The organism is Kitasatospora sp. NPDC023120, from assembly GCF_055560835.1.
The window spans coordinates 111243-157763 of the sequence record NZ_JBVHHY010000021.1; the positions used below are offsets into that span (position 1 = coordinate 111243).

Sequence of the window (46521 nt, forward strand, 5' to 3'; positions counted from 1 at the left end):
CAGCCCGCGCACCCCCAGGTCCGCCAGTACCCCGATCGCCGCGTCCGCCAGCACCGTCCGCCGATCCGCCCGCCCCTGCTCCTGATCCCGCTGCATCCCCCCTTTCTACCGGCATCCGGCCCAGCACCCCTCACCGGCAGCAGCGGTTCGGCCCCGCCCCGTGCCGGCCGTCCCCCGCCCCCTCCGGGCCGGCACAAGCCCGTAGTACGCTCCTTCTACAGCTGTAGAAGACACTGTGGCGACACGGGAGGACCGGGCATGGGCAGCAGCAGCGCGGTGGTGGTCGGGGGCGGGATCGGCGGGCTGGCGGCCGCGATCGGGCTCCGCCTGGCGGGGTGGGAGGTGACCGTGGTCGAGCGGGCATCCGTCCTGGACGACGCGGGGGCCGGCATCTCGCTGGCCGCCAACGGGATGCGCGCACTGGCCTCCCTGGGCGTCGGCGAGGCGGTCGAGGCGGCTTCGCGCCGCCAGTACACCGGCGGCACCCGGACGCCGGACGGTCGTCGGCTCGCGGTGATGGACGGTCAGGCGCTGGAGCGGGAGCTGGGCGCGCCGATCGTGGGCATACCCCGCGCGACCCTGCACCGGATCCTGCGCGAGGCCCTGCCCGCCGAGTCCCTGGTGATCGGCGCCGAGGTGACCGAGGTCGACACCACGCACCCCTCCCGGGTCCGGGTCGGCCACGGGAACACGACCCTGGACGCCGACCTCGTGGTCGCCGCCGACGGGATCAACAGCCGCATCCGGCGCCGCGTCCTCCCTGCCCACCCCGGGCCGGTGTACAGCGGTTCGACGGTGCTGCGGGCGATCACCGAGCGCCCGGTCGACGGGCTGAAGACCGACTTCGAGCTCACCTGGGGCCACGGCGCCGAGTTCGGTCACATCGCCTTCCCGGACGGCACGGCCGAGTGGCACGCCGTCCTCAACGCGCCGGCCGGAGTCCGCTACCGCGACCCGCTGACGGAGGTCCGCCGCCGCTTCGCGCGCTGGCACGAGCCGATCCCCTCGCTGCTCGCCGCGACCCGCCCGGAGGCGGTGCTGCACCACGACGTGAACGAGCTGGTCACCCCGCTGCCCACCTACGTCGCGGGCCGGATCGCCCTGCTCGGCGACGCCGCGCACGCCATGACGCCCCACCTCGGACAAGGCGCCTGCCAGGCCCTCGAAGACGCGGTCACCCTGGCGGCGGCGCTCGCCGAGGAGCACACGGTCGAGGACGCGCTCGCCCGCTACGACGCGGTCCGCCGCCCGCGCAGCCAGACCGTCGCCCGCGACGCCCGCCGGGCCGGCCGAATGGGCCAGCAGCTCGCGAACCCGCTGGCGGTCGGCCTGCGCAACACCGCAATCCGGCTGACCCCGCCCGGCGTGATGGTCCGGACCGTCCTCAAGCACGCCGACTGGAAGCCACCCCGGATCGCGCCCCGCATGGCCTGACCCTCCAACGCGCTGCGGCAGCCCGACCCCACCACCGTGGGGGAGCCCGACGGCCCGGCCGGGGCCGACCGGTTGCTCGCCCCGGCCACGGTTTCGCCGGCGACGCCGTCGTCGGCGACGCCGGGCTCTGAGCGACACGTACGCGCCCCTCGGGTACGTACCCCTCGGGTACCCGCCCCGCGCGGCTGTCCGCCGCTACGACTGGGGCTGCTCGACCAGCTGTGCCAGGTAGAGCGGTTCGCCGAGCTTCTCCAGCAGTTGCAGCTGGGTGTCGAGGTAGTCGATGTGCTGCTCCTCGTCGGCGAGGATCTCCTCGAAGATGTTCGCCGAGGTCACGTCGCCCTTGGTCCGCATCGTCACGATCCCCCGCCGGAGCCGGTCGATCGCCTCGACCTCGACCTGCCGGTCGGCCTCGAACATCTCCTTGACGCTCTGCCCGATCCGGACGTGGAAGAGTCGCTGGTAGTTCGGCAGGCCTTCCAGGAGCAGGATCCGGTCGGTGAGCGTCTCGGCGTGTCTCATCTCGTCGAAGGACTCGTGCCGGGTGTGGGCGGCGAGCTTCGGCCAGCCGTAGCTCTCCTGCATCTTCGCGTGCAGGAAGTACTGGTTGATCGCCGTCAGCTCCGCGGTCAGCTGCTCGTTGAGGAACTCAACGACCTCCGGATCGCCCTGCATGGCATTCTCGATTCTCTCCCGTGCGCGGCGAATTCCCCGCCGCGCGACCGGCCATGCCTTCACCGTACGCCGGGCCCGCCGGACCGGGGCCCGGAGGCTGAACGGTCAGCCCGCAGCGCCCGTACACCAGGGCGCATGTGTTCGCGGGCGACAGAGACGAGCGGCGGTCGGGGGACGCCGCCGCGGTACCCCCTGGAACCGTCATGAATCCTCGTACGTTTCGAACTTCGCTGCTGGCCGTCGCGGCGGCCTGCGCCGTGGCCAACGCCGTGATCCACCTGATCCTGGTTCCCTCGCACCTCGAGGAACAGTTCTACATCGGTGTCTTCTTCCTGGTCGGGGGCGTCGTGATGCTGGGTGTGGCCGTCGCTCTGGCCGCCCGCCGCCAGCGGACGGCCGCCTGGTCGGTCGGGTCGGCGACCAGCATCGCCATGATCGTCGGGTTCCTGCTCTCCCGCACCGTCGGTCTCCCCGGCTACTACGAGGACGGCTGGGAACTCCCGTACGGACCGCTCTGGCTGATCGTGGAGGCTCTCTTCGTCACCGCGTTCGCCGCCTGGCTGGTCCGGACGGACACCGCGCCCGCCGCCGCGCCGCAACCACGCCCGGCGGCCCATCGGGTGAGCGCGCGTTGACCGCCCGTTCACGGCACCGACGTGGAGCCCCCAGGCTCACCATGAGGGAGCCATCGCCCGGACTTGACGGGGAATCTGATTAGGCGCCATATTACTTCTCGTGACGCAGCACCCCGAGCCCGACCCGGGCGCACCCAGCCTCGACCAGGCCCGCCGCCAGATCGCCCGCTACGGCCTCACGGCCGATCCGCAGGCGGTCCTGGTGGCGGCCCGGCTGATGGCGGCGGGGGCCAGGATCGGGCAGGCCGGCGAGGTGCACTTCGGTCGCTTCGGACTGTCCACCGGCCGCTACCGCCTGCTGGCCGACCTGGAGGACCACGGCGGTGAGAAGTCGCCGTCCCAGCTCGCGGCCGGCCTCGGCGTCTCCCGGGCGACCGTGACCGGCCTGGTGGACGGCCTGGAACGGGAGGGCCTGGTGGCCCGCCGACCGTCCACCGAGGACGGGCGCGGCAATGTGGTGATCCTCACCGCGCGCGGCGCCGACAAGCTGCGCGACCTCGCACCCGAGCACTTCACCCGGATGCAGGCACTGGTCGGCGACCTCTCCGTCGAGGAGCGCGCCACCTTCCTCGACCTGCTGGGCCGGGTGGTCGCGGGCATCGGCGCGCTGACCGCGGACTGACCCCCCACACCCGCACCCCAGGCGGGCCGCCGAGCGGCCCGCCTTCCCTCAGCCCCAATAGTTAGGCACCTAAGCACAAATACTTAGGCGCCTAATCAGAACCCATCCGATCCGCAGAGCTCGATTTGGGAGGACAACCCATGAGCAAGAAGGCCCCCGGTGCTCCCCCGCCGTTCGTCCTGTGGCGCGAGGTCCTGGTCGCCTACCTCATGCCGGCCGCGACGGCCGGCCTCGGCGGTGCCGTCAGCGGGCAGCGGCAGCTGGTGGTCGCCGCGCTCACCACCATCGGCGGCACCTCCGCCCTGGTGGCCGCCGTGCTCGGCTCCGTCCTGCGCCGCCGCCCGGTCCGCACCAGGCCGGTGCGGACCCCTCGCGCGCTCGCGGCCGCCGCTCTCGGCCTGATCTCCGCCGGGCTCGGCCTGGCCCTCGGCCTTGCCGCCGCGCGCTTGCTCCCGCACGTCCCGGCGCTCACCGCCAGCCCATGGCCGAAGCGACTACCCCTCGATCTGCCGGTCTCCTCCGCCATCGCCGCCACCATCACCACCTGGCGCTGGCGCGGCAGCCGCCGCACCCCCGAACCGCACCACCCGCTCCCCGTCGGAGCCGAACCCCGACCCGAAAGGCAGACATCATGATCGTCATCATGGGCGCCGCTGGCGCCACGGGCGGCGCCACCCTGCGCAGCCTCTCCGCCCTCGGCGTCCCGAGCCGCGCGCTCAGCCGCGACCCCGCCCGCCTGGCCGCCGGACTGGACGAGCGGACCCTCGCCCGGACCGAGCCGTTCGACGCCGACGCCGCCGACCCGGAATCCCTCCGCGCGGCCTTCCGCGGCGCGCACCAGCTCTTCCTCACCATGGCCAACAGCCCGGACCAGGTCCGGCACGAGCTGAACGCGGTCGACGCCGCCCTCGACTGCGGGATCCGGCACATCGTCAAGGTGTCCGCCCCCGCCGCCGAGCCGGACTCCCCCGTCGCGGTCTCCCGCGGCCACCACCTGGTCGAGGAACGCCTGCGGTCCTCCGGCGTCGCCACCACCGTGCTGCGCCCGTACGCGTTCATGCAGAAGCTGCTGCTCCTGGCGCCCGGCATCGCCGCCGCCGGAGTGGTGCACGGCGCGATGGGGCAGGCGCGCTGCAACTACGTGGACGTCCGGGACATCGGCGACCTCGCCGCCGATGTCCTCACCCGCCCGGAGCTGGCGGGCGGCGCCTACCCGCTCACCGGTGGGCGGGCCTACAGCCATCCGGAGCTCACCGCACTGCTGGGCGGCTTGCTCGGCCGTACGGTCCGCTACCTCGACCTCTCCCCGGCCGAGCTGCACGCCCATCTGGTCGAGCGCGCCGGGATGCCCGACTGGCTCGCCGCCCACGTGGTGGAGATCCAGCAGCTCGCGGCGGTCCGCCCGGAGGCGCCGGACGCCACCTTCACCCGCGTCACCGGGCGCGCACCGCGCACGCTGGAGGCCTTCCTCCACGAGCACCTGCACCACTTCCGCTGACCGCTCGACCCCCACGCTCCACCCCCTCCGACCCCGTGGCGGGCCCGGACCGACCGGGGCAGCTGGGCCGAAAGAGTCCTGGAAACGGCCGAAACGCCGGGCCCGCCACTCGAAGGGAGCAGCATTCGCTGTGGTGTGGATCACGATCCAAAATCCGATCTGACGAACCGTCAATTCGACTGACCTTCCGTCACATCGATTCAGGAAAGCCCTAGTTGTTGACTGACATTTCATCAGATTCGGTCACTCTCGGGCGAGTTGGGGCGGGGACGCCCTCCTACGCCACCGGAAATCCGGAGCTACCATCGGTCGGGTTGTCCGCTCCGGCCCCGGAGTGGGGTCACCCGGTCCGGCGAGTGCTCCCACCGCCCCCAAGGGCCGGGCATGATCGGAACGGGGCGAGGACGAGGAGCGCACGGGCCGCCATGACAGCTGAACCGAGCCAGCCGAACGAACCGAGCCGGCCCCAGGTCGCCGCGCCGCCGCACGCCCTGTTCCCGGGCCGCCCGGCCGCCGCGCCGCGCACCCTGGTGGACGTCCTGGCCGCCACCGTGCGCGCCCACCCCGACGAGCCGGCCCTGGACGACGGCAGGGCCGTGCTCAGCTACCGCGCGCTGGCCGCCGAGGTCGAGCAGCTGCGCCGCCGACTGGCCGCCGCCGGAATCGGCGCGGGCGACCGGGTGGGTGTGCGCGTGCCCTCCGGCACCAACGACCTGTACGTCTCGATCCTCGCCGTGCTCGCCGCCGGAGCCGCCTACGTCCCGGTGGACGCGGAGGACCCGGACGAGCGCGCCGAGCTGGTCTTCGGCGAGGCCGGGGTCGCCGCCGTGCTCGGCGCCGGGCGCGCCCTGACCCCGACGGCGGAGCGCCTGCTCGCCCCGACCACGACCACGGGGCGCGCGCCGGCCCCCGCCGACGACGCCTGGATCATCTTCACCTCCGGCTCCACCGGCAAGCCCAAGGGCGTCGCCGTCACCCACCGCAACGCCGCCGCCTTCGTGGACGCCGAGGCCGCGCTCTTCCTCCAGGACGAGCCGATCGGCCCGGGCGACCGGGTGATGGCCGGCCTGTCGGTCGCCTTCGACGCCTCCTGCGAGGAGATGTGGCTGGCCTGGCGGCACGGCGCCTGCCTGGTGCCGGTCCCCCGCTCCCAGGTGCGCAGCGGCGCCGACCTCGGCCCGTGGCTGGCCGAGCAGGAGATCACCGTGGTCTCCACCGTCCCCACGCTGGCCGCGCTGTGGCCGGCCGAGGCGCTCAACGAGGTGCGGCTGCTGATCTTCGGCGGCGAGGCCTGCCCGCCCGAGCTGGTGCAGCGCCTGGTCACCGAAGGCCGCGAGGTGTGGAACACCTACGGCCCCACCGAAGCCACCGTCGTCGCCTGCGCCGCGCTGCTGACCGGCGAGGGCCCGGTGCGGATCGGCCTGCCGCTGGACGGCTGGGACCTCACCGTCGTGGACGAGGCCGGCGAGCCGGTCGCCCCCGGCGGCACCGGGCAGCTGGTGATCGGCGGGGTCGGCCTGGCCCGCTACCTCGACCCGGAGAAGGACGCCGAGAAGTACGCACCGCTGCCCTCGCTCGGCTGGGAGCGCGCCTACCGCAGCGGCGACCTGGTCCAGGCCGACCCGGCCGGCCTGCTGTTCCTGGGCCGCACCGACGAGCAGATCAAGCTGGGCGGCCGCCGGATCGAGCTCGGCGAGGTGGACGCGGCGCTGCAGGCCCTGCCCGGCGTGGCGGGCGCGGCCGCCGCCGTCCGGACCGCGCGCGGCGGCAACCAGCTGCTGGTCGGCTACCTGGTGGTCCAGGACGGCTTCGACCGCGAGCGGGCCGTCGAGCGGCTGCGCGCCGAGCTGCCCGCCGCCCTCGTCCCGCTGCTCGCGACCGTCGAGTCCCTGCCCACCCGGACCTCCGGCAAGGTCGACCGCAACGCCCTGCCCTGGCCGCTGCCCGAGCTGGAGGCCGCCGGTCCGAGCGAGCAGCTGTACGGCACCGAGGCCTGGCTGGCCGAGCAGTGGACCGAGATCCTCGGCATCAAGGTCAGCGGCCCGCGCGACGACTTCTTCGCGATCGGCGGCGGCAGCCTGGCCGCCGCCCGGCTGACCACCCTGCTGCGCACCCGCTACCCGAGCGCGGCCGTGCTGGACATCTACCAGAACCCGACGCTGCGCAAGCTCGCCCGGCACCTGGAGGGCACCGCCGCCGACACCGCCGAGGCCCGCACCGTCACCCTGGTCCCGACCAGGGCCAAACTGCTGCAGCTGCTCCTGCTGATCCCGCTCTTCACCGTGGTCGGCCTGCGCTGGACGGTCGCCCTGCTGGCCGCCGGCACCCTGCTCACGCACCTCGGGGACTACCCGTGGGCGCCCACCGCCTCCTGGTGGTGGGTCGGCGCGGGTGCGCTGGCGCTGTACACGCCGGCGGGCCGGCTGGCCGTCTCGGCGGGCGGTGCACGGCTGCTGCTGCGCGGCCTGCGCCCCGGCAGCCACCCGCGCGGCGGTGCCGTGCACCTGCGGCTCTGGGCCGCCGAGCGGCTCGCCGAGCTGAGCGGCGCGACCGCGCTGTCCGGCGCCTGGCTGGTGCGCTACGCCCGCGCGCTGGGCTGCAAGGTCGCATCCGACGTGGACCTGCACTCGCTGCCGCCGGTCACCGGGATGCTGAAGCTGGGCCGCGGCTGCGCGGTCGAGGCCGAGGTGGACCTGTGCGGCTACTGGCTGGACGGCGACCGGCTGCTGATCGGCCAGGTCAAGGTCGGCTCCGGCGCCGTGGTCGGCACCCGCTCGACGCTGCTGCCCGGCGCCCGGGTCGGCAAGCGCGCCCAGGTGGTGGCCGGCTCCAGCGTCACCGGTCAGGTGCCGACCGGCCAGCGCTGGGGCGGCGCGCCCGCCGCCAAGCTGGGCCGCGCCGAGCGCACCTGGCCCAAGGAGCGTCCGGCGCGCCGGGCCCGCTGGGCCGCGTTGTACGGCGCCAGCGGTGCCGTCCTCGGCCTGCTCCCGGCGCTGCCCGCCCTCGCCGGGCTCGCCGTGCTCTCCCGCTTCGTCCACCAGGGCGACCCCCTGGGCCCGGCGCTCGGCGGAGCGCTGCTCGGCCTGCTGCCGGCGACCCTCGCGTACGGCGCGGTGTACGCGGCGCAGCTGCTGGCGCTGGTGCGGCTGCTGAGCATCGGACTGGCACCCGGGGTGCACCCGCTGCACGGCCGGGTCGCCTGGCAGGCGTGGACGGTGACCCAGCTGATGGACCGGGCCCGGGAGGTGCTGTTCCCGCTCTACGCCGGGCTGGTCACGCCGCTGTGGCTGCGGGCGCTCGGGATGCGGGTGGGCCGGGGCGCCGAGGTGTCGACGGTGCTGGCGCTGCCCAGCCTGACCTCGGTCGGGGACGGCGCGTTCCTGGCCGACGACACCCTGATGGCGCCGTACGAGCTGGGCGGCGGCTGGGTGCGGCTCGGCGAGGCGAAGGTCGGCGATCGGGCGTTCCTGGGGAACTCGGGGATGACCGCGCCTGGCCGGTCGGTCCCCAAGCGCGGCTTGGTGGGCGTGCTGTCGGCGACTCCGGCGAAGGCGAAGAAGGGCGGCTCGTACCTGGGCATGCCGCCGGTGCGGCTGCCGCGCTCCGCGGACCAGGCCGACCAGAGCCTGACCTACGAGCCGCCGGCCCGGCTGCTCTGGGCGCGCGGGCTGGTCGAGCTGGCTCGGGTGGTGCCGGTGCTGGCCTCGGGGGCGCTGGGTCTACTGACGGTGGCCGCGATGTCCTGGCTGGCCGCGGGCTCGCCGCTGACCGCCGCGCTGCTGTCGGGCCTGGTGCTGCTGGGGGCCGGCACGGTCGCCGCCCTGGTGGCGGTGGCGGCGAAGTGGCTGCTGGTCGGGCGGTTCCGGGCGGTGGAGCACCCGCTGTGGAGCGGCTTCGTGTGGCGCAACGAGCTGGCGGACACCTTCGTGGAGATGCTGGCGGTGCCCTGGCTGGTCGGCGCGGTGCCGGGCACGCCGGTGCTGAACCTGTGGCTGCGGGCGCTCGGCGCGCACGTCGGGCACGGCGTCTGGTGCGAGAGCTACTGGCTGCCGGAGGCGGACCTGGTCACGCTCGGCGACGGGGTCAGCGTCAACCGGGGCTGCGTGGTGCAGACGCACCTCTTCCACGACCGGATCATGCGGATGGATACTGTGGTCCTCCGCGAGGGCGCCACCCTGGGCCCGGGCGGCATCGTGCTGCCCGGCAGCACGGTGGGCGCGCGCAGCACGCTGGGCCCGGCCTCGCTGGTGATGCGCGCCGAGTCCGTCCCCGCCGACACGCGGTGGCTGGGCAACCCCATCGAGGCGTGGCAGACCACGTCATGAGCTCCTCTCATGACGCCATGAGCCGCACTCACCACGACCGATCGCATGAGCAACTCTCATGGCCCACATGAGCGACGCTCACGAGCCGCACATGAGCCGCGCTCATGAGCACCCCACGACCACCCGTCCCGGCCCGCAGGAAGCGCACGCCCCCGTGAAGTCCAAGCACGCCCCCGCGGCCGCCGGCGCCCCGGACCCGTACTTCCCGAACAGCGGCGACCACCGCTACCGGGTGCACCGCTACGAGCTGACGCTGGACTACCGGCCCGGGCCCAACCGACTGGCCGGCTCGGCCCGCCTCAGCGCGGTCGCGGATGCGGCGCTGGCCGAGTTCGCGCTCGACCTGGCCGAGTTCCGGATCGGACGGGTGCTGGTCGACGGCCGGGCCGCCCGCTACACCCACCGCGCCGGCAAGCTCCGCATCCGCCCGGCGAAGCCGCTCGCGGCGGGCGCGGCGTTCACCGTCGAGGTGCACTACACCGGCAACCCGCGCCCGGTGCGCAGCCCCTGGGGCGGCCTGGGCTGGGAGGAGCTGACCGAGGGCGCTCTGGTGGCCAGCCAGCCGATCGGTGCGCCGTCCTGGTTTCCGTGCAACGACCGGCCCGCGGACAAGGCGACGTACCAGATCGCGGTCACCACGCCGTCCCCGTTCACCGTGGTGGCGAGCGGCCGGCTGCTGACCCGCACCACCCGGGCGTCCAGCACCACCTGGGTGTACGAGCAGAGCGCGCCCACCCCGACCTACCTGGTGACGGTCTCGGTCGGGCACTACCGGGCGGTGCCGCTGGCCGCCCGGCCGGCCGTGCCGCAGACGGGGTACGTGCCGGAGCGGCTGGCCACCGGGTTCGCCCGGGACTTCGCCCGGCAGCCGGAGATGGCGGCGTACTTCGGCGAGGTCTTCGGGCCGTACCCGTTCGGCGAGTACGCGGTCGTCCTCGCCGACGAGGAGCTGGACGTCCCGGTGGAGGCGCAGGGCGTCGCCACCTTCGGCACCAACCACCTCGGCGGCGGCTGGGATCGCGAGCGGCTGATCGCGCACGAGCTGGCCCACCAGTGGTTCGGCAACAGCGTCACCATCGCGAACTGGCGGCACATCTGGCTCAACGAGGGCTTCGCCAAGTACGCGGAGTGGCTCTGGTCCGAGCACGCCGGCGGCCCGGCCGCGGCCACCCGCGCCCGCGCCGCGCACGGGCTGCTGTCCGGGCTGCCGCAGGACCTGACGCTCGGCGACCCGGGCCGGAAGCTGATGTTCGACGACCGGCTGTACCAGCGCGGCGGGCTCGTGGTGCACGCGCTGCGGCGGGCGCTCGGCGACGACGCGTTCTTCGCGATGCTGCGGGACTGGACGGGCCTCAACCGGCACGGCGTGGTCGACACCGCCGACCTGCGGGCGCACGCCTCCCGGTACACCTCCGCCCCGCTCGGCCCGCTGTTCGAGTCCTGGCTGGAGCGGCCGGAGCTGCCGCCGCTGCCGGACTGAGTACCCGTCGGGGCGGGTGGGGTCATTCGTTCGGGTCCGGGGCCGGACTGGGCTACTGTCCGTCCACATGTCGATGAGTTCAGAAGCCCACATGACCGATCTGCCCGACGAACTGCTGCCGACCACCCGCCGCGCCCTGCTGCACCGGCTCGCCGTCGCCCAGTCCGGGGGGCGCACGCCCTCGATGCTCGCCGGCGTGGTGCGGGGCGGGCGGCTGGTGTGGAGCGGCGCCCGCAGCATGATCGACGGGCACGCCCCGACCCCGGACGTCCAGTACCGGATCGGCTCGCTCACCAAGACCTTCGTCGCCGTGCTGGTGCTGCGGCTGCGCGACGAGGGCCTGCTCGACCTCGCCGACCCGCTCTCCCGCCACCTGCCCGGCACCCCGGCCGACGCCGCGACGATCGCCCAGCTGCTCTCGCACTCCTCGGGGCTCGCCGCCGAGACCCCCGGCCCGTGGTGGGAGCGGACCGACGGCGCGCTGCGGCCCGGCCTCGACGACATCCTGGAGACCGAGCGCCCGCTCAAGCACCCGGCCGGACGGCTCCACCACTACTCCAACCCCGGCTACGCGCTGCTCGGCGCGCTGGTGGAGAAGCTGCGCGGCGAGCCCTGGGGCGAGGCGCTGCGCCGCGAGGTGCTGGCACCGCTCGGCATGGACCGCACCACGCTGCTGCCCGAGCACCCGCACGCCGGCGGCTTCGCCGTGCACCCCTGGGCCGACGTCCTGCAGCCCGAACCGCTCACCGACACCGGCCTGATGGGCCCGGCCGGCCAACTCTGGTCCACCGGCGCCGACCTGGCCCGCTGGGCCGCCTTCCTCGCCGCCGGCGACGACAAGGTGCTCTCCGCCGAGACCGTCGCCGAGATGCGCCGCCCCGCCGTCGCCCCGGACGACCCCGGCTGGACCACCGCGTACGGCCTCGGCCTGCAACTGCGCCGCCACGAGGACCGGTTGCTGTACGGGCACACCGGCTCGATGCCCGGCTTCACCGCCGGCCTGTGGATCAGCGAGGCCGACGGCCTGGCCGCGTTCGCCCTCTCCAACGCCACCAGCGGCGCCAACGCCCCGCAGCTGGCCGCCGCTCTGATCGCGATCACCGCCGAGCACGAGCCCCGGTTGCCCGAACCCTGGCGCCCGCTGCCCGAGGTGGACGAGGAGCTGCTGGAGCTCACCGGCCCCTGGTACTGGGGCGCCGCCCCGAACGCCCTGCGGCTGCGGGCCGACCGGGTGCTGGAGCTCGCCCCGCTCGCCGGCGGCGGCCGGGGCTCGCGCTTCCGTCCCGAGCCGGACGGCACCTGGACCGGACTGGACAACTACTACGCGGGCGAGACCCTGCGGGTGGTCCGCACCCCGGAGGGCACGGTCAGCCACCTGGACGTGGGCTCCTTCGTCTACACCCGCGAACCGTACGGCCCGGCCGAAGCCGTCCCCGGCGGCGTGGACCCGGAGGGCTGGCGCGCCATCTGAGCCCGGCCCGGGGCGCGAACCGGGTGCGGACCTGAGCCGGGTGGCGGACCTGAGCCGGGTCCGGCCGTGAGCCACGCCCGCGCGCGAGCCAGGCTCGGGCGCGAACCGGTTCCGGGTGGGCCGCCCGGGTGGACGGCACAACGGGGGCGTACGGTGCAGTCGTACGCCCCTGTTGTCCACCCCCTGCGAACGAGCGCCGGGTGCCCGGGAGATGACCGGCAGGCCACGGGTGGTCCCATTCAACAGGTGCACATCTGCGCTCCGCCGTGCCGCAACGTGGATGCCAACCGACTCGGAGAGAAGTACCGGGACCGGTTCGCGTCCATGCCCGACCACCTGCGGACCGGGACGGTGCCCTGGCGATCCACGGCACCGCCGCTCGTGCTGCCCTGGAGGGTCCGCCATGACCACCTTCCCCACGTACGCTCCGTCCGCAGTCGCCCCCACCCATGACGCCCCGGCGGTCCCCGCCCCTCGCCACCGCCCCGCGCCGGCCTCCGTCCCCGCGCCGGCCCCCGCCCCCGCGCCCGCATCCGTCCCGGCCCCCGCCTACACCGTTTCCCTCGCCCGTGACGAGGACGACGTGCGCGCCGCCCAGCGGCTGCGCCACCAGGTGTTCGCCGCCGAGCTCGGTGCCGTCCTGCACAGCCCGGTCGCGGGCCTGGACGTCGACCCCTTCGACAAGTACTGCGACCACCTCCTGGTCCGCGAGGGCGAGCACGGCACCGTCATCGGCACCTACCGGCTGCTGCGCCCCGAGGCGGCCCGCCGGGCCGGACGGCTGTACTCCGAGGGCGAGTTCGACCTGTCCGCCCTCGTGCCCGTCCGCCCCGGCCTGGTCGAACTCGGGCGCTCCTGCATCCACCCGGACCACCGGGGCAACGGCGCCGTCATCAACCTGATGTGGGGCGGCATCGCCCGCTACCTCGCCGACACCGGCAACACGTGGGTGGGCGGCTGCTGCTCCATCGGCCTCGAGGACGGCGGCGCGACCGCGGCCCGGGTCTGGGACACCGTCAGCGCCAAGTACCTGGCCCCCGCCGAGTACCGGGTCGCCCCGCACCGCCGCTGGGACGCCACCGGCGTACCGCGCGCCGAGCGCGGCGCGCTGCCGGCCCTGCTCCGCGGCTACCTACGGCTCGGTGCCTGGGTCTGCGGCGAGCCCGCGTACGACCCGGACTTCGGCTGCGCCGACCTGTACGTGCTGCTGTCGCTGGAGCGCACCGACCCGCGCTACCTCCGGCACTTCCTCGCCGGGCTGCCCGGCCTCGGCACCGCGTCCGCACCGGCCTCCCCGGCCGCCGCGTCCGCCGCGTCCGCCGCGTCATGAGCGTCTGGCTGCCCACGGCGACCTGCCGGCCCGAGACCTGCCTGGCCGAACCGGCGCCGGAGGTCTCCCACCCCCGCCGGGTCCTGCGGCTGACGGCCTGCCTGGCGGCGGTCGTGGCCGGCGTCGTGCTCAGCCTGCCGGTCCGGCTGCTCCCGTACGGCGGCCGGGACCGGCTGATCCGGCTCTGGGCACGCGTACTGCTGCGCACCCTCGGGGTGACCGTCCACCTCACCGGGCCCGGCGGCGGGACCGTCGGTACGGGCGGCGGGGTGCTCGTGGTGGCCAACCACGTCTCGTGGCTGGACATCCCACTGCTCGCGGCCGGACGGCCGGGCCGGTCGCTGGCCAAGACCGAGGTCCGGCAGTGGCCGGTGCTCGGTCGGCTGGTCGCCTGGGGCGGCACCGTCTTCCTGGACCGCGACCGGCTGCGGTCGCTGCCGGACACCGTGGCGGCGGTGGCCGAGGAGCTGCGCTCCGGGCACCCGGTGATCGTCTTCCCGGAGGGCTCGACCTGGTGCGGGCGGGAGAGCGGGCGGTTCCGCCCCGCGCTGTTCCAGGCCGCGGTGGAGGCGGGCGCCTTCGTCCAGCCGGTGACGATCCGCTACCGGCTGGCGGACGGGCGGCCGACCAGCGCCCCCGCCTTCATCGGGGACGACGGGCTGCTCACCTCGCTCGCCCGGGTGGTCGCGGCACGCGGGCTGGTCGCCGACGTGACGTTCCTGCCGCCGATCCCGCCGCCCGCCGCGCAGCCCACCCGGGCGGGCGCGCGGCGCGAACTGGCCCGCGCCGCGCAGGCGGCGATCGAGGGCACCCGCTGACCGGAGGCCACGGCGACGACGGCCGGTCAGGCTCGGTGGGCCTCGGCCGACTCCGTCGGGTGCGGCTCCGCCGGGTGCGGCTCCTTCGGGTGCGACTGCGGCTGCCGCGAGCCGTCGGCACCGGCCGGGGCGACGGGTCGGGCCCGGCCGAGCAGGACGGCGACCAGGACGGCCGTGACGGCGAGCGCCGCCGCGCCGCAGAGCACGGCGAGGTGGATGCCGTCGATGAACGCACCGTCCACCGCGTCCCGGACCGGACCGGGCAGGGCCGCTGCCGCCGCTCCGCCACCGCCGCGCAGCCCGCCGGTGGGCGCCTCCGCGATCGGGCCGACCGCCTCCGGTGGGACGCCGAGCCGGTGCAGGGCGTCCGTCAGGGAGTCGGTCAGCCGGTTGGTCAGGACGGCGCCCAGCACGGCGATCCCGAGGACACCGCCGAGCTCGCGCAGTGTGTTGACGGTCGCCGAGGCCATCCCGGTCTGCTCCGGGGGCACCCGCATCATCACCGCGATCGACACCGGGGTGAAGGTCAGCCCCATCCCGAGGCCCATCGCGAACAGCGTCCACAGGTACTCGGGGTAGCGGGCGTGGTCCCCGTACAGCGCCAGCCCGCCGAGGCCCGCCGCGCACAGCGCGAGGCCGAGCACCAGCGGCGGCCGCGGACCGTACCGGGCGGTCAGTCGGCCGGACAGCGGCGCCGCGACCACCAGCATCGCGGTCATCGGCAGCCCGGCGTAGCCCGCGGCAGCCGGGGACCACCCGAGGGTGCCCTGCATCATCAGCGGCAGGAAGAACAGCGCACCGAACATCCCGAAGCTGACCATGAAGCCGCTGAGCAGCGCACCGCCCAACGCCCCGTCGCGGAACAGCCGCAGCTCCAGCATCGGCTCGGCGAGGCGCAGTTCGAGCACCAGGAAGGCGAGCAGCAGGACGACGGCCGCAGCGCCGCCGCCGAGCACCCGGGCCTCGGTCCACCCCCGGGACGGGCCCTCGATCAGCGTGTGGACCAGCAGCGCGAGCCCGGTGGCAGACAGGGCGAGGCCGCCGAGGTCGATCCGGCGCGGGCGCGGCGGGATGTCCGGGAGGACGCGCACGGCGAGCAGCAGCCCGGCGGCGCCGATCGGCACGTTGATCCAGAACACGCTGGCCCAGCCGAGGTGTTCGACCATCGGGCCGCCGACCACCGGGCCGACCGAGAGGCCGAGCGCGGACACCCCGGACCAGGTGGCGATCGCCTTGGTCCGCTCGCGTTCGTCGGTGAAGACGTGCCGCAGCAGGGCGAGGCTTCCGGGGGTGAGCAGCGCGGCCCCGACGCCCTGGAGCATCCGGGCGCCGACCAGGACGCCGAGCGTCCCGGCGAGGGCGGCGACGGCGGAGCCCACCGTGAACAGGGCGAGCCCGAGCCGGAACACCCGGGTGCGGCCGAGACGGTCGCCGAGCGCGCCGCCGGTGAGCACGAGGGCGGCGTAGACCAGGCTGTAGCCCTCGGCGACCCACTGCAGGCCGCTGATCCCGGCGTCCAGATCCTGCCCGATGCGGGGCAGGGCGTTGTTGACGATGACGTTGTCCAGCATGGACATGAACATGGTGACGCAGAGCGTGAGCAGTGCGAGCCGTTGGCGGCGGGCGCTCGACCCGTCCATGGATCCCTCCCGAGAATGACACCTAACACTGTTAGGGATTGGTTCGGTAGCCACAGAGTGCCCCTAACGGTGTTAGATTGCAAGCGGGTATCCCACGGCGCCGCGAACAAGATCCACCGACGGGATCCACGCACGGCGCCCGCTCACGACGCCCGCTCACGACGCGCCCGCTCACGACGCCCGCCGACGACACGCTGGAGGCATCCGCACCGCCATGCCGGAGAACGACACGACCCCGCCGGGGGACGACACCGGAACACCCGCTCCGACGCCCGCCGTGACCAGGGAGGCCCTCGCCCAGGCAGCGCTGCGGGTGCTGGAACGGGACGGCCTCGCCGGACTCTCGATGCGCAAGGTCGCCGCCGAAGTCGGCGTCAAAGCGGCCTCGCTGTACTGGCACGTCCGCAACAAGGAGGAACTGCTCGACCTGCTCAACGACGCGATCATGGCGTCGGCCGAGCCGCCGCCTCGCGAGGGCGGCTGGCGTGTGCAGCTCCGCGGCTACTGCTGGCGCTACCGCCGACTCCTGCACGACAACCGCGACGCCGCGAAAGTCGTCGCCGGTCGCCTCGCCCCGGGACCGCACCTGTTCGGACTGCTGGAGGACCAGCTGGACCGCCTGCGGGAGGCCGGTTTCTCCGATACCCACGCCGCCCTGACCACCTACCTGCTGAGCTCCTTCGTCCAGGGCTTCGTCCTGCAGGAACAGTCACCGATGTCAGCCGCCGAGGCCGACGGCGCCAGCCGGCTCGACGTGGTCACCGCGGTCCGCGACCGCTTCCGCGCCCTGCCCGTCGAGACCTTCCCCAACCTGGTCGAGCTGGCCGGCGACCTCACCGAACCCGACCTCGACGTCCGCTTCGAGTTCTGCGTCGAGCGCATCCTCGACGGCCTCGCCGCCCTGCTCCCGCCGGACCGCCGCTGACCCGCTCACCAGGCCCTCTGATCCGCTCACCACGCCCTCACCGGCGGCGGGGTAGGCTCGCCAGGATCTGTTCGTACGACCACGGAGGAGCCACCCGTGACCGAGCTGTACCCGCTCTACGAGCCGTTCGCGCAGGGCTTGTTGGACGTCGGCGACGGGCAGCGGATGTACTGGAACGCCTCCGGCGACCCGGCGGGCACGCCGGCCGTGGTGGTGCACGGCGGGCCTGGGTCCGGCCACAGTCCGGGCGCCCGGCGGTACTTCGACCCGAAGCGCTACCATCTCGTCCAGTTCGACCAGCGCGGGTGCGGGCGGAGCGAGCCGCACGCCGCGGACGCGTCGACCGGGCTGGAGTACAACACCACCGGGCACCTGATCGCCGACATGGAACGGCTGCGCGAGCACCTCGGCATCGACAAGTGGCTGCTGTACGGCGGCTCGTGGGGCTCCACGCTGATCCTCGCGTACGCCCAGGCCCACCCCGAGCGGGTCTCCGCGATCGTGATCTGCGGCGTCACCATGACCCGCCCCGAGGAAACCGACTGGCTCTACCGGGGCGTCGGCCGCTTCCTGCCGGGCCCCTGGCAGGAGTTCCGGGACTTCCTGCCGGCCGCCGACCGGGACGGCAACCTGGTCGCCGCCTACAGCAGGCTGCTCAACAGCGCTGACGAGACCGTCCGGCGGGCCGCCGCCAACGCCTGGGCCACCTGGGAGGATGCGGTCATCTCGCACGAGTCACTGGGCAAGCCGAACGCCTACACCGACCGTCCCTCCGACGCCCTGATGGCCTTCACCCGGATCACCGCGCACTACTTCTCGCACAACGTCTTCCTCGAGGACGGCCAACTGCTGCGCGACGCCGGGCGGCTGGCCGGGATCCCGGGCGAGCTGATCCACGGGCGGCTGGACCTCGGCGGGCCGCTCTACACCGCCTGGCAACTGGCCGAGGCGTGGCCGGACTCCCGGCTGACCGTCATCGACGAGTCCGGGCACACCGGGAGCCCCCGGATGCGGGACGCCGTCCTGGCCGCGATCGAGCGCTTCGCCTGACCACCCGGGCTCCGCGAGGGCGGGCGGGCTCCGCGCGGGCGGGCGGCTGTCGTTCGTCACAAGTGCGCCATTCCAATGAACCCATACGATACGACTCATGATCGCCTATGCCCCAGCCGCCCTGTTCTTCCTGTTGTTCGGAGTCGGGGTACTGCGCGACCGCCGTCAGTTCAGCAATGCCGTCCTCCTCGGCATCGCCGTCTCCTTCCTCTCCCTCGCCCTGCTCGCCGAGCTCCGCAAGGCGCCCACCCTGGTGGTGGAGCTCGTGGCGGCGGCGATCGTCCTGCTCCCGGCCGTCGGCACGGTGGCCCTGGTCTGGTTCCTGATCTCCAACGGCATCACCATGATCCGCAAGGAGGGCACCCGGCCCGCGAACCTGCTGTCACTGCTCGCCGGGCTGGGCATCGTCGCCGTCATCGCGCTGCTGGGCGCCGCCCTCGTCACCGGCTCCCGGCAGCTGGCCATCCTGGCGGGCACCGCCGTGCTGGTGGTCCTCTACGTCTCCTTCCTGTTCGTCTGCTTCGTCGGCTACGCCTTCCTGCACAGCCGCCACCGGCCGCGCCGGAACGTGGACTTCGTGGTCGTGCTCGGCTCCGGACTGATCGGCGGCGAGCGCGTCCCGCCGCTGCTGGCCAGCCGGCTGAACCGGGGCCGCGAGGCGCACGAGAAGCAGGCCGCGCGCGGCAACCCGCCGGTGCTGATCACCTCGGGCGGCCAGGGTCCGGACGAGAAGCTGCCCGAGTCCCACGCGATGGCCGACTACCTGGTCGAACGCGGCTTCCCGGCCGAGCACATCGAACGGGAGGACCGCTCGCGCACCACCGAGGAGAACCTGCTCTTCAGCAAGGCCATCATGGAGCAGGCCAAGCCCGACTACCGCTGCGTCGTGGTCACCAACAACTTCCACGCCTTCCGGGCGGCGCTCCTCGCCCGCAAGACCGGTGTCAACGGGCACGTCCTCGGCTCGCCCACCGCCCGGTACTACTGGCCGAGCGCGACCATCCGCGAGTTCGCGGCGGTGTTCCTCTCGCACAAGCTCGTCAACTTCGGGATCTGCGGATTCCTCGCGCTCTGCGGGGTGCTCGCGGCGCTCTGAGCAGACCGACCCATCGGGTTCGGCGGGGCGGGGTCCCGGTCGCCGAGGCGGCCGGGGCCCGGCCGTTCCACCGGACCGCTCCGCGGATCGGTCAGGCCGCGGGGCGGGGCGACCACGGCGGGTCGAAGCACGGTGGGCCGAACCATGGCGGTGCGCGCCATGCCCGGGCGGCGGACCTCGGGTGACCGCCACATGGCTTCGGGGTGCGCAGCGCGCCACGCTGCACGGGATCCGCCCCCGCTCCTCCCCCACCCAGGAGTCCCCATGCCCCTGCGCCCCGTCGCCGCCGCACTGTTGACGGCCGCCGCCCTCACGGTCGCCACCGCCGCACCCGTCCCGGCCACGGCCGCCCCCTCGACCATGAGTGCCGCGACCGCCCCGACCACCGCCCCCGCGGGCGGGACGTTCCAGCAGGTCACCGGCTTCGGCCCCAATCCGGGCAACCTCGCGATGTACACCTACACCCCCGCCGGACTGCCCGGCGGCGCACCCCTGGTGGTCGCACTGCACGGCTGCCTGCAGAGTGCCACCGACTACTACCGCAACTCCGGCTGGACCAAGTTCGCCGACCAGTACGGCTTCGCGGTCGTGTTCCCGCAGCCCAGCAGCACCAACAACAGCCTCTCCTGCTTCAGCTGGTTCGACGCGAGCAGGGACGCCCGGGGTGTCGGCGAGGCGGAGTCGGTGGTCGAGATGGTCGCCAAGGCCGGGGCCCTGTACGGCTCGGACGCCCGTCGCGGTCTCCCGGTGACGCGGGTGAAGGTGGCGTCCGGCGCACCGCGCACGCTGGAGGCCTTCCTCCACGAGCACCTGCACCACTTCCGCTGACCACTCGACCCCCACGCTCCACCCGGGATGGGCCACGGACTGGCCGTCCACCCGGGCTCCGGGGCCGACCAGTGCGGGGCCACCGGCGCCTACTTCCTCGACACGATCTGCTCCGGTTACTACACCGCACAGTTCTGGGGTCTGGACGGCGGCACCGGCCCCACCTCCCCCGGCCTGCCCGCCCCGGTCGGGCTGACCGCGACCCCGACCGGGGCGGGCTCGATCGCCCTCGGCTGGCAGGCCGTCAGCGGTGCGGCCTCGTACCTCGTCCACCGCGACGGCAGCCAGGTCGGCAGCGCCACCGGCCCGTCGTTCACCGACACCGGGCTGACCGCCGGAACGACGTACGGCTACACCGTGGCCGCGGTCGACGCGGCGGGCGTGGTGGGCGCCCGATCGGCGGTGGTCACGGCGACCACCTCCGGTGGCACTTCCCAGTGCTTCACCGCAAGCAACTACGACCAGGTCCTGGCCGGGCGCGCCACCCAGAGCGGCGGCCTGACCTACGCACTCGGCTCGGGCCAGAGCATGGGGCTCTGGAACACCTTCGTCACCCACACCCTGAAGCGGACCGGCCCGGGCTATTACGTGCTCGCCGACGGCCAGTGCTGAACGGGCAACAGCCGGCACCGCGGTCTGCGGCTTGAGGCTCATCCGGTGCCCTCCTCCGCCCGGAGCCCGGCGAACAGGTCGGTCTCGACGCCCGCCCCGACCGGGACGCCCGCCCCGACCGCCCCACCGGCCACGGCCACGGGCACCGGAACGGCCACGGGTACCAGGCTCCGGGCCAGGTGGTAGTCCTCCGTCGGCCAGACCTCCCGCTCGATGTCCCGCGGGTGGGCCATGAAGGCGACACCCGGTGCGACCTGGGTGGCGTGGGCCAGCATCGCCGCGTCCCGTACGGCGAACTGCTCGGCGCACGCTATCCGGGTGGTGGTGGCCAGGGCGGGCGGGGTGTCGGGCCACTCGGCGAGCAACTCGCCCATGGCCGACGGGACACCACGCTCCGTCATGGCGTCGTGCAAGGTCTGGAACCAGGCCCGGGAGAGCGCCGTGTGGTAGTAGAGCTTGGAGGCCTGCCAGGGCTCACCCGCCTCGGGGTGGCGCCCCGGGTCGGCGGCGGCCTCGAGGGCTTCCACGGCGACCCGGTGGGTCATCACATGGTCCGGGTGCGGGTACCCGCCGGTCTCGTCGTAGGTGATCACCACGTGTGGGCGGAACTCCCGGATCAGCGCGACCAGCGGCACCGCCGCGTGCTCGACCGGCTGGGCGGCGAAGCAGCCCTCCGGCAGCGGCTCGTCCGGGCCCGGCATGCCGGAGTCGACGAAGCCGAGGAACTCCTGGCGCACCCCGAGGATCTCGCGGGCGGCCGCCATCTCCTCGCGCCGGATCCGGGCGATGTCGGCCCGGACCTCGGGACGGTCCAGTGCCGGGTTGAGCACCGAGCCGCGCTCCCCGCCGGTGCAGGTGGCGACCAGGACGTCCACACCTTCGGCGGCGTACCGGGCGAGGGTGGCCGCGCCCTTGCTGGACTCGTCGTCGGGGTGGGCGTGCACGGTGAGCAGGCGCAGGCCTGCGGGCTTCTTGGTGACCATGGGCACCTCCGTGATCAGGGTTCCTACGTCAAGAGTTGACTGCCAGTCAGGCAGCGTCCTTGCGGGTGTTCGGGTAGAGCCAGGCCGGCGCGATCGCCAGCGCGGACAGCGCCAGCACCCACCAGAACGTCTCCCCGAAGGCCGCGCCCGGCACGTCCGGGTGACCGTGCTGGGCCTGTTGGAGGGCCAGCGTCAGCACCGCCGTGCCGAGCGCACCGCCGACCCGGTTCAGTACGTTGACCGCTCCGGCCGCCGCGGGCACCTGGGCCTTCTCGACGCTCCCGTACACCGCCGCCAGGCCGGGGATCGCGATGATCCCCATGCCCGCGCCGCGCAACGCCAGCGAGCCGGCGATCAGCCAGGGGGCCGGCTCCGAGCCACTCCCCAGCCGGGTGAAGGCGAGCGTGCCGACCAGGGAGCAGGCGATGCCGATCAGGACCAGCGGACGCGGTGCGATGCGGTCGGTTATTCGGGCCGCCAGCATCGCGGTGACCGCCGTGCCGAGGGCCTGCGGCGCCAGCAGCAGGCCCGCCTCCACCGCCCCGGCGTGCTTCACCTGCTGGTAGTAGAGCGGCACCAGGAACATCGAGCTGTAGAGCGCGGCGCCCTGCAGGAAGCTGTTCGCCGTCGCCACGGTGAAGCCGCGTCGGGCGAACAGCCGCAGGTCGATCAGCGGCGTCCGAGCGTTGCGGCGCCCCACGCGCAGCGCGTACCAGCTGTAGGCCGCGACCAGGGCCGTACCCGCCACCAGCGCGGCCCAGCCGACCGTTCCGCCGTCACCGATCGTCGAGAGCCCGTAGACCAGCCCGGTCAGACCGGGCGAGAGCAGCATCAGGCCGGTCACGTCCAGCCCGGGCCGCAGCGAATCCGACGCTTCGTCAGTCGGCAGCCAGCGGGCGGCCAGTAGCAGGATCAGCAGCCCGACGGGCACGTTCAGCAGGAACATCCAGCGCCAGTCGAGGTGCTCCAGCACCAGCCCGCCGAGGATCGGCCCGAGGACCGGCGCCAGGCTGATGGGGAGCATCAGGGTGCCCATCACCCGCCCGATCCTGGACGGCCCCGCCGCTTGTATGATGATCGCCTGGCCGAGCGGCTGAATCATCCCGCCTCCGATCCCCTGCAGCACCCGGAAGGCGATCAGGCTGCCCGTCGACCAGGCCAAGCCGCACAGCGCCGAACCGAGCACGAACAGCACGACCGAGGCGAGCCACGCCCGCCGGGCCCCGAAGCGGCCCGCGGCCCAGCCCGAGAGCGGCATGGTCAGCGAGATCGCCAGCAGGTAGCCCGTGGCCACCCACTGCACCGCCCCGATCGAGCTGTGCAGATCGCGACCGATGGAGTCAATGCCGACATTGACGATCGTGCTGTCCAGCAGCGCGAGCACCGGACCCAGGGCGAGTACCGCGCCCATCTTCCACAGGCCCGGCGGAATCGAGTCCGCCGGATTCGACCCCGGTGGATGCGAATCCCCCGGATTCGACCCCGGCGCCCCCTCCCGGACTGCCCCGCGCCGGCCCTTCTCGGTGACGGATTCGGTCATGCGCCCTCCCCTGGATCGCCCTGGAGCGAGCCGTCCCCGAGCCCGGCGAGGGCCCTTCCGGCGGTCACTCCGGCGGCCGTTCCGACCGCCCGAGAAGAACTTAGGACGGACCCACCGATTAGGTCAAACCTAATTCCTGTGCTCGACCCAGCGAACTGCGCTAGGCTCCCGCCATGACCGAGACAGAGACCGAGACCGGGCCCCCGACACCGAACCTCCGCGAGCGGAACAAGCGCCGCACCCGCGAGGCGATCTCGCACGCCGCGACGAGGCTCTTCATCGAGCAGGGCTTCGACCGGACGACCATCGCCGAGGTCGCGGCCGCCGCGGGCGTCGCCAAGATGACCGTCACCAACCACTTCCCGCGCAAGGAGGACCTCTTCTTCGACCTGCACGAGGAGATGGCCGGCCGGCTCGCCCGGACCGTCGCCGGGCGCGCGCCGGGCGAGTCCGCCCTCGCCGCGCTGCGCCGCGACTGCCTCGTCGGGATCGACCGGCACGATCCCCGGTTCGGCTTCTCGGGCCCGGCCTTCGCCCGCACGGTCTTCGACAGCCCGGCGCTGGTCGCCCGGCTGCGCGAGGTGCACGAGCAGAGCGAGAGCGCCCTCGCCGAGGCGCTGGCCGAGGCCGTCCACGAGAGACCCGTCGGCTTCGAGAGCCGCGTCGCCGCCGCACTGCTCGCCGCCGTCGACCGGGCGGTGTTCGCCGAGGTCCTCCGCCGCACCCTGGCCGACGAGGACCACGCCACGATCGCCGCCGCGGTTCGGCCCTCCGCCGTCCACGCCTTCGACCGACTGGAGGGTGCGCTGGGCGGCTTCGCGGTCCGGGAGGCCTGACGATCCCGCAAAGATCGGAACGCCGTTGACGAAAGGTTGACCTGCTCACGGCAGAAGCTTGACGATCACCGCCTCTATCGTCGGCCCATGCCCTCACAGCCCGCCAGGCCCACCACACTGCCGGTCCTGCCGTACCGCAAGCCCACCCGCGGCCGGGACTACTGGGTCCTGAACGATGTCCTGCCCGACCCGGACGCCGTCCGCGAGCGCTGCCTGGCCCGCGACGAGTGGACGGAGGGCTACCCGCACCGCCCCGAGACCTGGCCCGGTCTGCGCACCATGCCGGGCCTGGAGCCCGAAGAGCTGGCCCGGGTCGAGGCCCAGGTCCGCAAGGCCACCGGGGCGTCCCGGCTCTGGGTGCAGAGCACCCCGGGCGGCGGCACGCTCAACCACAACTGCGTCCAGGTCGTCGGCGCCGGCGAGTCGGAGTCCCGCCCGCACACCGACTCCCGCGCGCTCTGCCGCTACGCCGCCGTGCTGTACCTCAGCCCGGGCGCACCCAAGGACGCCGGCACCAGCTTCTACCGCCAGCAGTTCCCCGGCGGCCGCCTCGGCGGCAACCTGGTCGAGGCCCCGCACAACAACCTGGTCGAAGCGCTCGGCACCCGCCGCGTGCCCGCCGACCACTTCGTCGAGGACGTCCGCGTCCCCAACCGCTACAACCAACTGCTGCTCTACCACGCCAACCTGATCCACAGCGCCACCGGCTACTACGGCAACCAGCTCGCTGAGCGCCGGATGACGGCGGTGTTCTTCTGGATGGCCTGACCACGTGACGCCCGGCGGGCCGGTGACGCAGCCCAGCCGACCCCACCGGGCCCGCCACGCGGCTCGGACAGCCCCGACCTGCGCCGGGCTCGCCGGGATTCGGCCACCGCGCACCCGGGGACGCTCACGCCATGGACCACGACCCCCCGGCCACCCCCCGCCCGAACCACCACAATCGGAACCCCCGCCCGAACCGGCCCACCCTGCCGCCCGACGTGCCGCCCACCGAGACGATCCGCCCCGAGTGGGCCGCGATCGACGAGCTGCCCACCACCGAGCTGCTCCGCCTGATGAACGCCGAGGACCGCACCGTCCCCACCGCCGTCGCCGGGCAGTTGGACCGGATCGCCGCCGTGGTGGACGCGGTGGCCGCCCGGATGGCGCGCGGCGGGCGCCTGGTCTACGCCGGAGCGGGAACGCCCGGCCGGCTCGGGGTGCTGGACGCCGCCGAGTGCCCGCCGACCTTCGGCATCGAGCCGGCCCAGGTCGTGGGCCTGATCGCAGGCGGCCGGACGGCCGTGACGGAGGCCGCCGAGGGCGCCGAGGACCGCCCCGACCTCGCCGAGTCGGACGTGGCCGCGCTCGCCCTCACCCCCGCCGACACCCTGGTCGGCGTCTCCGCCTCCGGCCGCACCCCGTACGCGGTGGCAGCCGTACGGGCCGCGCGGGCCGCCGGCGCGCTGACCGTCGCCCTGGCGTGCAACCGCGGTTCGTCGCTGGCAGCCGCCGCCGAGCTGGCCGTCGAGGTGGAGGTGGGCCCCGAGGTACTGGCCGGCTCGACCCGGCTCAAGGCGGGCACCGCACAGAAGCTGGTGCTCAACATGCTGTCGACGGCCGTGATGGTCCGTCTCGGCCGAACGTACGGAAATCTGATGGTCGATGTCCGGGCCACCAACACCAAGCTGCGCGAACGCGCCCACCGGATCGTCGCCGAGGCCACCGGTGCCGACGAGGAGGCCATCCACCGTGCCCTCGGCTCCACCGGCGGACGGGCGAAGGACGCGATCCTGCTCCTGCTCGCCGACGTGGACGCGCCCACCGCCACCCGTCTCCTCACCGCCGCGAACGGCCACCTGCGCGAAGCCCTGAGGGCCGCCCGCAGCAGCTGACCCCAGCCCGGTCGGTCCTCCTCGTCGTCCTGGCCGCCGGCCTGACCGTCATTCGGGCCCTAACGCGCCTCGCGCAGCTTGAGGACGTAGGCCGCGGTCAGCGCCACCGCGCGGTCCTCGTCCTGCGCCAGCTCCACAAGGGCACCTGACGCCGTGCTCCCCGGGACGTCGGCGAGCGCCTGGGCCAACCACCGACGCGCGGACGATCCCGGGGCGTCGCGGGCGAGGCAGTCGACGATCCCGCTGGCGACCCGGTCCGCCAATGCGGGGTCACTCGCCAACACACCGAGCGCATCGGCCGCGTCGGCGCCCTTCCGCTCCTCGACGACCATGTCGATGAGCGTCGGCACCGCGTCGGCGACTCCGCGTGTCCCGAGCGCCAGCGCCGCGAAGTCGCGGACCACCGGGTCGGGGTTGGCGAGGGCGTCCCGCAAGAGTGCGGTCGCCGCACCGTTCGGGAACTCGGCGAGGGACTGGACGGCGCGTTTCCGCACCTCGGCCGCGGGTGAGTCGAGGCCCTTCGCCAGCAGTGCCGGCGCATCCTCCCCCGATCCCGATTGCACCAGGGCCCAACGGAGAGCTCCGGCGACGACCGGGTCCGACTCGTCCAGCACCGCCTCGGCCAGTGCCTCCACCGGCACGGCGACGTCCTCGACCGCGGCCAGGGCGCTGCGCTGCCGCGCCTTCGCGCTCTTCGACTCCAACCCCTGGAGCAGCGAGACGGCCCGGAGGACCTCCTCCCAGCCCGCGGGCTCCGCGGCACCGATCCGGCGGAGTCGTGTGAGCAGCTCGGTCTCCGCCGCGATGCGGTCCAGCGTCTGCCGGATGAGGTCGTCGACGAGCTCCGAGGGCGCGAAACCGGGATCGTCGAGCGCGCGCCCGACGTCACTCAACGACAGCCCCAGGGACCGCAGGCTCTCGATGTGGAAGATCCGCCGGATGTTCTCGTCGGAGTACTCCCGGTAGCCGGAGTCGGTGCGACCCGACGGCCGCACCAGGCCGAGCGACTCGTAGTGCCTCAGCATGCGGGCACTGACCCCGGACCGCCGTGCGACATCGCCGATCAACACTGCCTACCGCCCCTCCTGGCCGCCCCCGCCCAGGGCCACGACGCGCTTCGCCTCCTCGATCGCGAACTCGAATCCGGCATCCGGGTCGCGCCACAGCCGTTCGGTGGCGATGGCGTGGGCGCGCACGCGGGGGTCGGGATGCGCCGTCGCGGCGCCCAGGGCCGGCAGCATCATCTCCCCGAGCGCGATCAGCGCCCGACTGAGGCTCAGCTGCGTCTCGCGTTCGCCGCGCCCGAGCTGCGTCGCCAACACTACGGCCAGCTCGCGCTCCTCACCTTCGGGCACCAGCACGACCGCTGCCCGCCAGGCGCTCCGGGCCACCTCCTCGTCGGCATCGGCCAGCAGCGCCGGTGTGATCGCGGGCCACGCCTGCCGGTCCCCGATCTTGGACAGCGTGTGCAGCGCCTGGCTCCGTGCCTGCGCACGCTGCGAGCGGACCTCGTCCAGCAGGGCCGGGACCGTCACCGCTGCCGGGTGGCGGGTGAGCGCCCACGTCAGCATCTCCCGCACGTAGAACTCGGGCTCGACCGCGCACCGCTCGATCAGCCTGTCGACGAAACCCCGGTCCGGCGTCGTGCCGATGGCCAGTGCGGCCTGCAGCCGGACCGACGAGTCGCCGCTCTCCAGCGCCCGAAGCGCCCGCATCGTGTGCGTGTCCGCTGTCCTCATGGTCATGGTGACCACCTCCTCGGCCACAGTGAAGACCTTGTCACTGTGTCAAGGTCAAGCGGAATCCTCCCGAGGGGCAGCCGCGGGCGTCCTCGGCCCACCGCCCGACAGCGCACAGGCGGCCGTCGAAGCACTTCTGAGCTCCTGTTAGGGTTCGCGGACGTGACGGACCGGGCGACGAAGCAGTACGAGACGATGCTGGCGCACTTCCGGCAGGCCGCCGAGCAGCGGGGTTTCGCCGTGGACCCGGCGCAACGGCCCGCGGTGGAGCGGTTGTCGCGGCTCGCCGGGGAGCTCGCCCGCGCCGGGCTGTTCGTTCGCCGCCCGCCGCGCCACGTCTATCTGTGGGGCCCGGTCGGCCGGGGCAAGAGCTGGCTGGTGGACACCTTCCTGGACGGCCTGGCCACCCCGCGCAAGCGGCGGCTGCACTTCCACGACTTCTTCCGCCGACTGCACGAGGGCGTCGCCCTGCACACCGCCGACCCGCGCCGGGACGCCAACGGTGAGCGGGTGGCGGCGGTCGACCGGGCCGTGGACGAGCTGCTCGGCGACTGCCGGGTACTGGTCTTCGACGAGTTCCACGCCCACGACGCCGGGGACGCGATGCTGGTGGCCCGGCTCTTCCGGACGCTGCTGGACCGGCGGATCACCCTGGTCACCACGTCCAACTACCCGCCTGCAGGGCTGATGCCGAACCCGCTGTACCACCACCTGTTCGAGCCGACGATCCGGCTGATCGAGGAGCGGATGGACGTGGTGGAGATCGCGGGCCCGGTGGACTTCCGCCGGGAGGGGCGGACGGCGGACGGCGCCCCGCAGCGCTTCGCGCAGGGCGCGCGGCTGCGGACCGGCGACGAGCGGGGCCTTCGTGCGCTCGGACTCACCCCGCCGGCCGTGGGGGAGGCGGAGGAGGTGGTGGTGCACGGCCGCCCGCTGCGAGCGGTGGCGGTCCGCGACGCCGAGGTGTGGTTCGGTTTCGCCGAGCTGTGCGAGGGGCTGTCCTCGGCGGCCGACCAGCTGGCGCTCACCGAGCGTTTCCCCACCCTGGTGCTCACCGACGTACCGGCGCTCGCCGACGCGACCCCGGACGGGCGTCGGCGGTTCGCGGACCTGGTGGACGTCTGCTGCGACCGGGACGTCCGGCTGGTGCTGATCGGCGCAGACCCCATCGACGGGCCGACCACCGACGAGAGCCTGTTCCGCGACCTGGACCGGACCGCCAGCCGGATCGCCCTGCTCAGGTCCGCCTGACGGACCGGGGCTCGCCGGCCGCGGCCTGCCCGGCAGGGCCCGCCGGGCAGGCAGGCGGGCCCGCCTGACCGGCGCACAGGCCCTACCCCAGCCGCAGGTCCACCGCGGCCACGACCTCGCCGAGGCGCGGGAAGTCCAGCTCCACCGACGCCCGGTGCTCCTCCGCGGTGAGCCCGGTCATCGCGTCCTCGACGAAGACCAGGTCGTAGCCGTGGTCGGCGGCCGCGCGGGCGCTCGACTCCACGCCGAGGTTGGTGGCGATCCCGGCGAACACCAGGGTTTCGACGCCCCGCGCCCGGAGCAGCTCGTGCAGGCCGGTGCCCCGGAAGGCGCCGATGGTGCGCTTGACCACCACCTCGTCGGCCACCGCCGCGACCTCCGCGAGCAGGTCGCTCCCGGGCGGCTGCTCGGCGACGTTCGGCCGCTCGACCCGCACGGCGACGACCGGGGCACCGGCGGCGCGGAAGGACCGGGCGAGCTCCAGCGAGGTCGCCACCACCTGCGAACCGGCGTGCGGCGCGAGCGGGTTGGCGACGATGCGGTCCATCAGGTCGATCAGGATCAGGGCCGTACTGCGGGGATCAAGCGTCGTCATGGCGCCAACCTAGCCCATCGGCCGACCCACCCGACTCCGCCGCTTCCCGGGCGATCTCGGCCCGGAACCCCTCGATCATCACGCGCAGCCCGTACTCGAAGTCGGCGTCGTGGTCGGTCATCCGCAGCACGTCGGCCGCCTCGCGCAGCAGCGGCAGCTCGCGCAGCGCGTCGTCCGGGAACGGCGGCCGCTCGCGGTCCGCGGCGTCCTGCCGCCAGGCCTGTTCCTCGGTGACCCAGCCCATGATGTAGCGGTCGACGGTCAGCAGCAGCCGCAGCGCCGTGCGCGGGCGCAGACCGGACTGGCAGAGGGCGCCCAACTGCGCCTCGACCGCCGGGAGTTCCTCCTCGGTGGGCAGGGTTCCGGCGTGCACCCGGGCGCCGTCGCGGTAGGCGAGCAGGGCGTGCCGCTTGGCACGGGCGTCGGCGGCGATCCACTCGGGCCAGTGCTCCGGGTCCGGCTCGCGGCCGGGCGGGAGGGCCTCGGCGACCATCGCCTCGGCCATCAGGTCGAGCAGTTCCCGCTTGCCAGTCCATTCCGGACGAACTCCGAGGCCGCGCAGCCGGGTTGGAGATGCTGATCGGCTCCGCCGGCCCCGCCCTGGGCGACCTGCGGGCCGGCGGCCTCGCCGCCGGCCAGGGCATCCGGGCCGCGCTGCGCACCGGCGGTCTGCTCTGCTTCGGCAGCGCCGCCGTCCTGTCCGCCGCCATACCGGCACTCTGGCGCTACGACCAGCGCGCGCACCAGACCACACCAGCCGCCGAACCCCCAACGAGCCTGCCACCGCGCCGACGACCGACCCAACGACCGCGCTGTCAGCCGACCCAGCCCCGGAGCCCATCCCATGACGCACCGCCGACACCCCACCCCCGCACACCGCGCCCGACCGCATCCGCCGCCGCCTCCTGACGTGCATGCACCCGCCCGACCCCGATCAGGAGGGCCCTCACAGCGTGAGCGCCCGCGTCGACGCCCTGATCGGCGACGGGAGTTCGGTCCGGCCTTGCAGGTAACAGTCCACCGCCGCGGCCGCCGCACGTCCCTCGGCGATCGCCCAGACGATGAGCGACTGTCCGCGTCCGGCATCGCCCGCGACGAACACGCCCGCCGTCCCCGAGGCGAAGCCGTCGTCCCTGGCCAGGGTGCCCTCCGGCCCGGTCGCGAGGCCGAGTTGGGCGTACAGCCGCTGGTCCGGCTCCGGCCCGGTGAAGCCCAGCGCGAGCAGCGCCAGCTGCGCCGGCAGGCTCCGCTCGGTGCCGAGCCTCGGGCTGCGGTCGGCGGGCTCGGCCTCGGCGAAGCGGACGGCGGCGAGCCGCCCGTCCGGGCCCGGCTCGAAGCCCACGGTGACCGCCGCGAACACCCGGGGCCCGGCCGCGGCGGCGCCGGACTCCTCGTGCGAGGTGGTCTCCCGGTACACCTTGGGGTGGACGGGCCAGGGCTGCCCGGCCGCCCGGCGCTCCGGTGGGCGCGGGTTGATGTCCAGCTGGGTGACCGAGGCAGCCCGCTGGCGCAGCGCGGTCCCCAGGCAGTCGGCCGCGGTGTCCCCTCCGCCGACGATCACCACGTGGCGGCCCTCGGCGGAGACCGGCGAGGCCGGGCAGTCGCCCTCGTCCACCCGGTTCGCCCAGGTCAGGTAGTCCATCGCCTGGTGCACCCCGGGCAGTTCGTCCCCGGGCACCGGCAGCTCCCTGCAGGCGGTCGCGCCCACCGCGACCACCAGCGCGTCGTACCCGGCCCGCAGCTCCTCGCCCGACACGTCCCGGCCGACCCACACCCCGGTACGGAAGACGGTGCCCTCGGCCCGCAGCTGGTCGAGCCTCCGCTCCAGCCGGTGCTTCTCCAGCCGGAACGGCGGGATCCCGTACCGCAGCAGCCCGCCCGGGCGGTCGGCCCGCTCGTACACCGTGGTGGCGTGCCCGGCCCGGGTCAGCTGCTGGGCGGCAGCCAGCCCGGCCGGACCGGACCCGATCACCGCAACCCGCCGCCCGCCACCCCGCCCGGCCCCGTCTCCCCGCTCGAACCCGTCGCCGTAACCCCACCCACCGTCCCGCTCCGCCGGCCGGGGCCCGTCCCAGCCCTCCTCCCAGGCCCGGTCGGCGATCGCCAGCTCCACGTTCTTGATGGTCACCGCGTCCCCGTCGATCGCCAGCACGCAGGCGCTCTCGCAGGGTGCCGGGCAGAGCCGACCGGTGAACTCGGGGAAGTTGTTCGTCGCCAGCAGTCGGGCGGCCGCCGCCCGCCAGTCCGCCTCCGCCACCAGCCGGTTCCAGTCCGGGATCAGGTTCCCCAACGGGCAGGCGCTGTGGCAGAACGGCAGTCCGCAGTCCATGCACCGCCCCGCCTGCCCGCCCACCACCGGCAGCAGCTCCCCCGGCCGGTACACCTCCCGCCGGTCCCCCAGCCGCTCTCGCGCGTCCCGCCGCGCCCGCTCCACGCGCGGGGTGGTGAGGAAGGCCATCCGGTCTGCCATCGTGGCCTCCGGCAGGGCGTGCCGACACTGACCCGGCGGCCCACCGGGCGGGCGCGCCACCGTGTGGCCACGGTACGCCCACGAAGCAGCACGCGAAAGTCACGGCCGGACGTACCCGCCCGACCATCCCTCGGACCCCCCGGGAGCAGTCGTGAGCACGCCAGGGAGAATCTCCGTCATGACGCACACCGTGCTGGTCGCCGAGGACGACCGCGCCATCCGTGACTCGCTCGCCCGCGCACTGATGCTGAAGGGCTACCGGGTGCGGATAGCCGCGAACGGCACCCAGACCCTGGCCGTCCTAGCCGAACAGCGCCCGGACGTCCTGGTGCTCGACGTGATGATGCCCGAGCCGGACGGCCTGGAGGTCTGCCGCCGGCTGCGCGCCGCCGGCGACCGCACCCCGGTGCTGATGCTCACCGCCCGGGTCGAGGTCCCGGACCGGATCGCCGGCCTCGACGCCGGGGCCGACGACTACCTGGTCAAGCCCTTCGACGTGGACGAGCTCTTCGCCCGGCTGCGCGCCCTGCTGCGCCGCAACCAGCCCCTCCCGGAGGCCGAGGTCCTGAGCGTCGCCGACCTGCGGATCGAGCCGCCCGCCCGACGGGCCTGGCGGGCCGGGCAGGAGCTTGAGCTGTCCCGCACCGAGTTCGACCTGTTGGAGCTGCTCACCCGCAACGCCGGATCCGTCCTCGACCAGGCCACCCTGTACGAGCGGATCTGGGGCTACGACTTCGGCCCCGGCTCGAAGAACCTCGCCGTCTTCATCGGCTACCTGCGCCGCAAGCTCGACCGCCCCGGCCTGCCCTCGCTGATCCACACCGTCCGCGGCGTCGGTTACACGCTGCGCGAGCCGTGACCGGCCCGGTGCGACGGCGCCGCCCGCGCCTGCCGCGCCCGGGGCTGCACACCACCCTCTCGCTCGCCTTCGCCGCCATCGCCGCCCTGGTCGCGGTGCTGATCGGCGCCCTCGGCTACCACGGCGCCGCCCGGCTGATCCGGGACGACGAGGGCGCCGACTTCACCGCGGCCGTCGACTCCGTCCAGCGCCAGGTCGGACGGCAGATCCTCTTCCCGGGCGACTTCGCCGGTCCCGACGGCCTGAGCGACGACCTGCTGCGCCCGATCCGGGTGACCTCGCAGGCGCTCGACCCCGACGCCCGGGTCCTGCCCGGCACCGCCCGGCTCGACCTGCCGGCGACTCCGGCCGACCGCGAGCTCGCCCGCGCCGAGGAGCCCGGCCGTACCGCATCGGGGATGCGCCGACTGCACGGCGACACCCTCCGGGTGGGGGTGGTCTCGCTCGGCGGCCGCCGCGGCGCGGTCCAGATCATCCAGCAGGTCGGCCCGACCGAGCACCTGCTGGCCGCCCTGCGGATCCGCACCACGGCACTGGTGGCGGTGGTCACGCTGGTCGCGGGCGGGGCCGGCTGGCTGCTCGCCCGGTGGATATCCATCCGGCTGGTCCGGCTCACCGCGGCGGCCGAACTGGTCGCCGCCAGTGGCCGGTTGGACGTCCCGGTGCCCGCCGCCGGAACGGACGAGGTGGGTCGGCTCGGCCGGGCCTTCGACCGGATGCTGGTCCGGCTCGCCACTGCCAAGGAGAACCAGCGCCGACTCGTCCAGGACGCCGGGCACGAGCTGCGCACCCCGCTGACGAGCCTGCGCACCAACCTCTCCGTGCTCCCCGACATGGACCGGCTGCCGCCCGCGGAGCGCGAGGCGCTGATGTCCGATCTCGCCGATGAGGCACGGGAGTTGACCCAGCTGGTGGAGGAGCTGGTGGCGCTCGCCGCGGACCGCAGGGCGGACGAGCTGCCGACCGAGGTGGTCCTGGCCGAGGTGGTCCGCGGTGCGGTCACCCAGGCCCGGCGGCGCAGCGACCGGGCGATCCTGGTGGACGCCGACGACACCGTCGTCACCGCCCGCCCGGACGCGCTGGCCCGCGCGGTGGGCAATCTGCTGGACAATGCCGCCAAGTTCGACCCGGCCGGCGCGGGCCCGATCGAGGTGGTGGTGCGCGGCCCGCGGGTGGAGGTGCGCGACCGCGGTCCGGGCATCGACGCCTCCGACCTCCACCGGGTCTTCGACCGCTTCTACCGCGCCACCGCCGCCCGCAGCCTGCCCGGCTCGGGGCTGGGCCTGGCGATCGTGCACGAGGTGGCCCGCTCTCATGGCGGCACCGCCTTCGCCGCCAACCGGGAGGGCGGCGGCGCGGTGATCGGCTTCACGCTCGGCGGGTCCTGACGCCAGGCCCGGACGGACGCAGGACCCGCTGGACGTCAGTACCCGCCGGACCTCAGGCCCGGACGGACGCAGGACCCGCTGGACGTCAATACCCGCCGGACGCCAGGCCCGGACGGACGTCAGCAGCCCCAGCCCGAGCCAGTCGGCGTGGTACTTCACCCCGGCAGGACCACCGGGCCCCTCCCCGAACCCGGTCCCCGGCCGCAGCGGACCCGCGTCATCCCCACCACTGCTCGGGCACCGGCTCCGGCTCGGCCGGGACCGTCACCGGTTCGGCGGAACGCACCAGCAGGTCACCCGCCTCCGTCTCGGCGACCAGGTAGCCGCACTCGCGCAGTACGAGCGCGGCCGCGCCGCACAGCGCCGCGCGCGCCTCCCGGGTGGGTGGCCCGTCCGGCTCCGCGCCCGGCGTCCAGCCGACCACCACCCCCTCGGGGTGGTGGCCGATCCACAGCGGTGAGGGGCCCGGCGCGGTGTCGAACCCAGCGCGGGCCAGGGCCCCGGTGACGTCCTCGAAGAGTTCACGGTGATCCACCATTGGCGCAGCGTAGGCCGTCGACCGCGCGACCCCCGGCCGCGGCGCGCGCCGAACCGGTCCAGCGGCACCCGACCGCAGCATCGGCTGCCCGGCGGGCCGGACGGCGGCCAGCCGATCGGACGTCAGGAACCCCCGTCCGGCCCGACACGAGCGGCCGGACGGGCCGATGGACGTGCACAGTCGGCCCCCTGCCGACAGCATGACAGAGTAAGCGCTCCATCACCCTGAGCAACGAGTCCAGCGGGCCGACCCGGTCCGCGCGCCGGTCCGACCGGCAGGCCCGTATCGAGAGGTCCCATGATCACAACACTTCGCCGGCCGGCGTTCCCGCCGACGGGGCTCCAGCACGGCACGCCGAGGACGCCGGGGAGCCCGTCGTGAGAGCCGACCAGCAGTCGCAGCCGGGACCGGAGACCAGCACGCGCGCCAAGCCCTCGAACGTGGGTGAGGCGCTGGCCGACTGGACCGACGGCCGACTCGGCATCTACTCCCTGGCCAAGGCCAACCTGCGCAAGATCTTCCCGGACCACTGGTCCTTCATGCTGGGCGAGGTCGCGCTCTACACCTTCGTCGTCATCATCCTGACCGGCGTCTGGCTGACCTTCTTCTTCAACCCGAGCATGAGCGAGGTCGTCTACGACGGCTCCTACGTCCCGCTCAAGGGCATCCCGATGTCCGAGGCCTACGCCTCCACGATGAGGATCAGCTTCGAGGTGCGCGGCGGCCTGCTGATGCGCCAGATCCACCACTGGTCCGCGATCGTCTTCATCGCCTCGATGTTCACGCACATGCTGCGGGTGTTCTTCACCGGAGCGTTCCGCAAGCCCCGCGAGATCAACTGGATCTTCGGCGCGCTGCTGCTGTTCCTCGGCATGTTCGACGGCTTCATGGGCTACTCGCTGCCGGACGACCTGCTGTCCGGCACCGGCATCCGCTTCATGGAAGGCGCGATCCTCGCCGTCCCGATCGTCGGCACCTACCTGCAGTTCTTCATCTTCGGCGGCGAGTTCCCGGGCACCGACATCATCCCGCGACTGTTCACCGTCCACATCCTGCTGATCCCGGGGATCATGCTGGGTCTGCTGGTGGCGCACCTGATCCTGGTCTTCTACCACAAGCACACCCAGTTCGCCGGGCCCGGCCGGACCAACGAGAACGTGGTCGGAATGCCGCTGATGCCGGTCTACATGGCGAAGGCGGGCGGGTTCTTCTTCCTGGTCTTCGGCGTGGTCTCGGCCATGTCGGCGATCGCCACGGTCAACCCGATCTGGGCGTACGGCCCGTACCGGCCCGACCAGGTGTCCACGGACGCCCAGCCGGACTGGTACATGGGCTTCTCCGAGGGCCTGATCCGCGTCATGCCCGGCTGGGAGATCAGCGTCTGGGGCGGCCACACCCTGAACCTCGGGGTGTTCATCCCACTGATGGTCTTCCCGCTGGTGCTGATGGCCATCTGGTTCTGGCCGTTCCTGGAGGCCTGGGCCACCGGGGACCGCGGCGAGCACCACATCGCCGACCGGCCGCGCAACGCCCCGGTCCGGACGGCCTTCGGCGCGGCCTGGGTGAGCCTCTACCTGATCCTGCTGGCCGGCGGCGGCAACGACCTGCTGGCCACCCACTTCCACCTCTCGATCAACGCCATCACCTACGCGGTGCGGATCGGCTTCTTCACCGTGCCGATCGTCGTCTTCGTGATCACCAAGCGGTGGTGCCTGGGCCTGCAGCGGCGGGACAAGGAGAAGGTGCTGCACGGCCGGGAGACCGGCGTCATCAAGCGCCTCCAGCACGGCGAGTACATCGAGATCCACGAGCCGCTGCCGCAGGGCCGGCTCTTCACCCTCACCGCGCACGAGCAGCCGCAGCCGACCGTCCTGCCGCCCGAGGTGGACGAGAACGGTGTGGCCCGCAAGGCCGGACTGTGGACCCGTACCCGGGTGAAGCTGTCCCGCGGCCTCTACGGCCCGGGCAGCCAGATCGCCAAGCCCACCGTGGAGGAGCACGCGGAGGTCACCAGCGGCCACGGCCACCACTGACCCCGCTCCGCACCGGACCCGGCACGACGAGGGCCCGCTGCGCCGTGGCCGGCGCAGCGGGCCCTCGTCGTTCTCGCCGCTCCCGGCGGCTCAGCCCCGCAGGGCCGCCGGGACGACGGCAAACAGCGCCGCCGCCAGGGTGACGGAGAGGCAGAGCCCGGCCCAGCGGGTGCAGATCCGGCGGCACTCGCTGCGGTAGCGGGCCGCCAGCCGGCGGCAGCGCTCGACGGCGCGGTCCACGACCTCCTCGGCGTAGCGCAGCCGGTCGGCGGTGTAGGCCTGTTCGAGGCTCTCCCGCTCCGCGGCCGGCAGCCAGGGGAACTGCGCGGCGAAGGCGCGGGCGTCCCGCTCGGCCGCCGCGACCTCCGCCTCCCAGGCCAGGAAGCCCTCGATCCGGGCGAACTCCACCCGGGAGTCCGCCCGTGCGGCGCCGGCGGCCGGCTTGCCCTGGTGGGGGTTCCGCGCTCTCGGCGGACGCTGTCTGCCACCCATGACCGCTCCTCAAGTCCTGTCGAGTCGTCCCCCCGCGAATCTGCGGACCGAACCCCGAATCGGGATCGCTCCACAATCAGGCAACTACTACCAGCGACCAATCGCAGGTGGCGGGCGGCTCGCCACAGCCCCGCACCGCGGGAGGAATTCGCGTGCCGCGCACTGCTGTGGATCGCGCACTTCTTGCGGGCACAGTCGCGATGTCCGGCACCGGGACACGGATGCGACCCGGAGCTTCCGACACGACTGACGCGCGGTCAACTATCGTCGTCGCGGCCCGCTCCACCGGGAGCAGGCCCCCACCTGACGAAACGGGGAAGCGGTGCGCATCGGAATCATCGGTACGGGCATGGTCGGGCAGACGCTGGGGAGCAAGCTGGTCTCGCTCGGCCACCAGGTGACGCTGGGCTCCCGGAGCAAGGACAACGAGAAGGGGCTGGCCTGGGCCGCGCAGGCCGGTCCCGACGCCCAGTGCGGGACCTTCGCCGAGGCGGCCGCGTTCGGCGAGGTGGTGCTGAACGCGACCGGCGGGACGGTCGCCCTGGCGGCGCTGCGGGCCGCCGGCGCGGAGCACCTCGCGGGGAAGCTGCTGATCGACGTCTCCAACCCGCTGGTGTTCGGCCCCGAGGGCCAGGTGACCCTCGACCCGGCGAACACCGACAGCGTCGGCGAGCAGATCCAGCGCGAATTCCCCGAGGCCCGGGTGGTCAAGGCGCTCAACACCGTCAACTGCGAGCTGATGGTGGAGCCGGGCCGGCTGAGCGGCGAGCACAACCTCTTCATCGCCGGGAACGACGCGGCGGCCAAGGCCGAGGCCGTCGCGCTGCTCGGCGGATTCGGCTGGCCGGCCGAGTGGATCATCGACCTCGGGGACATCTCGGCCGCCCGGGCGACGGAGATGCTGATGCCGTTCTGGCTGCGGATGATGGGGCACTTCGGCAGCGCCGAGTTCAACTACTCGTTCCGGCGCCCCGCGTAACGCGGCCGGGCCCGGCCCCTCGGTGCACCGAGGGGCCGCGCCCCGGGCTTGTCCGGTCCCGCGCGTTCGCCGGGTCCCGGGCGGAAGGAGGAGCGCGAGTCCCGGGCCGCGGGAGCCACCCGTCCGTGGGGGAGAATGGACCGCATGTCCCGACGTCCTTCCGCGCCCCGCGCCGCCGCTCCCCGGCTGCTGCCCTCCTCCCCCTGCCCGTGCGGCCTGCCCGCCGCCTACGGCGACTGCTGCGGCCGACTGCACCGCGGCCAGGCGGCGGCCACCACCGCCGAGTCCCTGATGCGCTCGCGGTTCAGCGCCTTCGCCGCGCAGGACGAGGCGTACCTGCTTCGCACCTGGCACCCGGACACCCGTCCCGCCGAGGTCGACTTCGACCCGGGGCTGCGCTGGACCAAGCTGGAGGTGGTCTCCACCACCGAGGGCGGCGCGTTCCACGCGGAGGGCACGGTCGCGTTCCGCGCGCACTGGACCGAGGGCGGCGAGGAGGGCGTGCTCACCGAGCACAGCCGCTTCGTGCGGCACGAGGGCGCCTGGGTGTACCTCGACGCCCTCTCGCTCGGCTGAGCCGCCCCGCCGCGGCTACAGGTAGTCGTCCAGCCGCCCCAGCGAGAAGCCGGCCGCGGTGACGTCGTTGACGACCTTGCGCAGCAGGTCCGGCATGGTCGCCTTCCAGATGTCGGTGCCCCGGAAGTGGGTGAGGATGATGTCGCCCGGGTGCAGCTTCCGGTCGTCGTAGCGCCACTCCATGCGGTCCGGGAACGCCTCCTCGTTCCACATCGGCACCGCCTGCACCCCGCAGGAGGCCGCCGCGCGCAGCGTCTCGTCGTTGTACTCGCCGTACGGCGGCCGGAACAGCCGGGGACGGACGCCGATCTGCTGCTCCAGCTGGTCCTGCTGGTTGCAGATCTCCTGGCGCTGGGTCTCGTAGTCCAGGACCTTCAGGTTGCGGTGGTTGATCGTGTGGTTGTTGATCTCCACGCCTTGGGCGTGCATGTCGCGGAAGTAGCCGTAGTTCTCGCGGGCGAGGTAGTCGGACACGAAGGCGCTGAACGGGATCCCCAGCTCCTCGGCCATCCTCGTGAACGCGGGGTCCTTCTCCGCGCCGTCGTCGACGGTCAGGAAGACCACCTTGTCGTCGGTCGGCACCCGGTAGACCACCGGCGGGCGACCCTCCGCGAGCTTGACGCCCTGCACCGGGGTGAGCGCGGCCCGGGTCGCCGGGCGCGGCGGGGCCTTCAGCGGCGGACTGTCCAGGCCCCAGCGCTGCGCGGTCTCCAACGCGGTCCGGACGGCTGCCTCCTGGCGGGCGACCGCCTCGCTACTGGTCTCCTCCTCCTGGCGAGCCAGACCGGGCAACAGCGGCGGCGCCGCCGGGGGGCGCGCCGCGCCTCGATCGGCAGCCTCGACGGCGGGGGCTGCTGCCTCCGCCTTGGCTGCCTCCGCGTTGACTGCCTCCGCGTTGGCTGTCTCCGCCCTGGGCGCCTCCGCCCTGGCCGCTTCCGCCTTGGGCGCCTCTGCCCTGGCGGCGTCCGCCTTGGCCGGGGCGGCCTTGGGCGGCGCGGCGGGGCCGGCCGGACCGGCGCAGCCGGCGATGACGGCGGAGAGGCAGACGGTGGCCAGCAGGCCGGTCCGCACACCGCCCCGGCTCTTCCGACTCCCTCTCAAACCCCCATTAATCGGACAATCTGATGGTCTGTGCATAGCTGCACTGCTCCCCCGCCATGCACCCCCGCCAATCCCCCCATCACCCGCGCGGGGCAACGGCGCGCCGCAGGCCTTGCCGTTCCTTTGCCGACCGCCTCCCCGACGGACCGCCCGGGTGCGCCCACGGTCCCCCGAAAACCGATTGCGGCGCCGCCGTCGGGGAGTGGATCATGCGCGCATGACGAACACCGCGCCCCGCCGCTCCGACCTCTGGGCCGTCACCACGGCCGACGTGACCACGCCCGAGGCCCTGGAGCTGCTGCGCGAGTACTACTACGACGTCGCCAACCGCTACTACCGCCTGCACCTCGGGCGGGAGGGCACCGCGGAGGAGCTGGAGTCCGGCCTGGCCGACTCCCCCAGCGACCACCTCGCCGCCCCGGACGGCCTGTTCCTGATCGGCCGCCACGACGGCGTCGCCCACTCCTGCGCCGGCCTGCGCCGACTCGACGCCACCACCGCCGAACTGACCCGTGTCTACGTCCGCCCCGACCTGCGCGGCACCGGCGGCGGCGCCCGCCTGCTCGCCGCCGTCGACGAAGCCGCCCGGTCCCTCGGCGCCGAGCGGATCGTCCTCGACACGCGCCTCGACCTGGTCGAGGCCCGCGCACTCTACCTCCGGCACGGCTACCGGGAGATCCCCGCCTACAACAGCGGCCCGTACGCGCAGATCTGGTACGGCAAGGAGCTCACCACGGCTGCGCCGCAGGCGAGTTGAACAGCGGCGACGACCCGGCATCTCCGGACTCCGAGCGGTCCGGTCAGGCGGCCGCGTCGACCAGGGCGCGGAGCAGGCGCCGGGGGTCCTCGGCGAGCCGGTTGCAGACGTAGAGCCACCACTGCGTGCCGAAGACGACGTACTCGCGGGTGGGGTGGCCGCGTTCGGCCATGGTGTCGAGGCGGTCCGGCCCGAGGCCGAGGAGGGTCTCGACAGAGGGGCGCCACAACTGCTCGCTCCGGCCGTCCCAGCCCCGGGTGAACGGCTCCGGCGGCCCGGCGCGGGGCGTGACCGCGGGCATGATTCCCGCCGCCCTGCAGCAGGTGCCATCACACCGGCGGCCGGACCTCGACCCGGACCTCCTGCGCTTCTACGCCGACCACTTCCCCGACCACACCATCGCCGTCTGCTGCTTCGACAATGCCGACGCACAGCGCGCCAAGCCCCTGCTGCTGTGGTACGCGCCCCACGACCCCGACCGGCTGACCGTGCCCACGCTCGACAGCCACACCGGTGCAGCACCGGACCTCGACGCCGCCGTCCCCGTGGATCACTGGGTCCTGCTCTCCACCGATCAGGCTGCCGCCGAGTGGGGCGAATCCCTTGACCACCCCGAGGACATGCGTCACAGCCTGCGCTCCTTCCTTCCCGCTGCTGTCATGGGCCGGTACTTCGGCGGGGGAGATTCCCTGCCCAACGGAGACTTCACCATCAGCCACAGCGACCTTCTCGCCGGCTACCTGGACCGCATCGAGCGCTACCGGCCGACTCGCCGCTGACCTGGGCGCGGCAGCGCTCCCGGTCTGCGAATCGGCGCCCTCGGCCGCACGGTGGTCGTCGGCCGACGGCGACGATCAGGAGCAGTCGCTTGCGGGGTAGGGGTGGCTTCGCTCGGCCGAACGTGCTGCGCTTGATACCGCAGCCGCATGTGATGTGACTGGCGGGCGGACCCACGTCCGGGCGGGATCAGTTGACCTGTCCGGCGGGCCGCACCACGAGGTGGCTGACGTCGACACCTTCGGGCTGGTTGACGGCGAACAGGATCGTCTCGGCGACCTGCTCGGCGGTCAGGGCCGGCGCCGCGTCGGGGCAGCCGCCGCGCTCGTCCCAGAACGGGGTGTCCACGATCCCCGGGGCGACGAGGGTCACGCCGATGCCGTCCTTGGCCACCAGCAGCCGGACGTTCTCGACCAGGGCGTGCGCGGCCCACTTGGTGACCGAGTACATGTTGCCGGGCGTGTTCCTGATGCCCGCGACCGAACCGACGACCACGATCCGGCCCTTGGACTGCCTCAGGTGCGGCAGCGTCTGCTGCACCAGCAGGGCCGGGCCGAGGACGTTGGTGAGGATCATGGTGCGCATGGCCTGGGCGTCGTGGTTCTCCAGGGTGCCGGGCAGGGAGAACCCGGCGTTGGCGATCACCGTGTCCAACCGGCCCCAGGAGTCCATGACTTGACGCACGGCCGTCGCGACATGGTGCTCGTCGGCGGCGTCCCCGCTGATGGTCAGCAGTCGTTCCCCCGCGCCGGTGGAGGTGGCGAACGCGGCCAGCCTGTCGGCGTCGCGGCCGGTGATCGCCACGCGGTGACCCTGCTTGAGCAGGCCACGGGCGGTGGCCGCGCCGATTCCGCTCGAACCGCCGGTGATCAACGTGACAGGTTCCATGGGATGACCTCCTCACTGATGGCGGTACCGGCGATCCGCCGGGCTCCAGGCATCGGTGAACGCCAACTGGCGTGTGATGCCTGACCGTTGCGAGTCGCCGCCGCTCCCCCGATGTCGTGACAGCCAAGGAGCCGGCGGTGCGGACGGTCCGAGAACGCCTCGGCCACGCCACCGGTGATCAACTTCTGTCGTCGGCCCGATGCTACTACGCCGCAGTTACGGGGTCGATGGCCGCGGCGACGGTAGTGGCCGGCGCGGGCGTCGAACGGCCCCGCGAACGCGGACGAGGCCCGGCACCCGAGTGGGCACCGGACCTCGTCCGACTGTGGAGCGCCAGGCCCGGGTCGCACGGACTCTCCCTACTGAAAGTAGGGCGTGCTCTGGTAGCACCGCTGACGCCTGGCGAGGGGTCATCTCCCTCGCGACGAAGGAAATACTAGCAGGTCAGCGGCCCTGTCGTCGAAGCCGATCGCGGCGTAGCCCCCCGTGCGGAAGCGGCTGGGCCGGCTACTCTGCCCGGCCGGGCTTACGCACGATGAACTGCCGCCCACCGCACGATCGTTGGGACGCAGACGCGACGGCATTTCAAGGGGCCCGAACCATATCAAGCAAGAGAAAGCCGACCGTCCGCAAGGCGAACATCTGTCAAAAAGTACAAGTGCCGGTCCGGACGGGCCGTGACAGGCTCTTCGACACAGTGACCGCCGGGGGGGCGGCCGCCAGCTCACCAGGGGCGCCGTGGCCACAGCCGACATCACGGTGGACCGGGATGTCCCGCGCGCGGCACGGAGCAGCGCGGCGCAGGACGACCCGACATCCCGTACGCCGCGGAGACCGGTGAACAGAGGGCCGGATCTCCCGACCCTCCGCGAACGTGCCGATCTCCCGGCGCCCCGAGCGCGCCCGACCAAGAACAACCACCCACACCAGGAGGACCGCTGTGCGATTCCTGTTCACCGCCCCCGGGGCGGTCGGCCACATCTTCCCCGTCATCCCCACCGCGCTGGCCCTGCGGGCGGCCGGCCACGACGTCCTGTTCGCCGGTCAGGCTCCTCTCGCGATCCTGCGCAACACCGGACTGCCCGTCGTCGAGGTCGGCGACGGCGGCACTCTCAGGGAGGCCTTCGCGCGCGCCCTCCCGAAAGACGTCCGTTTCGCCGACCAGGAGCGGACGGAGGACGAGACGAACGAGCTGAGCGCCCTCGGCTTCGCCGAGTTCGGCCGGTCGACCATCGACGGGCTGCTGAAGGTCGCGGAGGGCTGGCGGCCGGACGTGATCGTGCACGAGTCCTTCCAGGGCGCCGCGCCGCTGGTGGCCGCCAAGCTCGGCATACCCGCCGTGGCGCACAACTTCGGGGTGACCTCGGGCGGGGCAGCCGTGCGCCTGCGCCGGTTGCTCGCCGACGACTACCGCGCGCACGGGGTCGAGGCGACGGCTTGGTCCACCGTCCTCGACGTCGTGCCGGCCTCGCTCGGCGGGGACGGCGGGGGCTGGCGCGTGAGGTACGTGCCGTACAACGGCGGCGGGACGATCCCCGCCGACCTGATCGGGCGCGGCACCAAGCCGCGGATCGCGGTGACGCTGGGCACGGTGTTCACCGAGTGGGAGGGCATCGCCCCCGTCTCCCGGCTGATCGAGCAGGCCGGGGCGCTCGACGCCGAGATCCTGCTCGCCGTCGGCGGTGAGGACCTCGCACCGCTCGGCACGCTGCCCGGCAACGTCCGGCCGCTGCCGTGGGTGCCGCTGAGCCAGCTGCTCCAGGCCAGCGACGGAGTCGTCCACCACGGGGGCTCCGGCAGCATGATGACCGCTGCCACGCTGGGTGTCCCCCAGCTGATCCTCCCCCAGGGCGCCGACAACTTCGCCAATGCCGCCGCCGCCCGGGCCGCCGGCTTCGCCCTGACCTCCAGCCTGGACGCCGTCGACACCGCCCTGCTCGACCGGCTGGTCACGGACGAGGCCCTGCGGAAGTCGGCCGCGGCCATGAAGGCGGAGATCGACGCCCTCCCCTCCCCCGCCGACCTGGTCGCGGACTTCGAATCACTGGGCTCCGGCGGGGCGGGCTCGGATCGGGCGGCGGCCCGGTAGATCGGTACGAGGTACAAGGGGGGACGGACGGGGCTCCCCGGGGTGGTGGGGTGGGATGTCCTCACGCCTCGACCCGCCGACCAGGGAGCCTCGTTGCTCGTTCATCCCGTCACGCCGGATCCGAGGCGGGCTGCCAGGTGCGCCATCGTCACCGCAGCCAAGGTGTGAGGTCGAGCCCAGCCGGAGGGTTCGGTGGCGGGCCGGGCTCCGGGTCCGCCTCCACCGTGCGGGCCCACTGGAGCAGGGCCAGCACGAAGCCCATCAGGAGTCGCCGCTGTTCCCTCTCGTTCTCCAGTTCCCGGTCCAGCCGCTCCGTGATCGCGACGAAGTCGTCGCGGCGGTTTGACGCACGGGACTGTGTCCACGTCAGCAGGCCCACCACCAGCGCAGCGCAGGCCGCGGCGAGTGCTCCCAGCGCCATGTCACGCCCTCCAGGCCCGCAGCTCGAGCAGGGCGTCGCCCAAACTCACCTCGTACGTGTCGCGGTGTCGGCTCATGCGGGCGCCGCTGATCCCAACCAGCGGATGAGTCAGGGCAGTTGCGAGATCCTCCGGATAGGGGTACCCCGTCCACTGCAGCTCCCAGGTGTTCCCCTCCCCCCACAGCCTTCGGTGCACGCCCTCCCGAAGAGGAAGCCTCTCTTCCCTGCGATCTCCCGGCCGTTCCAGCGGGTCCCAATCCCAGCTGGTGGCCCATTGCCCCGCTGGGTCTTCCATGGTGTAGCGCGTCACCAGACCTGCCAGCAGTGCTCGGGCATTGCCGGTCATCCTCGGGATGGCGCCGAGTGCTTGCTGTTCGCGGGACGTCAGCTCGTCGTCGAGCGTCAGGTGATCGCGCCAAGGGCTCGTGTCTCCGGCGTCTGAAGGCACTTCTCCTGCGGGGCTGGAAGTGACGACCAGGTGCGCCCCCGTGGGGAGGTGCCGCATCACGTAGCTTCGACGGTCGGACTCATGGGTCGACACCAGGCGAAGACCAGGGATGCGTAGCGGCGCACCCGGCGATCTCGTGGGCAGGATCCACCCCGTGACGTTGTCGGGTGCCCGTGAGTCACTGACCACCAGTGCGTCGTCGCAAGAGGAGATGACCGGATCGTAGGCGCTGAACGTGCTGCATCCCCACTCCATCCCCGCCGGGGCGATCCGCCCCTTGTTGAGAAGTCCCAGAGCAAGGAGGGCGCGGAACTCCTGCTGTTCCGGCACGGTTGAGTCCAGCCCCAGATCGCCCGATGCTCTGACCCCCGCCAATGCGGCGGTGTAGCTCTCCCCCGTGTACCTGCGCCGTGTGGCAGCGGCCTTGTGACGATTCCGATCGGCCTGCTCGTGCTGCGCCCGAGGTGTAGGAGACCGTGACTGCCGACGCTCTGCTTCGACTCCCCGCAAAGCAGTCGTGTACTTGGCGCCGCTCGATGATGCTGCACGTCGCACTGCACGCTTGCGTGCACCGTTCTTGACCATGCCGTCCTCCGGGGGCCGGAGACGCGCTCCCGCCCGCGCCGGCCCTTCGCAGGGAACGACGATGGCTTACGCGAGCCGGAGGCCCTTGTCCGTCACAGCCGAGGCGAAAGCGGGAGATCTGCCCGGGCCGGAGTTCGGCGTGCGTACCCGCCGATGGAGGCAGTCTAGCCCAGCGGCGGCGGGCACAGGAGGTTCTCCTTGCCGGAACCCCCGGTCACGTGATGCCGGGTCCGCCTCCGACGGGCGGACGCGGGTGGACCGGAGGCCGGGGCGGTCAGCTCGACTGCTGCCGCGCGGCCTTCTTGGCCTCCGCCTTCGCCCGCAGAGCCACCGCCTTGGGAGAGTCGCCGTACCACCACCACGTGTACCCGACGACCGCCACGTTCAAGGCCACGACGACGTAGAAAACCGGATTCGGGGCGAAGTGCCCGCCCCTGGCCAGGCCGAAGAGGTTCAAGCAGGTGAGGATGATCGCGCTTCTGAGCAGGACAGACAGCGTTTTCTTGGTGCGGAGGTTCATGCCGCGCACTGTAGGGCCCCGCAGCGGTGTTGACCAAGCGTCACGACAGAAGAGGCGATACCCGGGCTGATCAGCCAAAACACCGCTATTCGATCACTACCGCGGACCCCTCGCCGCGGTCAACCGCGCCGCCGCGGTCCCGGCTCCGGTGGTCGGCAGCCGACCGGAGCTGTCCGGCGGCCGCCCTGCGGCAGATCCGCCCTTCCGGGGCGGCGGCACCGGCTGTGCCGCACCGGTGGCGCCTCAGAAAGTGTTGGGTAATTGATCAACTGCGTGGCGTGATGCGCTGGCGGTGATCTTCGCGGTCCGGGTGTCCGCGAAGATCACCGCCATGTGTGTC

46 protein-coding genes (1 of these 46 cut by a window edge) are annotated in these 46521 nt (G+C 73.5%); 28 read left to right on the top strand and 18 right to left on the bottom strand.

The genetic code is table 11. The features are described from left to right. A protein-coding gene (locus tag ACZ3TI_RS28605; RefSeq protein ID WP_465731110.1) for a TetR/AcrR family transcriptional regulator crosses the window boundary here: on the bottom strand, window positions 1–96 show its beginning. The gene continues 495 nt to the left of window position 1, outside the view; 96 of the gene's 591 nt are visible here — the first part of the coding sequence; it begins with the start codon at window positions 94–96; its stop codon lies beyond the left edge, outside the window. Window positions 97–258: 162 nt separating this feature from the next. On the opposite strand from ACZ3TI_RS28605, the gene ACZ3TI_RS28610 reads away from it, so the two are divergent. Further along, the gene (locus ACZ3TI_RS28610; protein WP_465731112.1) at window positions 259–1434 is read left to right on the top strand and encodes an FAD-dependent monooxygenase; all 1176 of its coding nucleotides are present in this window, start codon (window positions 259–261) and stop codon (window positions 1432–1434) included. A gap of 195 nt (window positions 1435–1629) precedes the next feature. Here ACZ3TI_RS28610 and bfr read toward each other — a convergent pair whose 3' ends face one another. Next, the gene (gene bfr / locus ACZ3TI_RS28615) at window positions 1630–2109 is read right to left on the bottom strand and encodes a bacterioferritin (protein WP_465731114.1); all 480 of its coding nucleotides are present in this window, start codon (window positions 2107–2109) and stop codon (window positions 1630–1632) included. Between the two features lie 203 nt (window positions 2110–2312). Here bfr and ACZ3TI_RS28620 point away from each other — a divergent pair, with 203 nt between their 5' ends. From ACZ3TI_RS28620 to ACZ3TI_RS28660, 9 genes are all read left to right on the top strand, one after another. Further along, window positions 2313–2744: a hypothetical protein gene (locus tag ACZ3TI_RS28620; protein WP_465731116.1), complete on the top strand. Its 432-nt coding sequence runs from the start codon at window positions 2313–2315 to the stop codon at window positions 2742–2744. Between the two features lie 100 nt (window positions 2745–2844). Beyond that, complete coding sequence (locus tag ACZ3TI_RS28625) at window positions 2845–3366, top strand: MarR family winged helix-turn-helix transcriptional regulator (RefSeq protein WP_465731118.1); 522 nt, start codon at window positions 2845–2847, stop codon at window positions 3364–3366. Window positions 3367–3506: 140 nt separating this feature from the next. Further along, window positions 3507–4001 carry a hypothetical protein gene (locus tag ACZ3TI_RS28630; protein WP_465731120.1) on the top strand — a complete coding sequence of 165 codons (495 nt, stop codon included), beginning with the start codon at window positions 3507–3509 and terminating at the stop codon, window positions 3999–4001. After that, complete coding sequence (locus ACZ3TI_RS28635; RefSeq protein WP_465731122.1) at window positions 3998–4864, top strand: NmrA family NAD(P)-binding protein; 867 nt, start codon at window positions 3998–4000, stop codon at window positions 4862–4864. The genes ACZ3TI_RS28630 and ACZ3TI_RS28635 overlap by 4 nt, the downstream gene beginning before the upstream one ends. Before the next feature lie 425 nt (window positions 4865–5289). Further along, a complete protein-coding gene (locus ACZ3TI_RS28640; protein WP_465731124.1) occupies window positions 5290–9189 on the top strand; it encodes a Pls/PosA family non-ribosomal peptide synthetase in 3900 nt (1299 codons plus the stop codon). A 67-nt stretch (window positions 9190–9256) separates the two neighbouring features. Continuing rightward, window positions 9257–10669, top strand: coding sequence for a M1 family metallopeptidase (locus ACZ3TI_RS28645; RefSeq protein WP_465731126.1), 1413 nt, complete (start codon window positions 9257–9259; stop codon window positions 10667–10669). A gap of 91 nt (window positions 10670–10760) precedes the next feature. Further along, window positions 10761–12140 carry a serine hydrolase domain-containing protein gene (locus ACZ3TI_RS28650; RefSeq protein WP_465731128.1) on the top strand — a complete coding sequence of 460 codons (1380 nt, stop codon included), beginning with the start codon at window positions 10761–10763 and terminating at the stop codon, window positions 12138–12140. Window positions 12141–12543: 403 nt separating this feature from the next. After that, the gene (locus tag ACZ3TI_RS28655) at window positions 12544–13470 is read left to right on the top strand and encodes a GNAT family N-acetyltransferase (RefSeq protein ID WP_465731130.1); all 927 of its coding nucleotides are present in this window, start codon (window positions 12544–12546) and stop codon (window positions 13468–13470) included. Beyond that, window positions 13467–14288, top strand: a complete 822-nt coding sequence (locus ACZ3TI_RS28660) for a lysophospholipid acyltransferase family protein (protein ID WP_465731132.1) — start codon at window positions 13467–13469, stop codon at window positions 14286–14288. The genes ACZ3TI_RS28655 and ACZ3TI_RS28660 overlap by 4 nt, the downstream gene beginning before the upstream one ends. A 26-nt stretch (window positions 14289–14314) precedes the next feature. On the opposite strand, the gene ACZ3TI_RS28665 is transcribed toward ACZ3TI_RS28660, so the two are convergent. Beyond that, the gene (locus tag ACZ3TI_RS28665) at window positions 14315–15928 is read right to left on the bottom strand and encodes an MFS transporter (RefSeq protein WP_465731134.1); all 1614 of its coding nucleotides are present in this window, start codon (window positions 15926–15928) and stop codon (window positions 14315–14317) included. Window positions 15929–16142: 214 nt separating this feature from the next. Between ACZ3TI_RS28665 and ACZ3TI_RS28670 the strand changes: the two genes are divergently transcribed. The 5 genes from ACZ3TI_RS28670 (at window position 16143) to ACZ3TI_RS28690 (ending at window position 20439) form a co-directional block, all read left to right on the top strand. After that, a complete protein-coding gene (locus ACZ3TI_RS28670) occupies window positions 16143–16853 on the top strand; it encodes a TetR/AcrR family transcriptional regulator C-terminal domain-containing protein (RefSeq protein ID WP_465731136.1) in 711 nt (236 codons plus the stop codon). Between the two features lie 96 nt (window positions 16854–16949). Further along, window positions 16950–17903 (top strand): prolyl aminopeptidase, encoded by a 954-nt coding sequence (gene pip / locus ACZ3TI_RS28675; RefSeq protein WP_465731138.1) that lies wholly within the window; start codon window positions 16950–16952, stop codon window positions 17901–17903. Between the two features lie 97 nt (window positions 17904–18000). Beyond that, the gene (locus tag ACZ3TI_RS28680; RefSeq protein ID WP_465731140.1) at window positions 18001–18999 is read left to right on the top strand and encodes a YdcF family protein; all 999 of its coding nucleotides are present in this window, start codon (window positions 18001–18003) and stop codon (window positions 18997–18999) included. Between the two features lie 264 nt (window positions 19000–19263). Then, window positions 19264–19827, top strand: coding sequence for a CE1 family esterase (locus tag ACZ3TI_RS28685; RefSeq protein ID WP_465731142.1), 564 nt, complete (start codon window positions 19264–19266; stop codon window positions 19825–19827). 27 nt (window positions 19828–19854) lie between these two features. After that, window positions 19855–20439 (top strand): hypothetical protein, encoded by a 585-nt coding sequence (locus tag ACZ3TI_RS28690; protein WP_465731144.1) that lies wholly within the window; start codon window positions 19855–19857, stop codon window positions 20437–20439. Window positions 20440–20477: 38 nt separating this feature from the next. Here the strand turns inward: ACZ3TI_RS28690 and mca are convergent, their stop codons facing one another. After that, a complete protein-coding gene (gene mca, locus ACZ3TI_RS28695; protein ID WP_465731146.1) occupies window positions 20478–21422 on the bottom strand; it encodes a mycothiol conjugate amidase Mca in 945 nt (314 codons plus the stop codon). A gap of 46 nt (window positions 21423–21468) precedes the next feature. Next, window positions 21469–22833: an MDR family MFS transporter gene (locus ACZ3TI_RS28700; RefSeq protein WP_465731148.1), complete on the bottom strand. Its 1365-nt coding sequence runs from the start codon at window positions 22831–22833 to the stop codon at window positions 21469–21471. A gap of 302 nt (window positions 22834–23135) precedes the next feature. Here ACZ3TI_RS28700 and ACZ3TI_RS28705 point away from each other — a divergent pair, with 302 nt between their 5' ends. From ACZ3TI_RS28705 to murQ, 3 genes are all read left to right on the top strand, one after another. Continuing rightward, a complete protein-coding gene (locus tag ACZ3TI_RS28705) occupies window positions 23136–23798 on the top strand; it encodes a TetR/AcrR family transcriptional regulator (RefSeq protein ID WP_465731150.1) in 663 nt (220 codons plus the stop codon). 87 nt (window positions 23799–23885) lie between these two features. Then, window positions 23886–24566: a DUF6445 family protein gene (locus tag ACZ3TI_RS28710; protein ID WP_465731153.1), complete on the top strand. Its 681-nt coding sequence runs from the start codon at window positions 23886–23888 to the stop codon at window positions 24564–24566. A 131-nt stretch (window positions 24567–24697) separates the two neighbouring features. Further along, entirely contained in the window at window positions 24698–25675 is a 978-nt protein-coding gene (gene murQ, locus ACZ3TI_RS28715) for an N-acetylmuramic acid 6-phosphate etherase (protein WP_465731154.1), read from the top strand. 59 nt (window positions 25676–25734) lie between these two features. Here the strand turns inward: murQ and ACZ3TI_RS28720 are convergent, their stop codons facing one another. Then, a complete protein-coding gene (locus ACZ3TI_RS28720) occupies window positions 25735–26745 on the bottom strand; it encodes a HEAT repeat domain-containing protein (protein ID WP_465731156.1) in 1011 nt (336 codons plus the stop codon). Window positions 26746–26748: 3 nt separating this feature from the next. Next, the gene (locus tag ACZ3TI_RS28725; RefSeq protein WP_465731211.1) at window positions 26749–27420 is read right to left on the bottom strand and encodes a HEAT repeat domain-containing protein; all 672 of its coding nucleotides are present in this window, start codon (window positions 27418–27420) and stop codon (window positions 26749–26751) included. A 156-nt stretch (window positions 27421–27576) separates the two neighbouring features. Between ACZ3TI_RS28725 and zapE the strand changes: the two genes are divergently transcribed. Then, a complete protein-coding gene (gene zapE, locus ACZ3TI_RS28730) occupies window positions 27577–28665 on the top strand; it encodes a cell division protein ZapE (protein ID WP_465731158.1) in 1089 nt (362 codons plus the stop codon). A gap of 82 nt (window positions 28666–28747) precedes the next feature. Here zapE and ACZ3TI_RS28735 read toward each other — a convergent pair whose 3' ends face one another. Both ACZ3TI_RS28735 and ACZ3TI_RS28740 read right to left on the bottom strand, forming a co-directional pair. After that, window positions 28748–29260 (bottom strand): isochorismatase family protein, encoded by a 513-nt coding sequence (locus ACZ3TI_RS28735; RefSeq protein ID WP_465731160.1) that lies wholly within the window; start codon window positions 29258–29260, stop codon window positions 28748–28750. Beyond that, window positions 29247–29765, bottom strand: coding sequence for a TetR/AcrR family transcriptional regulator C-terminal domain-containing protein (locus ACZ3TI_RS28740; RefSeq protein WP_465731163.1), 519 nt, complete (start codon window positions 29763–29765; stop codon window positions 29247–29249). Before ACZ3TI_RS28740 ends, ACZ3TI_RS28735 begins: the two co-directional genes overlap by 14 nt. A 68-nt stretch (window positions 29766–29833) precedes the next feature. Here ACZ3TI_RS28740 and ACZ3TI_RS28745 point away from each other — a divergent pair, with 68 nt between their 5' ends. Further along, window positions 29834–30169, top strand: coding sequence for a hypothetical protein (locus ACZ3TI_RS28745; protein ID WP_465731165.1), 336 nt, complete (start codon window positions 29834–29836; stop codon window positions 30167–30169). 37 nt (window positions 30170–30206) lie between these two features. On the opposite strand, the gene ACZ3TI_RS28750 is transcribed toward ACZ3TI_RS28745, so the two are convergent. Further along, entirely contained in the window at window positions 30207–31730 is a 1524-nt protein-coding gene (locus ACZ3TI_RS28750) for a glutamate synthase subunit beta (protein ID WP_465731167.1), read from the bottom strand. A 178-nt stretch (window positions 31731–31908) separates the two neighbouring features. On the opposite strand from ACZ3TI_RS28750, the gene ACZ3TI_RS28755 reads away from it, so the two are divergent. After that, window positions 31909–32589: a response regulator transcription factor gene (locus ACZ3TI_RS28755; protein ID WP_465731169.1), complete on the top strand. Its 681-nt coding sequence runs from the start codon at window positions 31909–31911 to the stop codon at window positions 32587–32589. Then, window positions 32586–33977 (top strand): sensor histidine kinase, encoded by a 1392-nt coding sequence (locus tag ACZ3TI_RS28760; protein WP_465731171.1) that lies wholly within the window; start codon window positions 32586–32588, stop codon window positions 33975–33977. The genes ACZ3TI_RS28755 and ACZ3TI_RS28760 overlap by 4 nt, the downstream gene beginning before the upstream one ends. A 217-nt stretch (window positions 33978–34194) precedes the next feature. Here the strand turns inward: ACZ3TI_RS28760 and ACZ3TI_RS28765 are convergent, their stop codons facing one another. Beyond that, complete coding sequence (locus ACZ3TI_RS28765) at window positions 34195–34515, bottom strand: hypothetical protein (RefSeq protein ID WP_465731173.1); 321 nt, start codon at window positions 34513–34515, stop codon at window positions 34195–34197. Between the two features lie 440 nt (window positions 34516–34955). Here ACZ3TI_RS28765 and qcrB point away from each other — a divergent pair, with 440 nt between their 5' ends. After that, window positions 34956–36548: a cytochrome bc1 complex cytochrome b subunit gene (gene qcrB, locus ACZ3TI_RS28770; RefSeq protein ID WP_465731213.1), complete on the top strand. Its 1593-nt coding sequence runs from the start codon at window positions 34956–34958 to the stop codon at window positions 36546–36548. A 90-nt stretch (window positions 36549–36638) separates the two neighbouring features. Here qcrB and ACZ3TI_RS28775 read toward each other — a convergent pair whose 3' ends face one another. Beyond that, the gene (locus ACZ3TI_RS28775; protein ID WP_465731175.1) at window positions 36639–37040 is read right to left on the bottom strand and encodes a cytochrome C oxidase subunit I; all 402 of its coding nucleotides are present in this window, start codon (window positions 37038–37040) and stop codon (window positions 36639–36641) included. A 322-nt stretch (window positions 37041–37362) separates the two neighbouring features. On the opposite strand from ACZ3TI_RS28775, the gene ACZ3TI_RS28780 reads away from it, so the two are divergent. Then, window positions 37363–38019: an NADPH-dependent F420 reductase gene (locus ACZ3TI_RS28780; protein ID WP_465731177.1), complete on the top strand. Its 657-nt coding sequence runs from the start codon at window positions 37363–37365 to the stop codon at window positions 38017–38019. A 144-nt stretch (window positions 38020–38163) separates the two neighbouring features. Continuing rightward, window positions 38164–38595 carry a YchJ family protein gene (locus ACZ3TI_RS28785; protein ID WP_465731179.1) on the top strand — a complete coding sequence of 144 codons (432 nt, stop codon included), beginning with the start codon at window positions 38164–38166 and terminating at the stop codon, window positions 38593–38595. Window positions 38596–38610: 15 nt separating this feature from the next. On the opposite strand, the gene ACZ3TI_RS28790 is transcribed toward ACZ3TI_RS28785, so the two are convergent. After that, window positions 38611–39666 carry a polysaccharide deacetylase family protein gene (locus tag ACZ3TI_RS28790; protein ID WP_465731181.1) on the bottom strand — a complete coding sequence of 352 codons (1056 nt, stop codon included), beginning with the start codon at window positions 39664–39666 and terminating at the stop codon, window positions 38611–38613. Window positions 39667–39913: 247 nt separating this feature from the next. Here ACZ3TI_RS28790 and ACZ3TI_RS28795 point away from each other — a divergent pair, with 247 nt between their 5' ends. Continuing rightward, window positions 39914–40453, top strand: coding sequence for a GNAT family N-acetyltransferase (locus ACZ3TI_RS28795; protein ID WP_465731183.1), 540 nt, complete (start codon window positions 39914–39916; stop codon window positions 40451–40453). Window positions 40454–40496: 43 nt separating this feature from the next. Here the strand turns inward: ACZ3TI_RS28795 and ACZ3TI_RS28800 are convergent, their stop codons facing one another. Further along, window positions 40497–40754, bottom strand: a complete 258-nt coding sequence (locus tag ACZ3TI_RS28800) for a hypothetical protein (RefSeq protein ID WP_465731185.1) — start codon at window positions 40752–40754, stop codon at window positions 40497–40499. A gap of 22 nt (window positions 40755–40776) precedes the next feature. Between ACZ3TI_RS28800 and ACZ3TI_RS28805 the strand changes: the two genes are divergently transcribed. After that, on the top strand, window positions 40777–41232 hold the full coding sequence (locus tag ACZ3TI_RS28805) for a hypothetical protein (protein ID WP_465731187.1): 456 nt from the start codon (window positions 40777–40779) through the stop codon (window positions 41230–41232). 187 nt (window positions 41233–41419) lie between these two features. Here ACZ3TI_RS28805 and ACZ3TI_RS28810 read toward each other — a convergent pair whose 3' ends face one another. Then, window positions 41420–42118, bottom strand: a complete 699-nt coding sequence (locus ACZ3TI_RS28810; RefSeq protein ID WP_465731189.1) for an SDR family oxidoreductase — start codon at window positions 42116–42118, stop codon at window positions 41420–41422. 940 nt (window positions 42119–43058) lie between these two features. On the opposite strand from ACZ3TI_RS28810, the gene ACZ3TI_RS28815 reads away from it, so the two are divergent. Beyond that, window positions 43059–44207, top strand: a complete 1149-nt coding sequence (locus ACZ3TI_RS28815; RefSeq protein ID WP_465731191.1) for a glycosyltransferase — start codon at window positions 43059–43061, stop codon at window positions 44205–44207. Window positions 44208–44355: 148 nt separating this feature from the next. Here the strand turns inward: ACZ3TI_RS28815 and ACZ3TI_RS28820 are convergent, their stop codons facing one another. From ACZ3TI_RS28820 to ACZ3TI_RS28830, 3 genes are all read right to left on the bottom strand, one after another. Continuing rightward, window positions 44356–44628, bottom strand: a complete 273-nt coding sequence (locus tag ACZ3TI_RS28820) for a hypothetical protein (protein ID WP_465731193.1) — start codon at window positions 44626–44628, stop codon at window positions 44356–44358. A 1-nt stretch (window position 44629) separates the two neighbouring features. Next, window positions 44630–45406: a hypothetical protein gene (locus ACZ3TI_RS28825; RefSeq protein WP_465731195.1), complete on the bottom strand. Its 777-nt coding sequence runs from the start codon at window positions 45404–45406 to the stop codon at window positions 44630–44632. 529 nt (window positions 45407–45935) lie between these two features. After that, window positions 45936–46181 (bottom strand): hypothetical protein, encoded by a 246-nt coding sequence (locus ACZ3TI_RS28830; RefSeq protein ID WP_465731197.1) that lies wholly within the window; start codon window positions 46179–46181, stop codon window positions 45936–45938. Window positions 46182–46521: the final 340 nt, after the last annotated feature.

Bases quoted from the DNA above. Each gene is read 5' to 3' on its own strand.
- ACZ3TI_RS28670 (WP_465731136.1), top strand. From the start codon at position 16,143: ATGCCGGAGAACGACACGACCCCGCCGGGGGACGACACCGGAACACCC.
- ACZ3TI_RS28830 (WP_465731197.1), bottom strand. From the start codon at position 46,181: ATGAACCTCCGCACCAAGAAAACGCTGTCTGTCCTGCTCAGAAGCGCG.
- ACZ3TI_RS28710 (WP_465731153.1), top strand. From the start codon at position 23,886: ATGCCCTCACAGCCCGCCAGGCCCACCACACTGCCGGTCCTGCCGTAC.
- ACZ3TI_RS28795 (WP_465731183.1), top strand. From the start codon at position 39,914: ATGACGAACACCGCGCCCCGCCGCTCCGACCTCTGGGCCGTCACCACG.
- ACZ3TI_RS28630 (WP_465731120.1), top strand. From the start codon at position 3,507: ATGAGCAAGAAGGCCCCCGGTGCTCCCCCGCCGTTCGTCCTGTGGCGC.
- ACZ3TI_RS28735 (WP_465731160.1), bottom strand. From the start codon at position 29,260: ATGACGACGCTTGATCCCCGCAGTACGGCCCTGATCCTGATCGACCTG.
- ACZ3TI_RS28705 (WP_465731150.1), top strand. From the start codon at position 23,136: ATGACCGAGACAGAGACCGAGACCGGGCCCCCGACACCGAACCTCCGC.
- ACZ3TI_RS28725 (WP_465731211.1), bottom strand. From the start codon at position 27,420: ATGACCATGAGGACAGCGGACACGCACACGATGCGGGCGCTTCGGGCG.
- ACZ3TI_RS28665 (WP_465731134.1), bottom strand. From the start codon at position 15,928: ATGGACGGGTCGAGCGCCCGCCGCCAACGGCTCGCACTGCTCACGCTC.
- ACZ3TI_RS28765 (WP_465731173.1), bottom strand. From the start codon at position 34,515: ATGGTGGATCACCGTGAACTCTTCGAGGACGTCACCGGGGCCCTGGCC.
- murQ (WP_465731154.1), top strand. From the start codon at position 24,698: ATGGACCACGACCCCCCGGCCACCCCCCGCCCGAACCACCACAATCGG.
- ACZ3TI_RS28645 (WP_465731126.1), top strand. From the start codon at position 9,257: ATGAGCGACGCTCACGAGCCGCACATGAGCCGCGCTCATGAGCACCCC.
- ACZ3TI_RS28810 (WP_465731189.1), bottom strand. From the start codon at position 42,118: ATGGAACCTGTCACGTTGATCACCGGCGGTTCGAGCGGAATCGGCGCG.
- bfr (WP_465731114.1), bottom strand. From the start codon at position 2,109: ATGCAGGGCGATCCGGAGGTCGTTGAGTTCCTCAACGAGCAGCTGACC.
- ACZ3TI_RS28745 (WP_465731165.1), top strand. From the start codon at position 29,834: ATGCTGATCGGCTCCGCCGGCCCCGCCCTGGGCGACCTGCGGGCCGGC.
- ACZ3TI_RS28640 (WP_465731124.1), top strand. From the start codon at position 5,290: ATGACAGCTGAACCGAGCCAGCCGAACGAACCGAGCCGGCCCCAGGTC.
- ACZ3TI_RS28740 (WP_465731163.1), bottom strand. From the start codon at position 29,765: ATGGCCGAGGCGATGGTCGCCGAGGCCCTCCCGCCCGGCCGCGAGCCG.
- ACZ3TI_RS28620 (WP_465731116.1), top strand. From the start codon at position 2,313: ATGAATCCTCGTACGTTTCGAACTTCGCTGCTGGCCGTCGCGGCGGCC.
- ACZ3TI_RS28820 (WP_465731193.1), bottom strand. From the start codon at position 44,628: ATGGCGCTGGGAGCACTCGCCGCGGCCTGCGCTGCGCTGGTGGTGGGC.
- ACZ3TI_RS28755 (WP_465731169.1), top strand. From the start codon at position 31,909: ATGACGCACACCGTGCTGGTCGCCGAGGACGACCGCGCCATCCGTGAC.
- ACZ3TI_RS28655 (WP_465731130.1), top strand. From the start codon at position 12,544: ATGACCACCTTCCCCACGTACGCTCCGTCCGCAGTCGCCCCCACCCAT.
- ACZ3TI_RS28610 (WP_465731112.1), top strand. From the start codon at position 259: ATGGGCAGCAGCAGCGCGGTGGTGGTCGGGGGCGGGATCGGCGGGCTG.
- ACZ3TI_RS28650 (WP_465731128.1), top strand. From the start codon at position 10,761: ATGACCGATCTGCCCGACGAACTGCTGCCGACCACCCGCCGCGCCCTG.
- ACZ3TI_RS28700 (WP_465731148.1), bottom strand. From the start codon at position 22,833: ATGGGCGCGGTACTCGCCCTGGGTCCGGTGCTCGCGCTGCTGGACAGC.
- ACZ3TI_RS28800 (WP_465731185.1), bottom strand. From the start codon at position 40,754: ATGCCCGCGGTCACGCCCCGCGCCGGGCCGCCGGAGCCGTTCACCCGG.
- ACZ3TI_RS28775 (WP_465731175.1), bottom strand. From the start codon at position 37,040: ATGGGTGGCAGACAGCGTCCGCCGAGAGCGCGGAACCCCCACCAGGGC.
- ACZ3TI_RS28685 (WP_465731142.1), top strand. From the start codon at position 19,264: ATGCCCCTGCGCCCCGTCGCCGCCGCACTGTTGACGGCCGCCGCCCTC.
- ACZ3TI_RS28660 (WP_465731132.1), top strand. From the start codon at position 13,467: ATGAGCGTCTGGCTGCCCACGGCGACCTGCCGGCCCGAGACCTGCCTG.
- ACZ3TI_RS28680 (WP_465731140.1), top strand. From the start codon at position 18,001: ATGATCGCCTATGCCCCAGCCGCCCTGTTCTTCCTGTTGTTCGGAGTC.
- ACZ3TI_RS28750 (WP_465731167.1), bottom strand. From the start codon at position 31,730: ATGGCAGACCGGATGGCCTTCCTCACCACCCCGCGCGTGGAGCGGGCG.
- mca (WP_465731146.1), bottom strand. From the start codon at position 21,422: ATGGTCACCAAGAAGCCCGCAGGCCTGCGCCTGCTCACCGTGCACGCC.
- ACZ3TI_RS28690 (WP_465731144.1), top strand. From the start codon at position 19,855: ATGGGCCACGGACTGGCCGTCCACCCGGGCTCCGGGGCCGACCAGTGC.
- ACZ3TI_RS28635 (WP_465731122.1), top strand. From the start codon at position 3,998: ATGATCGTCATCATGGGCGCCGCTGGCGCCACGGGCGGCGCCACCCTG.
- ACZ3TI_RS28785 (WP_465731179.1), top strand. From the start codon at position 38,164: ATGTCCCGACGTCCTTCCGCGCCCCGCGCCGCCGCTCCCCGGCTGCTG.